The organism is Nocardia sp. NPDC004168 (assembly GCF_040610355.1).
Classification (GTDB): Bacteria; Actinomycetota; Actinomycetes; order Mycobacteriales; family Mycobacteriaceae; genus Nocardia; species Nocardia sichangensis.
In genome coordinates this window covers 1-56,458 of the sequence record NZ_JBEXME010000004.1, presented here as the reverse complement: position 1 = coordinate 56,458, position 56,458 = coordinate 1, and the positions used below count along the sequence as shown (strand labels likewise).

The 56,458-nt window shown below is 68.1% G+C and carries 53 protein-coding genes and 4 tRNA genes (1 of these 57 cut by a window edge); 30 read left to right on the top strand and 27 right to left on the bottom strand.

Annotated features, from left to right (window positions below; translation table 11 throughout):
- On the top strand, positions 1-435 hold the 3' end of the coding sequence (locus tag ABZW96_RS09745; RefSeq protein ID WP_355073086.1) for an MFS transporter. The gene continues 1,032 nt to the left of window position 1, outside the view; only the last 435 of its 1,467 coding nucleotides appear in the window; the start codon falls outside the window, past its left edge; it ends in the stop codon at positions 433-435.
- A 171-nt stretch (positions 436-606) separates the two neighbouring features.
- Here the strand turns inward: ABZW96_RS09745 and rfbC are convergent, their stop codons facing one another.
- Positions 607-1,155, bottom strand: coding sequence for a dTDP-4-dehydrorhamnose 3,5-epimerase (gene rfbC, locus ABZW96_RS09740; protein ID WP_355073734.1), 549 nt, complete (start codon positions 1,153-1,155; stop codon positions 607-609).
- A 2-nt stretch (positions 1,156-1,157) separates the two neighbouring features.
- Complete coding sequence (rfbA, locus tag ABZW96_RS09735) at positions 1,158-2,030, bottom strand: glucose-1-phosphate thymidylyltransferase RfbA (RefSeq protein ID WP_355073084.1); 873 nt, start codon at positions 2,028-2,030, stop codon at positions 1,158-1,160.
- Positions 2,031-2,255: 225 nt separating this feature from the next.
- Between rfbA and ABZW96_RS09730 the strand changes: the two genes are divergently transcribed.
- On the top strand, positions 2,256-3,245 hold the full coding sequence (locus ABZW96_RS09730; protein ID WP_355073082.1) for an alpha/beta hydrolase: 990 nt from the start codon (positions 2,256-2,258) through the stop codon (positions 3,243-3,245).
- Between the two features lie 273 nt (positions 3,246-3,518).
- Here ABZW96_RS09730 and ABZW96_RS09725 read toward each other — a convergent pair whose 3' ends face one another.
- Positions 3,519-4,226: a hypothetical protein gene (locus ABZW96_RS09725; protein WP_355073080.1), complete on the bottom strand. Its 708-nt coding sequence runs from the start codon at positions 4,224-4,226 to the stop codon at positions 3,519-3,521.
- 307 nt (positions 4,227-4,533) lie between these two features.
- On the opposite strand from ABZW96_RS09725, the gene rfbB reads away from it, so the two are divergent.
- Complete coding sequence (rfbB, locus tag ABZW96_RS09720; protein ID WP_355073078.1) at positions 4,534-5,550, top strand: dTDP-glucose 4,6-dehydratase; 1,017 nt, start codon at positions 4,534-4,536, stop codon at positions 5,548-5,550.
- A 36-nt stretch (positions 5,551-5,586) separates the two neighbouring features.
- On the opposite strand, the gene ABZW96_RS09715 is transcribed toward rfbB, so the two are convergent.
- A complete protein-coding gene (locus ABZW96_RS09715) occupies positions 5,587-7,179 on the bottom strand; it encodes a DUF2142 domain-containing protein (protein WP_355073076.1) in 1,593 nt (530 codons plus the stop codon).
- On the bottom strand, positions 7,176-8,150 hold the full coding sequence (locus ABZW96_RS09710; protein ID WP_355073074.1) for a glycosyltransferase: 975 nt from the start codon (positions 8,148-8,150) through the stop codon (positions 7,176-7,178). Before ABZW96_RS09710 ends, ABZW96_RS09715 begins: the two co-directional genes overlap by 4 nt.
- Before the next feature lie 147 nt (positions 8,151-8,297).
- On the opposite strand from ABZW96_RS09710, the gene ABZW96_RS09705 reads away from it, so the two are divergent.
- Positions 8,298-8,834: a GtrA family protein gene (locus ABZW96_RS09705; RefSeq protein WP_355073072.1), complete on the top strand. Its 537-nt coding sequence runs from the start codon at positions 8,298-8,300 to the stop codon at positions 8,832-8,834.
- Positions 8,835-8,968: 134 nt separating this feature from the next.
- On the top strand, positions 8,969-10,879 hold the full coding sequence (locus tag ABZW96_RS09700; RefSeq protein WP_355073070.1) for a glycosyltransferase: 1,911 nt from the start codon (positions 8,969-8,971) through the stop codon (positions 10,877-10,879).
- A gap of 102 nt (positions 10,880-10,981) precedes the next feature.
- On the opposite strand, the gene ABZW96_RS09695 is transcribed toward ABZW96_RS09700, so the two are convergent.
- The 7 genes from ABZW96_RS09695 to ABZW96_RS09665 form a co-directional block, all read right to left on the bottom strand.
- Positions 10,982-11,833 carry an NAD(P)-dependent oxidoreductase gene (locus ABZW96_RS09695; protein WP_355073068.1) on the bottom strand — a complete coding sequence of 284 codons (852 nt, stop codon included), beginning with the start codon at positions 11,831-11,833 and terminating at the stop codon, positions 10,982-10,984.
- A 143-nt stretch (positions 11,834-11,976) separates the two neighbouring features.
- On the bottom strand, positions 11,977-12,693 hold the full coding sequence (locus ABZW96_RS09690; protein WP_355073066.1) for a hypothetical protein: 717 nt from the start codon (positions 12,691-12,693) through the stop codon (positions 11,977-11,979).
- Between the two features lie 56 nt (positions 12,694-12,749).
- Positions 12,750-13,796, bottom strand: coding sequence for a ribosome small subunit-dependent GTPase A (gene rsgA, locus ABZW96_RS09685; RefSeq protein ID WP_355073064.1), 1,047 nt, complete (start codon positions 13,794-13,796; stop codon positions 12,750-12,752).
- A gap of 273 nt (positions 13,797-14,069) precedes the next feature.
- The gene (locus ABZW96_RS09680) at positions 14,070-15,086 is read right to left on the bottom strand and encodes a glycosyltransferase family 2 protein (RefSeq protein WP_355073062.1); all 1,017 of its coding nucleotides are present in this window, start codon (positions 15,084-15,086) and stop codon (positions 14,070-14,072) included.
- Positions 15,087-15,156: 70 nt separating this feature from the next.
- Positions 15,157-15,993, bottom strand: a complete 837-nt coding sequence (locus ABZW96_RS09675) for an ABC transporter ATP-binding protein (RefSeq protein ID WP_355073060.1) — start codon at positions 15,991-15,993, stop codon at positions 15,157-15,159.
- Between the two features lie 10 nt (positions 15,994-16,003).
- A complete protein-coding gene (locus tag ABZW96_RS09670; RefSeq protein ID WP_355073732.1) occupies positions 16,004-16,828 on the bottom strand; it encodes an ABC transporter permease in 825 nt (274 codons plus the stop codon).
- Positions 16,829-17,110: 282 nt separating this feature from the next.
- Positions 17,111-17,713, bottom strand: coding sequence for a bacterial proteasome activator family protein (locus tag ABZW96_RS09665; RefSeq protein WP_355073058.1), 603 nt, complete (start codon positions 17,711-17,713; stop codon positions 17,111-17,113).
- A gap of 253 nt (positions 17,714-17,966) precedes the next feature.
- On the opposite strand from ABZW96_RS09665, the gene ABZW96_RS09660 reads away from it, so the two are divergent.
- Complete coding sequence (locus ABZW96_RS09660) at positions 17,967-19,169, top strand: cysteine desulfurase-like protein (RefSeq protein WP_355073057.1); 1,203 nt, start codon at positions 17,967-17,969, stop codon at positions 19,167-19,169.
- A 7-nt stretch (positions 19,170-19,176) separates the two neighbouring features.
- Here the strand turns inward: ABZW96_RS09660 and ABZW96_RS09655 are convergent, their stop codons facing one another.
- Positions 19,177-20,181, bottom strand: coding sequence for an NAD(P)H-quinone oxidoreductase (locus ABZW96_RS09655; RefSeq protein WP_355073730.1), 1,005 nt, complete (start codon positions 20,179-20,181; stop codon positions 19,177-19,179).
- A 117-nt stretch (positions 20,182-20,298) separates the two neighbouring features.
- Between ABZW96_RS09655 and ABZW96_RS09650 the strand changes: the two genes are divergently transcribed.
- The 3 genes from ABZW96_RS09650 to ABZW96_RS09640 all read left to right on the top strand — a co-directional run bounded on the left by ABZW96_RS09650 (position 20,299) and on the right by ABZW96_RS09640 (position 22,128).
- A complete protein-coding gene (locus tag ABZW96_RS09650) occupies positions 20,299-21,477 on the top strand; it encodes an alpha-hydroxy-acid oxidizing protein (protein ID WP_355073055.1) in 1,179 nt (392 codons plus the stop codon).
- A 131-nt stretch (positions 21,478-21,608) separates the two neighbouring features.
- The gene (locus tag ABZW96_RS09645) at positions 21,609-22,019 is read left to right on the top strand and encodes a MarR family transcriptional regulator (RefSeq protein WP_355073728.1); all 411 of its coding nucleotides are present in this window, start codon (positions 21,609-21,611) and stop codon (positions 22,017-22,019) included.
- 24 nt (positions 22,020-22,043) lie between these two features.
- Positions 22,044-22,128, top strand: a tRNA-Ser gene (locus ABZW96_RS09640).
- Positions 22,129-22,379: 251 nt separating this feature from the next.
- Here ABZW96_RS09640 and ABZW96_RS09635 read toward each other — a convergent pair.
- Positions 22,380-23,453 (bottom strand): nitric oxide synthase oxygenase, encoded by a 1,074-nt coding sequence (locus ABZW96_RS09635; protein WP_355073726.1) that lies wholly within the window; start codon positions 23,451-23,453, stop codon positions 22,380-22,382.
- 518 nt (positions 23,454-23,971) lie between these two features.
- Here ABZW96_RS09635 and ABZW96_RS09630 point away from each other — a divergent pair.
- Positions 23,972-25,003 carry a HoxN/HupN/NixA family nickel/cobalt transporter gene (locus tag ABZW96_RS09630; protein WP_355073053.1) on the top strand — a complete coding sequence of 344 codons (1,032 nt, stop codon included), beginning with the start codon at positions 23,972-23,974 and terminating at the stop codon, positions 25,001-25,003.
- Between the two features lie 5 nt (positions 25,004-25,008).
- Entirely contained in the window at positions 25,009-26,145 is a 1,137-nt protein-coding gene (locus ABZW96_RS09625) for an alpha/beta hydrolase family protein (protein ID WP_355073051.1), read from the top strand.
- Here the strand turns inward: ABZW96_RS09625 and hisC are convergent.
- Positions 26,142-27,215, bottom strand: a complete 1,074-nt coding sequence (gene hisC, locus ABZW96_RS09620; protein ID WP_355073049.1) for a histidinol-phosphate transaminase — start codon at positions 27,213-27,215, stop codon at positions 26,142-26,144. The genes ABZW96_RS09625 and hisC overlap by 4 nt on opposite strands.
- Before the next feature lie 116 nt (positions 27,216-27,331).
- On the opposite strand from hisC, the gene ABZW96_RS09615 reads away from it, so the two are divergent.
- From ABZW96_RS09615 to ABZW96_RS09605, 3 genes are all read left to right on the top strand, one after another.
- A complete protein-coding gene (locus ABZW96_RS09615) occupies positions 27,332-28,036 on the top strand; it encodes a dienelactone hydrolase family protein (protein ID WP_355073048.1) in 705 nt (234 codons plus the stop codon).
- Positions 28,037-28,124: 88 nt separating this feature from the next.
- Positions 28,125-28,214, top strand: a tRNA-Ser gene (locus tag ABZW96_RS09610).
- A 34-nt stretch (positions 28,215-28,248) separates the two neighbouring features.
- Positions 28,249-28,321, top strand: a tRNA-Arg gene (locus ABZW96_RS09605).
- Positions 28,322-28,451: 130 nt separating this feature from the next.
- Here the strand turns inward: ABZW96_RS09605 and ABZW96_RS09600 are convergent.
- From ABZW96_RS09600 to dcm, 5 genes are all read right to left on the bottom strand, one after another.
- Positions 28,452-29,168 carry a maleylpyruvate isomerase family mycothiol-dependent enzyme gene (locus ABZW96_RS09600; protein WP_355073046.1) on the bottom strand — a complete coding sequence of 239 codons (717 nt, stop codon included), beginning with the start codon at positions 29,166-29,168 and terminating at the stop codon, positions 28,452-28,454.
- A gap of 466 nt (positions 29,169-29,634) precedes the next feature.
- Positions 29,635-30,027 (bottom strand): RidA family protein, encoded by a 393-nt coding sequence (locus ABZW96_RS09595; protein ID WP_355073044.1) that lies wholly within the window; start codon positions 30,025-30,027, stop codon positions 29,635-29,637.
- 296 nt (positions 30,028-30,323) lie between these two features.
- On the bottom strand, positions 30,324-30,968 hold the full coding sequence (locus tag ABZW96_RS09590) for a DUF998 domain-containing protein (protein WP_355073724.1): 645 nt from the start codon (positions 30,966-30,968) through the stop codon (positions 30,324-30,326).
- A gap of 263 nt (positions 30,969-31,231) precedes the next feature.
- Positions 31,232-31,660, bottom strand: a complete 429-nt coding sequence (locus ABZW96_RS09585) for a very short patch repair endonuclease (protein ID WP_355073042.1) — start codon at positions 31,658-31,660, stop codon at positions 31,232-31,234.
- Positions 31,657-32,790: a DNA (cytosine-5-)-methyltransferase gene (dcm, locus tag ABZW96_RS09580; protein ID WP_355073723.1), complete on the bottom strand. Its 1,134-nt coding sequence runs from the start codon at positions 32,788-32,790 to the stop codon at positions 31,657-31,659. The genes ABZW96_RS09585 and dcm overlap by 4 nt, the downstream gene beginning before the upstream one ends.
- Positions 32,791-33,126: 336 nt before the next feature.
- On the opposite strand from dcm, the gene ABZW96_RS09575 reads away from it, so the two are divergent.
- The 5 genes from ABZW96_RS09575 to ABZW96_RS09555 all read left to right on the top strand — a co-directional run bounded on the left by ABZW96_RS09575 (position 33,127) and on the right by ABZW96_RS09555 (position 41,353).
- Positions 33,127-34,377, top strand: coding sequence for a KasA/KasB family beta-ketoacyl-ACP synthase (locus tag ABZW96_RS09575; protein WP_355073040.1), 1,251 nt, complete (start codon positions 33,127-33,129; stop codon positions 34,375-34,377).
- A gap of 111 nt (positions 34,378-34,488) precedes the next feature.
- A complete protein-coding gene (gene fadD32, locus ABZW96_RS09570) occupies positions 34,489-36,414 on the top strand; it encodes a long-chain-fatty-acid--AMP ligase FadD32 (protein ID WP_355073721.1) in 1,926 nt (641 codons plus the stop codon).
- Between the two features lie 271 nt (positions 36,415-36,685).
- Positions 36,686-38,497: an ABC transporter ATP-binding protein gene (locus tag ABZW96_RS09565; RefSeq protein ID WP_355073038.1), complete on the top strand. Its 1,812-nt coding sequence runs from the start codon at positions 36,686-36,688 to the stop codon at positions 38,495-38,497.
- Positions 38,498-38,499: 2 nt separating this feature from the next.
- Positions 38,500-40,689: an ABC transporter transmembrane domain-containing protein gene (locus ABZW96_RS09560; RefSeq protein WP_355073036.1), complete on the top strand. Its 2,190-nt coding sequence runs from the start codon at positions 38,500-38,502 to the stop codon at positions 40,687-40,689.
- A 49-nt stretch (positions 40,690-40,738) separates the two neighbouring features.
- Entirely contained in the window at positions 40,739-41,353 is a 615-nt protein-coding gene (locus ABZW96_RS09555; protein ID WP_355073034.1) for a putative glycolipid-binding domain-containing protein, read from the top strand.
- A 328-nt stretch (positions 41,354-41,681) separates the two neighbouring features.
- Here ABZW96_RS09555 and ABZW96_RS09550 read toward each other — a convergent pair whose 3' ends face one another.
- Positions 41,682-42,692: a prephenate dehydrogenase gene (locus tag ABZW96_RS09550; RefSeq protein ID WP_355073033.1), complete on the bottom strand. Its 1,011-nt coding sequence runs from the start codon at positions 42,690-42,692 to the stop codon at positions 41,682-41,684.
- On the opposite strand from ABZW96_RS09550, the gene ABZW96_RS09545 reads away from it, so the two are divergent.
- From ABZW96_RS09545 to ABZW96_RS09530, 4 genes are all read left to right on the top strand, one after another.
- Positions 42,691-43,230 (top strand): tRNA adenosine deaminase-associated protein, encoded by a 540-nt coding sequence (locus ABZW96_RS09545; RefSeq protein WP_355073031.1) that lies wholly within the window; start codon positions 42,691-42,693, stop codon positions 43,228-43,230. The genes ABZW96_RS09550 and ABZW96_RS09545 overlap by 2 nt on opposite strands.
- A 43-nt stretch (positions 43,231-43,273) precedes the next feature.
- Entirely contained in the window at positions 43,274-43,708 is a 435-nt protein-coding gene (locus tag ABZW96_RS09540) for a nucleoside deaminase (RefSeq protein ID WP_355073719.1), read from the top strand.
- 64 nt (positions 43,709-43,772) lie between these two features.
- Positions 43,773-43,863: transfer RNA gene (locus ABZW96_RS09535), tRNA-Ser, on the top strand.
- 74 nt (positions 43,864-43,937) lie between these two features.
- Entirely contained in the window at positions 43,938-44,393 is a 456-nt protein-coding gene (locus tag ABZW96_RS09530) for a deaminase (RefSeq protein WP_355073029.1), read from the top strand.
- Positions 44,394-44,396: 3 nt separating this feature from the next.
- On the opposite strand, the gene ABZW96_RS09525 is transcribed toward ABZW96_RS09530, so the two are convergent.
- On the bottom strand, positions 44,397-45,344 hold the full coding sequence (locus ABZW96_RS09525; protein ID WP_355073027.1) for an antibiotic biosynthesis monooxygenase: 948 nt from the start codon (positions 45,342-45,344) through the stop codon (positions 44,397-44,399).
- Positions 45,345-45,349: 5 nt separating this feature from the next.
- Positions 45,350-46,579 carry an amidohydrolase family protein gene (locus ABZW96_RS09520; RefSeq protein WP_355073025.1) on the bottom strand — a complete coding sequence of 410 codons (1,230 nt, stop codon included), beginning with the start codon at positions 46,577-46,579 and terminating at the stop codon, positions 45,350-45,352.
- Between ABZW96_RS09520 and ABZW96_RS09515 the strand changes: the two genes are divergently transcribed.
- Positions 46,568-46,801, top strand: a complete 234-nt coding sequence (locus ABZW96_RS09515) for a hypothetical protein (RefSeq protein ID WP_355073023.1) — start codon at positions 46,568-46,570, stop codon at positions 46,799-46,801. The two genes, ABZW96_RS09520 and ABZW96_RS09515, sit on opposite strands and share 12 nt — an antisense overlap.
- Positions 46,802-46,808: 7 nt before the next feature.
- On the opposite strand, the gene ABZW96_RS09510 is transcribed toward ABZW96_RS09515, so the two are convergent.
- From ABZW96_RS09510 to ABZW96_RS09500, 3 genes are read right to left on the bottom strand one after another with little or no spacing between them, the layout of a single operon-like run.
- Entirely contained in the window at positions 46,809-47,426 is a 618-nt protein-coding gene (locus tag ABZW96_RS09510; RefSeq protein WP_355073021.1) for a hypothetical protein, read from the bottom strand.
- A 1-nt stretch (position 47,427) separates the two neighbouring features.
- Positions 47,428-47,751: a hypothetical protein gene (locus tag ABZW96_RS09505; RefSeq protein ID WP_355073020.1), complete on the bottom strand. Its 324-nt coding sequence runs from the start codon at positions 47,749-47,751 to the stop codon at positions 47,428-47,430.
- 56 nt (positions 47,752-47,807) lie between these two features.
- The gene (locus ABZW96_RS09500) at positions 47,808-48,095 is read right to left on the bottom strand and encodes a DUF6191 domain-containing protein (protein ID WP_355073018.1); all 288 of its coding nucleotides are present in this window, start codon (positions 48,093-48,095) and stop codon (positions 47,808-47,810) included.
- A 171-nt stretch (positions 48,096-48,266) separates the two neighbouring features.
- Here ABZW96_RS09500 and ABZW96_RS09495 point away from each other — a divergent pair, with 171 nt between their 5' ends.
- Complete coding sequence (locus ABZW96_RS09495) at positions 48,267-48,467, top strand: hypothetical protein (protein WP_039794406.1); 201 nt, start codon at positions 48,267-48,269, stop codon at positions 48,465-48,467.
- Between the two features lie 186 nt (positions 48,468-48,653).
- Positions 48,654-48,929 (top strand): hypothetical protein, encoded by a 276-nt coding sequence (locus tag ABZW96_RS09490; protein WP_355073016.1) that lies wholly within the window; start codon positions 48,654-48,656, stop codon positions 48,927-48,929.
- Positions 48,930-48,986: 57 nt separating this feature from the next.
- Here ABZW96_RS09490 and ABZW96_RS09485 read toward each other — a convergent pair whose 3' ends face one another.
- Positions 48,987-51,281 carry an MMPL family transporter gene (locus ABZW96_RS09485; RefSeq protein ID WP_355073014.1) on the bottom strand — a complete coding sequence of 765 codons (2,295 nt, stop codon included), beginning with the start codon at positions 51,279-51,281 and terminating at the stop codon, positions 48,987-48,989.
- 203 nt (positions 51,282-51,484) lie between these two features.
- Between ABZW96_RS09485 and ABZW96_RS09480 the strand changes: the two genes are divergently transcribed.
- The 4 genes from ABZW96_RS09480 (at position 51,485) to ABZW96_RS09465 (ending at position 56,340) form a co-directional block, all read left to right on the top strand.
- The gene (locus ABZW96_RS09480) at positions 51,485-52,078 is read left to right on the top strand and encodes a helix-turn-helix domain-containing protein (RefSeq protein WP_355073012.1); all 594 of its coding nucleotides are present in this window, start codon (positions 51,485-51,487) and stop codon (positions 52,076-52,078) included.
- A 36-nt stretch (positions 52,079-52,114) separates the two neighbouring features.
- Positions 52,115-52,618, top strand: coding sequence for an Rrf2 family transcriptional regulator (locus tag ABZW96_RS09475; RefSeq protein WP_355073010.1), 504 nt, complete (start codon positions 52,115-52,117; stop codon positions 52,616-52,618).
- Between the two features lie 87 nt (positions 52,619-52,705).
- Entirely contained in the window at positions 52,706-54,439 is a 1,734-nt protein-coding gene (locus ABZW96_RS09470; RefSeq protein ID WP_355073008.1) for an ABC transporter ATP-binding protein, read from the top strand.
- Positions 54,436-56,340, top strand: coding sequence for an ABC transporter ATP-binding protein (locus ABZW96_RS09465; protein ID WP_355073006.1), 1,905 nt, complete (start codon positions 54,436-54,438; stop codon positions 56,338-56,340). The genes ABZW96_RS09470 and ABZW96_RS09465 overlap by 4 nt, the downstream gene beginning before the upstream one ends.
- The last annotated feature ends 118 nt before the right edge of the window (positions 56,341-56,458 follow it).

The window sequence follows — 56,458 nt, the reverse complement described above, 5'->3', positions numbered from 1 at the left end:
ATCGCGGTGACCATGACCGTGATGGCCGTCGGTTACCTGCTGTTCCTGCGGTTGGACACCGCACCCTCCTACCTGACCATGCTGCTGCCCGCGGTGCTGCTCATCGGCATCGGGTGGGTCGGCTTCCCCGCCATCAACATCCAGGCCACCAACGGCATCGATGACGAGGAGCAGGGTCTCGCCGCAGGCGTGCTGCAGACGTCCATGCAGGTCGGCGCGGCCATCGTGCTCGCGGTGACCACGGCGATCATCGCCTCCGGCGCACACGCCGACATCTCGGCCGCCGGGATGCTCGACACCTACCGTCCCGGTCTGGAGTTCGCCGCGGGCGTGTCCATCGTCGGCGCGCTGGTCGCCCTGCTGGCCTTCGTGCCGCGATTCCGCGGCCGGGAGCAGGCGGCGGACGAGGTGAAGGAACTGGAACTCGTCGCCTGACTGCCGTGCCGCCGAGCGCTGTCACCCGTATCGGGTGGCGGCGCTCGGCGCTATGCGGCCTCGCTGAGCCCGGACTTCCGGACTGCCTTCGCGCCGCTCGGCTCGGCGCGGACCGCGTCTGCTGCGCGTCTCACCACGCTCGGCTCGGCGCGGGCGATATCCTCATGCCGCTCATGAGAACGGCGGGGCCGCGGTGTCTTTCGCGGAGCGGACGAAAGTGAGTTCCCGGCCGTCGCGCCCCACCCGCGGCCACTCGATGCCGAGCGTGGGATCGAACGCGTCGATATCGTGGTCGAACTCCGGCTGATACTCCAGGGAGCACAGATACGTGACCGTCGAGCCGTCCTCCAGCGAGAGGATCGCGTGGCCGAGCCCTTCGGACAGGAACACCGAGCGCCGGTCGACGTCGTCGAGCAGCACGCTGTCCCAGCGGCCGTAGGTCGGCGAGCCGGGGCGCAGGTCGACGACCACGTCGAGGAAGGCGCCGCGCACGCAGGTCACGTACTTGGCCTGTCCGGGCGGGTCCTCGGTGTAGTGGATCCCGCGCAGCACCCCCGCGGCCGACACCGAGCAGTTGACCTGTCGCAGGTCGAACGGCCGCCCGGTCACCTTCTCGAACTCCGAGGCTTTGAACCCCTCGAGGAACATGCCGCGACTGTCGCCGTGCTGGCGCGGCGTGATCACCCACGCGCCCGGCACCGCGAGTTCCCGGAACTCCATGCTCACCAGTCCCGTCCGCGTTCGAGCAGATCGAGCAGGTAGCGGCCGTAGCCGGAGCGGACCAGCGGCTCGGCCAGCGCGCACAACCGCTCGTCATCGATGAAGCCCATCCGCCAGGCCACCTCCTCGGGGACGCCGATCTTGAGGCCCTGCCGTTCCTCGATGGTGCGTACGTAATTGGCGGCGTCGAGCAGGGAATCGAAGGTACCCGTGTCCAGCCAGGCGGTACCGCGGGCGAGCACGTCCACGCTCAGACGATCCTGTTCCAGGTAGGCGCGATTGATGTCGGTGATCTCGTACTCGCCACGGGCGGACGGGCGCAGCGACCGGGCGATCTCCACCACGTCGTTGTCGTAGAAGTACAGCCCTGGAATGGCGTAGTTCGACCGCGGCGTCTTGGGCTTCTCCTCGATGGACACCGCGCGTCCCTCGGTGAACTCCACCACGCCGTAGGCGGTCGGGTCGGACACCCAGTAGGCGAACACCGCGCCGCCGTCGATTCCGTGGAAGCGATTGAGGCTGGTGCCGAGGCCGGGGCCGTGAAAGATGTTGTCGCCGAGCACCAGTGCGGCGCAATCGCCGCCGATGTGGTCGGCGCCGAGGACGAAGGCCCTGGCCAGGCCGTCCGGCTCCGGCTGGACCACGTAGCTCAGGGACAACCCGAACTGCGTGCCGTCGCCCAGCAGCCGCCGGAACGCCGCCGCGTCCTCGGGCGTGGTGATCACCAAGATGTCCCTGATCCCCGCGAGCATCAGCGTGGAAAGGGGGTAGTAGACCATGGGTTTGTCGTAGACCGGGACCAGCTGCTTGCTCACCCCGCGCGTGATCGGGTGCAACCGGGAGCCGGTGCCGCCCGCCAGAATGATTCCGCGCATGCCTTGGAGTCTGCCAGTTTCGCGGCTCCGGGATTCGGTGAGGTTCCGAGTAGTCCTCGATTCGGTTACGGGCGTTCCGCGGCGGCGGGCTTCGAGCGATTCTGTTGCGTAGGTCACGATGCGCATGGTGTTCTGAAAAGACACTGTGTGAGATGTCAGCGCCGACAGCTCGCCTGGGCACGGTCCGGTCGTGATTCGGCGCGCCAGTTGTGAGGTAGGTGCGCGATGTCGACCAGAGACGGCGAGCCCGGTGCGGTGATGAATCCGAACGGCCCCAGCGCGCAATCGCGTCTGCTGCTGGCCACTTGCATGGGCGTGGTCCGCCCGGTGCTGCGAACCTTCCCGGTGACGAGGACGACCATCCCGGTCGGCGCGGCCACCGTCGACGGGCTGGCGCGGCTGCGTCCTCGACCGCAGGGGATCGATCGAGAGCAGGTGTCGCTGCACGGCATCCGCCTGGAGATCATCCGCCCGGCCGGTGCGTCGCGTGCGTTGCGCCACGGCGCGGTGCTGTACATGCACGGCGGTGGCTTCGCGATCTGCAGTACCCGTAGTCATCGCCCGGTCGCGGCGAGCCTGGCCCGCCGCACCGGTCTGCCCGTGATCAACGTCGAGTACCGCCAGTTGCCCCGGACGCGGATCAGCGATTCGGTGGGGGACTGCCTCGCGGCCTATCGCTGGCTGCTGCGCCATGGCGCGGATCCAGGGCGGATCATCTTCGCGGGTGATTCGGCGGGTGGATACCTCACCTTCGCGACCGCCCTGCTGGCACTGGAGTCGGGGCTGCCCGCACCGGCCGGGTTGGTCGGCTTGAGCGCGCTGCTCGACCTGGACTACGCGGCGAAGCGAGACTACGTGAACGTCGCGCGCGATCCGTATATCCCGCTGTCGGCGCTGGAAGCGGTGGTTCGCATCGGCGCGGAGGTCGACGGGACGCTGGATCCGAGCCTGTCGCCGGTCAACGCGGTGCTGTCCGCGCTTCCGCCCGTGCTGCTGGTCGCGGCCGAGGACGAGGTGCTGCGCTTCGATTCCGAACTGATGGCGCAGCGGCTCACCGCGGCGGGCGTGCCGAACGCCTTGGAGTTGTGGCGCGGCCAGGTCCACGCCTTCATGAGCATCGCGCCGAATCTGCCGGAGAGCAGGGCGGCGCTGGCGCGGGTCGCGCGGTTCGTGCGGGCCAGGATCGAAGGGGACCAGCGGGCTCGGACGGCGTAACCGGTCGGGCCCTGCCCAGGCGAGCCCCGCCCCGCATCAGACGGGACGGGGCTCGCGTCTGTGCGGGGGTGGTGCGCTGCTCCGGGCGAAATTATTTCCGAATCGAAGTTATCTGTCCTTGATAGCCGAGGTCACGACGTCGCAATCTTGGCGCTTCACTTTTTGTTCAGGATTAGTTAACTTTCGTTCGCGGCGGCAATGAATGAAGCCCCGTCCGCGTGGACAGCGCGGAGGGGGCTTCGATTCGTTTTCAGTTGTCCGTACGGTCGCGGATTACTTCGGGGCGACGAACGGCTGGTTGATGGTGGTGAAGTACTGGATCGCAGCACCGATGGCGACCGGGGCGGTGATCAGCAGCTGGCCCGCGAGGGTGCCCAGCGCGCCGACGGCGATGATGCCGCCGAGGCAGCCGATGGCCGCGGCCGGGATGAACGCGCCGAACAGGCCGACGATGGCCGCCGAGGCGACGGTCGCGCCGGCGATGCCGCCGAGCACGCAGCCGACGGCGCCGCCGCCGATGCCGCCGACCAGGGTGCCGATGGTGGCGCCGGTCGAGATGGTGTCCTTCATGCGGTTGAAGGCGGCCTGCTCACGGTCGTACTCGGACTTCCAGGGCGCCTTGTCCTCGAACGGCAGGGCGACGGGCTTGTAGGTCGCGTGCGCCATGTCGAACTGGGGGGTCAGGGTGGCGGTGTGGTCCGCGATCTCGGCAGCGATCGGGAACTCGAAGTCATCCACCCGGAAGGTCATCGGCATGCCGGTCAGCACGTTGCCGTTGGCCGCCTTGACCTTGAAAACGCCATCCTCGACGACCATGGATCCGGCATCGGTCGTGATGATGGACTGGGTGTCGGTCGCGTGAGCGGTGAAGTTCACCGCGTCATCGGCCTCGGCGGCCGGAGCCGCGTTCACGGTGCCGGCGGTGACGCCGAGGGCGGCGATCAGCAGTGCCGACGTCGCGGCGAATTTCCTCATCAGCATTTTGTTTGGAACCTCGATTGAAGCGTTCGGAGGGGACTAGACGAGCAAAATCTAGACCAGCTAACGCGTGGTGAACCCCTTGTGACTGTTTATTCAAATTTTGTTCACCATCGAGACCCATGGCTTGGTGGGGTCGCGGAAATAGGGGCGCTGACCGGGCTTTTCCGTGCAATATCAATCTGAGGGTTCCAATCGATGGGAAGTCAATGAGACGAATGTCACAGATCGAAAACCTGGGAGTTCGGTTTGGCCGCACGGGGTTTCGAGTCCGTCGCCGGTGCGGCGGGCCCCCACGTACAGTCATGGGGTGCGATTGCTCGTCACCGGTGGCGCCGGATTCATCGGCGCGAACTTCGTCCAGCAGACCGTGTCCGCCCACCCGGATACGGCCGTCACCGTCCTCGACGCCCTGACCTATGCCGGGAACCGAGCCTCGCTCGACCCGGTGGCCGATCGCATCGAGTTCGTGCGCGGCGACATCGCCGATCTCGACCTGGTCGACGAACTGGTCAGCGGCGTGGACGCGGTGGTGCACTTCGCCGCGGAGTCGCACAACGACAACTCCCTCGCCGAGCCGTGGCCGTTCGTGCAGACCAATATCGTCGGCACCTATTCCCTCCTGCAGGCCGTGCGCAGGCACGACGTGCGCTATCACCACGTGTCGACCGACGAGGTCTACGGCGACCTCGCCCCGGACGATCCGGCCTTCACCGAGACCACCCCCTACAACCCGTCCAGCCCGTACTCGGCCACCAAGGCCTCGAGCGATCTGCTGGTGCGCGCGTGGACCCGCTCGTTCGGCGTACGCGCCACGATCTCCAACTGCAGTAACAATTACGGGCCCTACCAGCACGTGGAGAAATTCATCCCGCGCCAGATCACCAATCTGATCGATGGGGTCCGTCCCCGGCTCTACGGGGCGGGACACCAGGTACGCGACTGGATCCATGTCGACGACCACAATCGCGCCGTGTGGGAGATCCTGCGCCGGGGCCGGATCGGGCAGACCTACCTGATCGGCGCCGACGGCGAACTCGACAACAAGTCCGTGGTGCAGATGATCCTCGCGGAGTTCGGCCGCGACCCCGACGATTTCGACCACGTGACCGACCGGCCCGGCCACGACCAGCGCTACGCGATCGACGCGACGTTGCTGCGTTCCGAACTCGATTGGCGCCCCCGTTACGCGGACTTCCGCGCCGGACTGGCCGCGACGATTCAGTGGTACCGGGACAACGAGAACTGGTGGCGCCCGGACAAGGCCGCCACCGAGCACGCCTACCTCGCCGCGGGCGAGCGGACTCTCAGCGCGGCGGGCGACTGAAAGGCGCCCCGGGAGATACCCGAGACGCCGCGCCGCTCAGCCCCAGACGATGGTGTAGTACTTCGCCGCCGCCGCGATCAGCGCCACGCTCGTCGCCACCAGCACGGTGACGGCCGGGCCCACCGTCGGGGTCTTCCCCGCGGAGTCCGTGAGCCGCAGCGGCATCCAGCGCAGCAGCACCGCGAGCGTCACGATCGCCAGCGGCACGAAATAGCGGCCCTGCACGCCGTCGATGATGTAGTAGCCGACCGGCGTGAACGACATGTACAGCGTCACGTAGATCATCGCGACGCTCGCGGCCATGGTGAGCGCGACGATCAGGGTGCGGCGGAAGGCCGGGACGGTCATCCGTTCCGCGATGCCGATGCTCACCGCGAACGCGAGCAGGCAGGCCAGCATGGCGATGGCGGGCACGTCGACGTAGGCGAAGCCGAGTTCACCGAAGAACTGGCTGAACCAGCGCTGGTCGCGCAGGGCGATGCTCTCGCCGAACACGTGCACGAACTCCGGTGGATCGCGCAGGATGCCGCTGAGCTGGTCGCCGGGACGCACCGAGTGCCACTGGTGCGGCGGCCGCATCAGGCCCATGCCGTCGCCGGTCGGCGCCGCGATCTTCATCCACACCGCGAACGCGAGCGCGCCCGCCGCGGCGAACACCCACGGAATCCCGCGCCGCCACCCGCTGAATCCGAATCGGTCGGCGGGCACCAGGGCGACCAGCAGCGCGAGCAACACATAGGTGGGCTTGCTCACCGGCAGCATGATCGTCGCGGCCAGCAGCGCGCCGATCTCCACCCGGCCCAGTCGCATGCCGAGGAACATGGCCTTCACCAGCAGCGCGGAGACCAAGATGGCCAGCGCGTTGGTCATGGTGTCGGCGGTCACCGTGCCCGCCTGGAACACCGCGATCGGCAGCACGGCGACGGTGAACGCCAGCCACTGCACCCGGTGCGCGCGCAAGGCGTACAGGCCGAACCCGACCACAGCGAGATAGGCCACCAGTCCGGCGAACCGGGTGAGCAGGAGCAGGCCACCCACGTTCAGCCCGAAGAGTTCGCCGAGGCGGATGCCGATAGCGGCCGGAATGTAGGGGATCGGCGAGTAAGCCGCGGTATTGGTGAACCACACCGGTTCGGTGGCGTCCGAGACCGCGGCGCCGGTCAGTTGGTCGTAGCGGGCCGGGTCGGCCACCATGGGATCCGGCTCGTCCGGATTGGTGGAGTAGTCCCGCAGCGCGTAGCCCATCAGCTCGGTGATGCTGGACGGGACGTCGCCGCCGTAGGCGATGCCGCGATCGTCGTGGATCCGCTGCGGCAGGAACCCGCCGTGCGCGACCTGGTAGGCGCGACCGAACTGGGTGATCTCGTCATGACCCCAGAACGGCGGGGTGAGAACGGTGAACAGCGCACCGAAGATCGTCGCCAGCAGGGTGAATGCGATCGTCGCCGCGCCCAGGCGCGTCACCACTCGCTCCGCGAGACCTTTCGCCGACCGGTCCGTGCCGGTGGTCGCCGCCTCGGCGTCCACAGCCGGTAGCGGGGCGGTGTCGGTGGCGGGTAGCGGCGCGGTGTCCGAACGCTCGCCCAGATTCTCCTCCGGCGTCGCGGCCCGATCCGCCGAGGTCGTCAACGCCCGGCTCCGCCGTTGCTCGCGCTGCGCGGGTCCTCCGCGCCCACCGCGGTGTAGCGCAGGTAGACCAGGCGCGCGGCCTCGTGGCGGGAGCGCCGGATGCCGTCGAGGATCAGTCCCGCGGTCCAGGCGAGGCTGCCGAGCAGCAGCAGCGTGAAGGCGAGGAACAGCGTCGGGAACCGCGGCACCGTGTGGGTGTTGTAGAACTCGACGACGATCGGAATGGTCAGGACGATCGAGACCAGCCAGCTCAGCGTGCCGAACAGGCCGTAGAACGCGACCGGCCGCTCGTGCCGGGCCAGCCCGATGATCAGGGCGAGGATCTTGAATCCGTCGTGATAGGTGCGCAGCTTGCTCTCGCTGCCCGCCGGACGATCACGGAAGCCGACCGGCACCGCCGTCCGCGGCACCCGCAGGTGCAGGGAATGCACCGTGAGCTCGGTCTCGATCTCGAACTCACGAGACACCGCCGGAAAGCTCTTCACGAACCGGCGGGAGAACACTCGGAAACCGGAGAGCATGTCCTCGACGTTCTCGCCGAACACCTTCCCGACCACGCCGTTGAGCACCTTGTTACCGGTCTCGTGGCCCGCGCGGTAGGCCGAGGCGCCCTCGTCCTGCTTGCGCACGCCGAGCACATGGTCGTAGGGGCCGTCGAGCAACGTCTTGATCATCAGCGGCGCGGCGGACGCCTCATAGGTGTCGTCGCCGTCGACCATCAAGTACACGTCCGCCTCGATGTCGGCGAAGGCGCGGCGCACCACGTTGCCCTTGCCCTTGGTGTGCTCGTGGCGCACGATCGCTCCGGCCTCGCGTGCGCGCTCGGCGGTTTTGTCCGTGCTCAGATTGTCATAGACGTAGACGACGATTCCCGGCACGGCGGCCTGCAGATCGGCCACGACCTTGGCGATCGAGGCCTCTTCGTTGTGACACGGAACCACGGCGGCAATACGGAGCTCGGTGGAGTCCACCCGGGTCAATCCTCGCGATCGGTGGTGAATGTGGGAACACGGGGAGGGTACAGGGAACTCACAGTTTGCGCGTGGCCGACCTCACCGTGTGCGGAGGCGGAATTTCCCCGCGCGGGCGCTTCGGCGCTCCTGCGGTACCGTCGGGCCGTGCCATCCAGTGAGTCCACCGCGCCCGCGGACGAGCCAGTGACGCAGGAGACCGAAGCGATCGTTCGCAAGGTGCTCACCGCGCTGCGCAGAGGCGGGGCTTTCCTGGTGGTCGGCGCGATCGGGTTCCTGGTGGACGCGGGCACGTACAACCTCCTGGTCTTCTGGGGTGGCGAGGGCGTGCTCTATCACTACCCACTGCCGGCAAAGATCATCGCGATCGCGGTGGCCACGGTGGTGACCTATTTCGGCAACAAGTGGTGGACCTTCGCGCACAAGCGGACCGACAATCCCGGTCGCGAATACCTGTTGTACGCGGTGTTCAACGTCGTCGCGATCGGCCTGCAACTGGGCTGTCTCGGCTTCTCCCGCTACGTGCTCGACCTGTCCAGCCCGCTGTCGGACAACATCTCCGGTACGTTGATCGGGCAGATCGTGGCCGTGGTGTTCCGGTACTGGGCCTATGACAAGTTCGTCTTCACCGGAGCGCGAGCGGGTACCGGCAGCGCCACCGACAACGAATCGGCGAACGTTTAGCAATGCTTCGAGCACACGTCGGCGTGGCCGTACGGCGGGCAGCCGCACAGGGCGGTTGATATCCTCACCCCCGCCGTGAAGGCATCGAGGGGCGTGTCTGTCCCGTCCGGCACAATGAGAATTTCGAGGATTTCATGGATCAGTCGGCTATCGAGGCCGTTACCGAAACAAACGATCGCTCGACGGCCGCTGAGGCGCCTGCCGCGCTGCGCGCCGACCATCGGGCGCCGGACCGGCTCGTGCTCCAGCGCGGTATCTTCGCCGGTCCGTCGGCGAAGGTGAGCGACGAGCTGTACGCCGTCGTGAAAGGTGGCGCGCACCGAGAACGCCAGACCCTGCGTTTGGACAAGGGCGCGACCGCGCACACCAACACCTATTTCGGCCGGTTCGCCGCGAGCTACTGGCAGCGCTGGACCACGGTCACCGATGTGCGGGTCAGCATGGTGCTCGACGTCGCCGCCAAGGCGAACATCCGTCTGGTGGCCTCCGACATCGCCGGTCACCGCAGGATCATCGACACCCAGCGGGTCGACGCGAGCGGTTCGGTCACCCTGACCGCCCCGCTGGACCAGTACGTCGACGGCGGCGCGCTGTGGCTGGAGTTCGACGCCATCGGCGGCGCGCTCGGCATCGCGGAGTTGAGCTGGACCGCCGTCGCGCCGGAACGCGTCCGTCCGGTCGCCATCGCGATCTGCACCTTCAACCGTGCCGAGGACTGCGCCGAGACGGTCGCGGCGCTGTCCTCCGACCCGACCGTGCTCGCCGCGATCGACGCGGTGTACGTCGTCGACCAGGGCACCGATCTGGTCGAGAACCGGCCGCGTTACCAGGAGGTCGCACCGGTCCTCGGTGAGAAGCTGCGCTACCTGCGTCAGCCCAACCTGGGCGGCGCGGGCGGCTTCACCCGGGGGCTGTATGAGGTGTCCGCGGTCAACGAGCACGCCGACGTCATCCTGATGGACGACGACATCCTGTGCGAACCGGAGACGGTGCTGCGCCTGAACGCGTTCGCCAACCTGACGGTCGAACCGACCCTGGTCGGCGCGCAGATGCTGTTCCTGCTCAACCCCGACTACCTTAACGTCGGCGCCGAGGAAGTGCATCTGAACCGGCTGCGGCACGGCCAGAAGGTGCCCAAGGCGCTGCGCAACACCAGCATGTTGAAGAAGAACCAGGAGCGCCGCGTGGACGCGGGCTACAACGCCTGGTGGACCTGCCTCATCCCGGCCGAGGTGGTCGCGAAGATCGGCCTGCCGATCCCGATCTTCTTCCAGTGGGACGACGTGGAGTACGGCATCCGGGCGCGCGAGCACGGTTTCGTCACCGTCACGCTCCCCAACGCCGCGGTCTGGCACGCGGACTTCTACTGGAAGGACTACGACGACTGGGCGCGCTACTTCAGCACCCGCAACTCGCTGATCGTCGGCTCGCTGCACACCGAGCTGGACGGTAAGGACATCTCGGGCCGGCTGTTCCGGGAGATGTCCGAGCAGCTGGTCGCGATGCAGTACGGCTTGGTGCACACCACCCTGCAGGGCATCGAGGACTTCTTGAAGGGCCCGAAGGTATTGCGGGACGGCGGTATCGAGGCGCTGGCCGCCGCGCGGACCAGCCGGGCCGACTACGCCGAGACGATCAAGCATCCGGCCTCGACGCCGCCGGTCCCTTCCGCGGACATCCAGTTGCGCCGTGCCGGTGGGGAACCCAGCCGCGCGAAGCTGGTGCTGATCAAGCGCGCGATCAATCAGTGGCTGGGCCGCACCCAGCACGGCATCATCGGCGTCACCAGGGAAGACGCCTACTGGTGGCATGTCTCGCTGTTCGACCACGTGGTGGTCACCGACGCCTCGCAGTCCGGCGTCCGGGTGCGTCGGCGCGACAAGGCCCGCGCGCTGCGGCTGCTGCGTCGGATGGTGCGTGTGCTGCGTCGCCTGCGCCGTGAGCTGCCCACGGTCCAGGCGCAGTACCGCGCGGCCATGCCGGAATTGACCAGCCGCGAGAATTGGGAGCGGTTGTACGGGATCGAAGGTCAGCGCGACCGCTGAGTTCGTTGGTACATCGGGGACGGGCTGACCAGCCCGTCCCCCATTGCAGCCGCGAACGCTGCTGCCGCGGCAGCTGAATCCGGCCTGAAGACGCGGAGAGGCCTACAGGAAGAGGTCGGTGGTGAGTTCGCCGTCGCCCGGGGTGACGCGATACTTGTCCAGGTCGGTGATGCCGTGGGCGGCCAGGACATCGTCGTCGATGAAGAAGTTGCCGCTGGTTTCCTTGCCGGGCGAGGTGAGCACCAGGTAGGCGGCGTCGGCGTAGATGTCGGGGGTGCGCGAGGTGGAGACCATCTCCTCGCCGCCGAGCAGGTTCTTCACCGCCGCGGTGGCGATCGTGGTGCGCGGCCACAGTGAATTGACGCCGATGCCGTCGCCTTTGAGCTCCTCGGCCAGCCCCAACGTGGTCAGCGACATGCCGTACTTGGCGATCGTGTAGCCCAGCGCCATGCCCGCCCACTTGGGGTCCAGGTTCAGCGGCGGGGACAGCGTCAGGATGTGCGGGTTGCGCCCGGCCTTCGCCGATTCGCGCAGATGCGGGATGCTCAGCTTGGACAGCAGGAAGCTGCCTCGGCAGTTGATGTCCTGCATCAAGTCGTATTTCTTCATCGGCAGTGCGTCCGTGGGGGACAAGTCGATCGCGGAGGCGTTGTTCACCACGATGTCGATGCCGCCGAACCGCTCGACCGTCTGGCGCACCGCCTCGGCCACCGACTCGTCGACGCGAACGTCGCCGACGAACGGCAGTACCTGCCCGCCCTCCGCCTCGAGTTCCGCGGCGGCGGTGTGGATGGTGCCCGGCAGCTTGGGATGCGGCTGATCGGTCTTCGCGATCAGGGTGATGTTGGCGCCGTCGGCCGCGGCCCGCTTGGCGATCTCCAGCCCGATGCCGCGACTGCCGCCGGACATGATCATCGTCCGGCCCGCTAGCGGCTTGGATCCCGGTTCCGTCATCTGACCTGCTCCTTCGTTTCCGCCGCAGGCATCAGCCCGCGGCTGTACGCGCTTGCAGACTAAGCGTAAACCCGCTCGTTATGCACCCAGTTGCATAGGTGGTGCGAAGAGAGGGCACCGGCGTGCCGGTGCCCTCTTCCGGTTCAGGCCGTGGCGGCGATGAGCACGATGTTCAGTAAGAACATCAGGCCGACCAGGGCCCAGACGATGTACAGGAACAGCAGGCCCGGCGCTTTCTGCGGAACCGGTCCGATCGCGCCGTTGAGGAAGATCACAACCGGCGGCTTGTAGTAGAACCGCGCGGCCTGTCCCTCGGCGATCGGCACGGTCACGTTGGCCGAACCCATGTCGAACAACCACGGGGTGGTGACCCGGACGTGGTACTGGCCCGGGCCGACCGGAATGTGGTTCGCGCCCCAACGGGTGTTGGGCACCCGCTGTCCGTTGACCAGGATCTTCGGCTTGGTCAGCCCGAGCATGAACGTCCAGAGCGAGTACGAGGCATCGATGGTGATGCCCGGCGGATCGGCGGGCCTGCCGTAGCCCTGCGGGCCGAACTGCTGCGGTTGACCGTACGGTTGCGGCTGACCGAACTGTTGCGGCTGGCCGTAGGGCTGCGGCTGCCCGTACTGCGGTGCGGGCTGGGCGAATTGGGGCGCGGGCTGCCCGTATGGCGACTGGCCCACCTGAGGTTGGGCGAGATGCGGTTGGCTCGGATGCTGCCCCGCGGGCGGCGCGTACTGCGCGGGCGCCTGCTGAGGCGGGTACTGGCCGACTGGCGGCTGCTGACCGAATGTCGGCTGTCCGGGCCATTGGCCGGGCTGCTGACCGGGTGGCGGGTACCCGCCGGGCTGACTCATCTATCCCTCCCAGATAGCGAACGATGCGAAGGGCACCCTACCGTGCCCCCGCTCGATCAGCGTCGCGAGTTCCGCTCCCGGAACATCTTGCGGTGCTGCTTGCTGATGTCCCGCCAGGCTCGCTCGCGTTCGGCTTGCAGCCGTTTGTCGGTGCGCGCCCGCATCCACTCGTTCTCCCGGGCCAGCTTGTCGTAGCTGTCGAGCCTGCGCTGGGTGAGTTCGCCGTTGTCGATCGCCTCCCGCACCGCGCACCCGGGTTCGCCGTGGTGCGCGCAATCGCCGAAACGACACTGGGCGGCAAGGGTTTCGATGTCGCTGAAGGTCTTCTCGATGCCTTCGGCGGCATCCCACAGCCCGACGCCGCGCAGCCCCGGCGTATCGATCAGGGTGCCGCCGCCGGGCAGCGGGCGCAGCTCCCGGTGCACCGTGGTGTGCCTGCCTTTCTTGTCGGTGTCGCGAACCGCGTTGGTGGCGAAGACCTCCGCGCCGAGCAGCGCGTTGGCGAGAGTCGACTTCCCAGCACCGGAGGGTCCGAGCAGCGCGACGGTGCCGTCGAGCAGCGCCGTGAGCACGTCGAGCCCGAGGCCGGTGTTCGCGCTCACCTCGAGCACGGCAGCGCCCGGCGCGACGGCGCGTACCTGGGCGAGCGGGAGGTCGTCGGCCGCGTCGGCCTTGGTGAGCAGCACGATCGGCTGGGCATTGCTCTCCCAGGCCAGCGCGAGCATGCGTTCGATGCGGCCGAGATCCACGTCGCCGTCGGCGGCGGCACAGATCAGCACGGTGTCGACGTTGGCGGCGAGCACCTGGCCCTGGGACCGGCCGGAGACCGACGATCGCATGATCGCCGATCGGCGCGGCAGCAACCGGCGCACCGCCGAGGTGGCGTCGACGGTCACCCAGTCGCCGGTGCACAGCCCACTGACCTCGGAATCCGGGCGCGGGCAACGAGCGCGGGCGAGCCCGTCGGGCGTGGCCACATCGCATTCGCTGCGGTCCATGCGGATCACTCGCGCGGGCACACAGTCTTCCTCGATCATCGAGGCGTACTGCGTGGCAACGGCTTCGGTCCAGCCGTAAGGGACGAGAAGGTCGTGGACGACCATGATGGAAGGAGTCCTTCGTCGGGCGCCGAACCCGACGAAGGGTTCAGCGAGCGGAGAATGAGGTGGAGTTTCGTGTGGCGGCATGACCGACGTCAGCTCGCCTGAACACGACAACCCGAACGTTCCTCGTCACGGTCCACACCTCCTTGCCTCTCTCGCAGTTCTGCCCACTCTTGCACTCGACTCCGGCTCCGCACAACCGAATTACCGATTCGGGTCGGAAGCGCCACGCATCGGACTGATCCGAGGCGCCGCGCGGGCGACCTTCCGAGCTCAGTCGGGCTTGCCGAACTGCTCGTGGCGGCCGAGTGAGCGTAGGTGGAACCATTCGCGCAGGCCGGCCGGGTCGCGGCGGGTGACGAGGAAGAACCAGGAGAAGCGAACCCACTCCTGGGGCAGCAGTTTCCGCATACCCGGCTGCGACATCAAGTAGCCGCGGTTGCGGTAGGTGAAGTAGCGCTTCACCGGATCGTCGGGATATTGCGTGTGCATCCGGCCGCCGAGAATCGGCTTGAACTCCGCCGCACCGTTGGGATGCAGATATGCCGTCTGCAGGCAGGTGCCGAACGGCAGCCCGGAGCGCACCAGCCTGCGATGTACCTCCACCTCGTCACCGCGCACGAACAGGCGCAGGTCCGGCACGCCGATCACGTCGACCGCCCGCGCGGAGATCAGCGCGCCGTTGAACAGCGAGGCGATGCCGGGCAGGAAGTCGTCGTCGCCGAGTTCCGAGCGCAGCCTGCGCCAGACCACGCCGCGGCGCAGCGGGAAGGCGAGACGGTCGGGTTCGTCGATATCGCAGACCACGGGCGAAACCTCGACCAGACCGTGCCGGTTCGCGCAGTCCAGCAGGGTGGACAGCACGTCGGGGCCTTCGGGCCTGCCGTCGTCGTCGGCGAGCCACACCCAGTCCGCGCCGATGCTCAACGCGTGCAGCATGCCGAGCGCGAACCCGCCCGCGCCGCCGAGGTTGTGCGCCGAGCCCAGGTAGGTGGATTCCACCGGCTGGTCGCGCACCAGATCGGCGACTTCGGTCTCGTTGCCGTTGTCCACCACGATCAGGTGGTCCACCGGCCGGGACTGCGAGGTGACGACCTTCAGTGACTCGGCGAGCAGTTCGCGGCGCTTGTGCGTGACGACGACGGCAACGATGCGCGGCTGCGAATCCGGGTCCGGCGCCGCGGATTCCGCGGCGGGATCGGCGAGCTCGACGGCATCCTCCGGTGCGGAGCCGATCCGGGCCTGCGCCCCTTCGTCGATCGGGGTGTCCTGCCCGGTCGGCTCACTCATGCTGTGGCCTTCCCGGCATGTGCGGGGCCCTCCGTGGTCACGCTTCGCTGCCGCCTCCGGGCCTGACCGCTCATGCCTGATTCCGCTCCAATTCTCGATCTGATTTCTCGCCCCGCTCCGCTTCCATCTCGCGCAGCACGGTCGCGACGTGATTCCCCGCCTCCGGCCCCTCATAGGCTCGCACCACTTCTTCGATGCCGCCACGCAAGCGGATCTGGCCGTGGTCGATCCACAACGCCGTGTCGCACAACTGCGCGAGGAATTCGTTCGAATGGCTGGCGAAGACCAGGATGCCCGAACGCGCCACCAACGACTGCAACCGCTTGCGGGCCTTCTTCATGAATTCCGCGTCGACGGCGCCGATGCCCTCGTCGAGCAGCAGGATCTCGGGATCGATCGAGGTGACCACGCCCATCGCGAGGCGCACCCGCATACCGGTGGAATAGGTGCGCAGGGGCATGGACAGGTATTCGCCGAGCTCGGTGAAATCGGCGATCTCATCGATCTTCGACAGCATCTGCTTGCGGGTCTGTCCGAGGAACAGTCCGCGGATGATGATGTTCTCGTAGCCGGAGATCTCCGGGTCCATGCCGACGCCGAGGTCGAACACCGGAGCCACCCGCCCGCGGATGCGCGCACTGCCCCGCGACGGTTCGTAGATGCCCGAGAGCAGGCGCAGCAGCGTCGATTTGCCCGCGCCGTTGTGCCCGACCAAGCCCACCCGGTCGCCCTCTTTCAGCGACAGGTTGATGTCCCGGAGGGCCTCGACCACGACGACGTCGGATTTGTTGCGTCCGATCGCGCCGCCGGCTTTGCCGAGGAACGCCTTTTTCAACGACCGCGATTTGGCGTCGAAGATCGGGAATTCGACCCAGGCTTCCTGGGTCTCGATACTCACACGACTCATCGGGGCGCTCCTATACCCAGTACGGTACGCGCGAACGGAACTGCTTCATCGCGAGGATCGCCACGATCCAGCCCAGCAGGGTGATCACGCCGACGACCAGCCAGTGCCGCAGTTCTTGCGGTTCGCCGAGCAGGGGCGCCCGGACGATTTCGAGATAGTGGAACGTCGGCACGAGTTCGGCCAGCTTCGCGCGGTCGCCGTTGTTCATCTGCGATTGCAGAGTCTTGGTCGTCCACATGACCGGGGTCAGCACGAACAGCATCAGCGTCGTGCTGCCGAGAATCGGCGCGATGTCGCGGTAGCGCGTGCTGAAGATGCCGAACACGATCGACACCCACATCGAATTCAGGAAGATCAGCGCGATCGCCGGAATCGCCATGAGGCTGGCCACCCCGAGATGGCGCCACACGCCGAACGCGGCGAGCATCACCACGTAGATGACCATGTTGTGGGCGAAGAAGAGCAGTTGCCGCCACACCAGCCGGTAGACGTGCACGCTCAAGGCCGAAGGAAGCTGCTTGATCAGGCCCTCATTGGCGATGAAGACCTCCGAGCCCTCCAGGATGCTCGCGCTGATCACGTTCCAGATGATCAAGCCGACCGTCACGTAGGGCAGGTACTCCCGCAGCGGCTGGCCGAGCAGCGCCGCGTACAGCACACCCATCGCGACGGCCTGCAAGCCGGTGGCGATGGTGATCCAGAACGGACCGAGCACCGAGCGCCGGTAACGCTGCTTGATGTCCTGCCAGCCGAGCGACAGCCACAGCTCCCGCTGCGCGAAGCCGACCGCGAAGTCCTGGAACGCGCGCCGGAACGTCTGGGAGTCCGGCACGATCTTCGCCACGGTGGCTCCGGCGTGCAGGGTCTCCGTCTCCGGTGTTGCCGCGCTCACCGGGTCCTCCGGTGAGTCGTCGCCGGAACGCTCCGTGTGCTCGGCCGAGGGGGTCGGCGAGCTGTCATCTGAACGTGCTTGGTCATCGGAACCAACTGAGCTCTCTTCAGGACGCACCGCACTCGGATCGGAGACCGAGTCGGAGCGAGCGGCAGCGGCGGGCACGGTGCACGAGACTACCCCGGCCGCTTCCCGCCGCCGCGTGGCACACGCGCGTCGCCGGTCTCACAGGTACTGGCCGGAACCGCCGGTGACGTGACCGGCTTGACCGCCGCGCGGGTCGGCGGCGTTGAGGCCGGGCGGCAGCGCGCCTTGGCGCATCTGTTCGAGCTGGGCGCGCGCGGCCATCTGCTGGGCGAACAGCGCGGTCTGGATGCCGTGGAACAGGCCCTCCAGCCAGCCGACCAGCTGGGCCTGCGCGATCCGCAGCTCGGCGTCGGTCGGGACGGCGTCGTCGGTGAACGGCAAGGTGAGCCGCTCGAGTTCCTCCCGCAGTTCCGGGGCGAGGCCCTGCTCCAGCTCCCGCACGGAGGACGTGTGGATCTCCTTCAGGCGATTGCGGCTGGCCTCGTCCAGCGGGGCGGCGCGCACCTCCTCGAGCAGCTGCTTGATCATGGTGCCGATGCGCATGACCTTCGCGGGCTGCTCGACCATGTCGGCGAGCGATTCGCCGGAGTCGTCCCGATCGCCCGACTCGTCCTTGTTATCGTCGGTCACGACCTGCGCGGTGAAGGGAGCCCCCGGTCCGGCCGCCGCCGGGATGGCCAACGGCCTGCCGTCGGGTCCGACAACGACGATGTGGTCCGGTGCCTCGTCCGAGTGCGTCATGGTCCCTATCATGTCGTGTTCGCTCCGAACGCGCTAAGCCGGTGTTCCGCGGACGGGGCACACTGGGCAGGGCGCGGCGCGTGTCGCTGGTACGCACCGCCCTGGGAGCCGGCGTTCTATTCTGTTCGGGTCGTGTGATTCGGATTTGTCGAAAGTCGGTCGCCATGCTGAGTCCCAGGTCGCTGTGCTCTCGCCACGATGTGGAGGGGAACGCGGTTACACAGGCTCGCCTGCTGCCCTTAGAGTGGCCAGCATGACTTACGACGTCGCGCGGGTTCGGGGCCTGATACCGTCCCTGGGCGACGGCTGGATCCATCTCGACCCGCAAGCGGGCATGCTGATCCCGGACGCGGTATCCCGGGCCGTTTCAACGGGTTTCCGAACTTCTTCCTTCTCGCATATCGGCCGAACCGCCGCGGCCGTGCGCAGCGCGGCGATTCTGGACGCGGCCCGCGAGGCCGTCGCGGACCTGGTCGGCGGTGACCCGGCGGGTGTCGTGCTCGGTCCCGACCGTGCGGTCCTGCTGGCCTGGCTGGCCGAATCGCTGAGTTCCCGCCTCGGACTCGGCACCGGCATCGTGTTGTCCAGGCTGGACGACGAGGCCAATGTCGCGCCGTGGCTGCGCATCGCCAACCGCTACGGCGCGCACGTGCGCTGGGCCGAGGTGGAGATCGAGACCTGCGAGATGCCGTCCTGGCAGTTCGAGGAGTTGATCGGACCCACGGCGCGGCTGGTCGCCCTCACCGCCGCCTCGCCCATCGTCGGCTCGGCGCCCGCCGTGCGGGTTGCCGCGGACCGGGTGCACGAGGTGGGTGGCCTGCTGGTGGCCGACGCGTTCGGCGCCGCGCCCTACGCGCTCATCGACATCGAGGAACTGAACGCCGACGTCGTCGCGTTGAGCGCACCGGCGTGGGGCGGTCCGCAGATCGGCGCGCTGGTCTTCCGTGACCCCGCGTTCCTGGATCGGATCCCGTCCATGTCGCTCAACCCCTATGCGAAGGGCGCCGAGCGGCTCGAGGTCGGCGGGCACCAATACGCGCTGCTCGCGGGCCTGACCACTTCGATCGATTTCCTGGCCGGGCTGGACGAGCGGGCCCACGGCACCCGGCGCGAGCGGCTGGAGATGTCGATCACCTCGTTGCAGGACTACCACGACCAGCTGTTCGAGCACCTGATGAGCATGCTCGACTCGATCCCGAGCCTCACCGTGATCGGCCGCGCGTCCACCCGCATTCCCACGGTCAGCTTCACGCTCGCGGGCATGCAGGCGGAGAAGGTCGCGGCGAAGCTCGCCGACAACCGGATCGGCACGGTGAGCGGTGTGCACGGCGGCAGCAGGCTGCTGGACGCGCTCGGCGTCAACGACGAGGGCGGCGCGGTGACCATCGGGCTCGCGCCCTACACCACCAAGTTCGAGATCGATCAGCTCGGCAGGGCGCTGCTGGCGCTGGAGTGAGCGCCGCTCAGAGTTCCGCCACCCGCAGCACGACCTTGCCGACCACCTCGCCGGAGTCCAGCAGCCGGTGCGCTTCGGCGGCCTCCTCGATCGGCAGTTCGGCCGCGATGACGGGCGCCACCGTGCCGTCGGCGATCAACGGCCACAGCTGCCCGCGCACCTCCGCCACGATCTCGGCCTTGCCGCCCGCTCCGGTCGCGGGCCTCGCGCGCACGTTGGTGGCGTGGACGGTGCCCCACTTGCGCAACAGGGCGCCCAGGTTCAGTTCGGCGGTCACTCCGCCCTGCATGCCGATCACCACGAGGCGGCCGTGCTCGGCCAGCGCGTCGACGTTGCGTCCCAGGTAGGCCGCGCCCATGTTGTCGAGGATGACGTCCGCGCCGGAGCCGCCGGCGCCCGACCGCTCGGCACGCACGGCCGCGACGAAGTCGTCCTCTTTGTAGTTGATCAGCACGTCCGCCCCGAGTTCCGCGCAGCGCGCCAGCTTCTCGGCCGATCCGGCGGTCACCGCGACGCGCGCGCCGAGGGCCTTGGCGACCTGGATGGCGTGCGTACCGATCCCGCTGCCGCCGCCGTGGATCAGCACCAGCCGGTTGGCCCGCAGGCCCGCGGTCATCACCAGGTTCGACCACACGGTCGCCGCCACCTCGGGCAGCCCGGCCGCCGCGCCCAGGTCCAGGCCGTCCGGCACCGGAAGCACCTGGGTGGCGGCCACCACGACCCGCTCGGCGTAGCCGCCGCCGGACAGCAGCGCGCACACTCGATCGCCGACCGCCCAGTCGCGCACTCCGTCGCCGATTCCGGCGATCACGCCGGAGCATTCCAGGCCGAGTAGCGGGCTGGCTCCCGGCGGGGGCGGGTAGAAGCCCTGACGCTGCAACAGATCGGCCCGGTTGACACCCGCGGCGGCCACCTCGATCAGCACTTCTCCGTGTCCCGGCTTCGGCTCCGGCACTTCGGCCAAGACCATGACATCGGGACCGCCGAAACCGTTCAGATCTATAGCGCGCACCATGCCATAGTGCTCCGCGCGGACGGACGGCCGCGCCCTGGCCCCCGGAGCCGTCCTTTCCGGACCGATCCGGCAAGCGGCCTGCGGTGACCGGCGTCACGGACTACCGTTCCGGTGATGAGTGGCGGCTTCATCGATTTCCAGAACGAGATCTACCTCGGCGGTCTGGGCGGCGTGAGACCCGAATTGCCCATGACCGCAGCGGGTCTGGAGTCGCTGGCGCGGGAGCGGCTGGATCCGGCCGCCTTTGCCTACGTGGCGGGCAGCGCGTCCGCGGAGCGCACCGCCGCCGCCAACCGATCCGCCTTCGACCGCTACCGCATCCTGCCGCGGATGCTGCGCGGCTCCACCGGCCCCGGCGCCCGGGATCTGTCCGTCGAGGTGCTCGGCACGAAACTGGCCGCGCCCGTGCTCACCGCGCCGGTCGGCGTCCTGGAACTCCTGCACGAGGGCGGCGAGGTGATCGTGGCGGAGGTGACCAAGGAACTCGGCCTCGGCACGGTGCTGTCCACGGCCGCTTCCTCCACCATCGAGGACGTCGGCGCGGCGGCCGGTGCGTGGTGGTATCAGCTGTATTGGCCCGCGGATGACGAACTGGCCTGCTCTTTCGTCCGGCGCGCCGAGCAGGCCGGAGCTTCGGCGATCGTGGTCACCGTGGACACTCCGACCCTCGGCTGGCGGCCGCGCGACCTGGAGCAGGCGCACCTGCCGTTCCTGCACGGCAAGGGCATCGCCAACTACCTGTCCGACCCGGTGTTCCGGGCCAAGCTGCCCGCCGCGCCGGAGGAGAGCGAGGAGGCGATGCGGACGGCCATCCTCACCTGGGTCGGCCTGTTCGGCAACCACACGCTGCGGCTCGCGGACCTCGCGCTGCTGCGCGAATGGACGGATCTCCCGATCGCGGTGAAAGGCATCCTGCACCCGGACGACGCGCGTCAGGCAGTGGATGCCGGCGCCGATGCGGTGGTGGTGAGCAATCACGGCGGCCGCCAAGTGGACGGCTCGATCGCGGCGCTGGACGCGCTGCCCGCGGTGGTGGCCACCATCGGCGACCGCGCCGACGTCCTGTTCGACTCCGGCCTGCGCACCGGTTCCGACGTGCTCGTGGCGCTGGCCCTGGGTGCGAAGGCGGTGCTGTACGGGCGGCCGTGGGCCTATGGCCTCGGGCTCGCGGGCGCCGCGGGGGTACGGCACGCGCTGCGCACGTTGCTCGCCGATTTCGACTCCACCCTCGGCCTCGCCGGATGCACCAGCCCGGCCGCGGTGAACCGCGCACTGCTGTCCACGGTGCGCTGACCTGCGAGAGTTGCCCATTTCGGCAGTTCGTCGCGCATAGAATGACCACCGTGCATCCCGAACCGAGCGGTCGCGTCGTGGCCGAGCCCCGCTGGCTCACCCCGGCCCAGCAGCGCGCCTGGCGCGCGTACATGGACGGCCACCAGCGCCTGATGACGGCACTGAATCGTCAGCTGCAACGTGACAGCGACCTGACCGTCGCCGAATACCGGATCCTGGTCCTGCTCTCCGAGGCGCCCGACCGCTCGTTGCGGATGAGCGAGCTGGCCGACGGCGTGCTGTCCTCGCGCAGCAAGCTGACCCACCAGATCCGGCGGCTGGAGGCACAGAAGATGGTCCGCCGCAACACCTGCCTGGAGGACGGCCGCGGCGTGCTCGCCGAACTCACCGACGAGGGCCTGCGCCGCCTGCAAACCGCCGCGCCCGGCCACGTCGAAGCCGTCCGCCGCCATTTCATCGACCTGCTGGCTCCGGCCCAGCTCGAGGTGATCGCCGACGTCTTCGGCCGCGTCGACGAGGAAATCGGCAAGCACTCCGGCTGAGCCGTCCGCTACGATCAGGTCCCTGGAGACGTGGCAGAGCGGCCGAATGCACTCGCCTTGAAAGCGAGCGTCGCGAGAGCGACCGGGGGTTCAAATCCCTCCGTCTCCGCTCCACTCGTCGCTGGCCCATGCTCATGGAGAGCATGAGCCGGGCTCGTTTCGCAATGCTTTGTGGGGGTGCAACCCCCACACCCCTCCCGGCGGGCTTCGCCCCCGGACCCCCGCTGTGGGTTGGGCCGGGTCTTTCGCTGCTGGCTGGGTCACATTGCTGGTCCGGGCACCCGCTGATGGCCGGGGTTGCCGTTGACGGTTGGACCTTCAGTTGTTGGCTCGGCACTGTCCCGTTGGAACCGCCGCTGGTTATAGTCCCATGCCCACGCGGAAGTCTCTGCGGACGAAATTCGGCCGGATGTCCATGTCGGGTGGGTCGTAGTAGCGGTGGAAGGTCGGGGTCAGGCCGGAGGAGATCGGCGGGTTGATCCAGGACCAGTCGGTGGGGCAGGCTCGGCCCGCGGCTTCCTCGCGCTCGACGTGATCGCAGAACTGTTTGGCGACGGTGTGATGGTCGACGATGTACACGCCCGCCTTGCGGAAGCTGTGCAGCACCGCGCGGTTGAGTTCGACCAGAGCCTGATCGCGCCAGAGGTTGCGCTCTGCCCGGGTGTCCAGGCACATCATCTCCGCGATGAGCGGGAGCATGTTGTAGCGGTTGGTGTCGCTGAGATTGCGCGCACCGATCTCCGCGCCCAGATACCAGCCGTTGAACGGTGCGAACGGATAGGTCATGCCGCCGATCTCGAGATTCATGTCGGACACCGCGGGCAGCGCGTGCCAGCGCAGGCCCAGTCCGGCGAACCACTCGAACTCGGGATGTTCGAGTTCCACCTCGCGTGCGAGTTCGGGCGGGATGTCGAACCAGCGAACCGGCTCGTCCGGGGTACTGATCAGCAGCGGAAGGATGTCGAAAGGCGTTCCGGCGCCGCGCCACCCGAGTTTCATCGCGAATTCGGTGAGCTCGACGTTGGCGGCGTCGCCGGTGACCGTCCCGTCCCCGTTGCGGTAGCCCGCGTAGCGGATGATCTGCGGGCTGACGATGCGGAACTCGCGGCCGTCCGGTTGCCGCGGCGGCCCGACGGTGATCATCGACTGAATAGCGCCGTTGTTGGTGGCCATGTGCAGGTGCTGCCAGCAGACCTCGGCCAGGTCGCGCGCCGAGCGGACCCGCCGGGCGTCGAGCAGTTTCAACGAGCGCCAATGCTTGCGGCCGACGCAGCGGGCGTGATTGCGCCAGGCGAGTTTGGCTCCGATCAGGATCTCTTCGGCGGTCTGCAGGTAGGAGCCGGTCTGTTCGAGCTGCTCCAGCGCGCAGCGGCGGCGCTGCGCGCTCAGGTGCGCCAATTCGGGCAGCCGGAAGAACTCGTCGCACTCCCGCATCCGGCGTTCCAGATCGGGCAGGAAAGGATTTGTGTCCGGTTGGTTCTCGATCGAGGAGACGGGCGACACTGGATTCACGGTTTTCTCCGGTCGGGCATAGGTGCTGCGATGAAACAGACGAATCGAGCAGAGAATTCGCGCGGGAAGCGCAGCGGGGACCGCTTCTTCGGGGTGGCCCGCGCATGGCAGATGCCACGGATTAGCTTTGATTCGAGGCCGACTCAGGAGACACGGGGGCCGTCGCGACTGTGAACCGGGCGGCCGGTCTGCACGGTGCGGTGCAGCGCAGTGCGGTGACCTCGGCGCCGATAGTGTGGATGCGCGATCATGCCCGTCCTAGTTCGATACCCGGAAAAGGCTCGGCGCTCAGCGTACGGCGGGTGTGCTGATGGTGTGCCGCGATTTGCTGGATTTGCTGGATCGCCCCGAGACGCGGACCGATGTCGGTGCGGTCGAGTATCGTTGACGTGTCTGCATTTCGGGGGTCGAGGGGTTCGCTCGTGCGCAGTGTCATCGGAATGACCATCACCGTCGTGGCTCTGCACGTCCTCGGCTGGGGGACGCTGCTGCTGTTCGTCGCGCCGAACCATTATGTGATCGACGGTTCGGTGTTCGGCATCGGTCTCGGGGTGACGGCGTACACGCTCGGCATGCGGCACGCGTTCGATGCCGACCACATCGCCGCCATCGACAACACCACTCGAAAATTGGTGGCGGAGAGCGGGAAGCAAAAGGTCCGGACAGTCGGCTTCTGGTTCGCGCTGGGCCACTCCACGGTCGTGTTCGTGCTCGTGGCCTTGCTCGCCTTCGGTGTGCGGGCGCTGGCGTCCAGCTTGGCGGACGAGGATTCGGCCCTGCAACGCTGGACGGGCTTGTGGGGCACCAGCGTCTCCGGCACGTTCCTGATCCTGATCGGTCTGCTCAATCTGGCGTCGCTGGTCGGCATCTGGCGCGTGTTCCGGCAGATGCGCCGCGGCGAATTCGACGAGGCGCAGCTGGAACGGCAGCTGGACAGCCGGGGCCTGCTCAACCGGCTGCTGCGACCGGTGCTCGGCCTCGTCCGCAGGCCGCGGCACATGTATCCGGTGGGCGTGCTGTTCGGCCTCGGCTTCGACACCGTCACCGAGGTCGGGCTGCTCGTGATCGCGGGCGGCGCGGCGGCGACCGGGCTGCCCTGGTATTCCATCCTGGTACTGCCCGTGCTGTTCTCGGCGGGCATGGCGCTGTTCGACTCGCTGGACGGTTCGTTCATGAGCTTCGCCTACGACTGGGCCTTCGCCGAGCCGGTGCGGAAGATCTACTACAACTTGGTGATCACCGGACTGTCGGTGGCCGTGGCGCTGTTGATCGGCGGGCAGGAGATCGTCTCGATCTTCGCCGAGCGGCTCGAGGTCCACTCGGGCGTCGTCGCCTGGATCGGAAATCTCGACCTGGGTGATCTCGGGTTCATCATCGTCGGGCTGTTCGTGCTCACCTGGGCGATCGCCGTCGCGGTATGGCGTTTCGCCGGCGTGGAGCGGCGCTGGCAGGACGGTCTGCCCGCACGGTGAGCACGGTGCGTGGTCTTCGACACGGCGACGGCCTTCCTGCGGCCATCGACATCTCTGGCAGGATGGTCGGCATGCTGTGTCGCGGGGTGCGGCGTTGGCTTTCCAGCGCTCTGATCAGTGCCGCACTCGTTTCCGGTGTGGTGTCATTCGGTGCACCCCAGGTCACGGCGGCACCCGGCAATCCGCCGCCGGTCAACACCGGATCGTCGGACGGTCCCGGCCCGGCGGAGCCGACCAGTAAACAGCCCTCGACGCCGCGAATCGAGCGCATCGAACCGATCAACGATCGGTGGCTGCGGGTCTACGTCGCCTCGCCCGCGATGAGCCGGGTGGTCGAGGTGCAGGTACTGCTGCCACGCGACCAGTCGCGCCCGCGTCCCACCGTCTACATGCTCGACGGCCGCAGCGCGAGCCCCGACAGCAACAACTGGACCGAACTCGGGCACGCCGACCGTTTCTACGCCGACAAGGACGTCAACGTCGTGCTCACCGTCGGCGGGCCGGCCAGCTTCTACACCGACTGGCAGCAGCCGGACCCGGTGCTCGGCACCAACAAGTGGGAGACATTCCTGACCAAGGAGTTGCCTCCGCTGATCGACGCGAAGTTCGACGGCAACGGCACCAACGCGGTGATGGGCGTCTCGATGGGTGCGGAGGCCGCGATGATGCTCGCGTTCCGGCAGCCGACGCTCTACAAAGCCATCGGGGCGCACAGCGGCTGCTTCTCGATGGGCACCGACATCGGCCAGGCGCAGGCGCGGGCGGTGGTGGCCACCTACATGGGCGAGCCGGACAACATGTTCGGCAAGCAGGACGACCCGGACTGGCTTGCGCACGACGTCACCCTGCACGCGGACGCGTTGCGGGGCAAGACGATCTACCTGTCGGTCGGCAGCGGCCTGCCCGGTGTGCACGACGTGCCGGGGACGCCGAATGTCGACCTGCCCAGCGCCATCACGTTCGGCGGCCCGCTGGAGGCCGCCACCAACGCCTGCACCCGGCGGCTCACCGACCGGCTGCGGTCGCTCGGCATCCCGGTCACCGCGCACTTCCGGGCCACCGGCACGCACTCCTGGCCGTACTGGGAGGACGAGCTCGCCCTCTCCTGGCCCACGATCGCGCCCGCGATAGGCGTCCGCTAACCAAGGAACCGGGCGAGCACCTCCGGGGCGCTGGCGAAGCTCAGGAACAGGTCGTTCTCGTGCGGGTCGCCGATGGTGACGCGCACCCCGTCGGTCCCGTACGGCCGCACCAGTACCCCGGCCGCCGCGCTGGCCTCGCCGAACTCGGCGCTGCGCGCGCCCAGCGGCAGCCAGACGAAGTTCGCCTCACTCGGCGGCACCGGGTATCCCGCCGCCACCAGCGCGTCGCGCACCCGCTCGCGTTCGACGACCAGAACGTCCGTGCGATCCAGCAATTCGTGGCGTGACTCCAGCGACGCGATCGCCGCCGCCTGCGCGAGCCTGCTCACGCTGAACGGGATGTGCACCTTCAGCAGCGCCGTGATCACGGCCGGATCGCCCACCGCGTAGCCCACCCGCAACCCGGCCAGGCCGTACGCCTTGGAGAAGGTGCGCAGCACAACCACATTGGGTCTGGTTCGGCCGATCTCGACGCCGTCGGGGCGGTCGGCGAGCCGGACGTATTCGTAGTACGCCTCATCGAGCACCACCAGCACGTGCGACGGCACGGCGTCGAGGAACCGGACCAGCTCGGTTCGGCCTACCGCGGTGCCGGTCGGGTTGTTCGGGTTGCAGACGAAGATCAACTTGGTCCGCTCGGTCACGGCGGCGGCCAGCGCGTCCAGATCGTGCACCTGACCGGCCGTGAGCGGCACCTGCACCGCGGTGGCGTTGCCCACCTTGGTCACGATCGGATACGCCTCGAACGAGCGCCACGCGTACAGCACCTCGTCCGACGGTGACGAGCAGGTGATCTGCACCAGCTCCTGGCACAGCGCCACGCTGCCGCAGCCGACCGCGACATTCTCGAAGCCGACCCCGAGGAACTCGGCCAGCGCCGTCCGCAACTCGGTCACCTGATTGTCCGGATACCGGTTGGCCAGCTCGGCCGCTTCGGCGATGGCTTTGGCGGCGGCGGGCAGCGGACCGACGGTCGTCTCGTTGCTGGCCAGCTTGACCGCGCCGGGATTGCTGCGGCCGGGGGTGTACGCCGGGATCGATTCGAGGTCCGGCCGGATCTGCGCTGTCACACTCCAACCCTAATCGGCGCCGGAAAAGCCCGATCGGCGTACCGGAAATTCTTTGGGATATAGCCCCTCACGTGCAACTTCTACCGAAGTTCAGCAACTCGCCCTACGCTGGTTTCATGTCGGGCACCTACGACGATTTGGCCCCGCTGCGGGCGAGCGACCAGGAAGACGAGCGGCCGGCCAGCGGTGGGCAGGTGCCCATCACGGTGGTGGAGCCGGATGGAAACGCCCGCGGCGGCATCGTGCTGCTGCACGAGTCGCGCGAGTTCTCCGGCGCGTTACGCGACCTGATGAACGCGCTGGCCGGCGAGGGCTGGACGGTGGTCGCGCCCAAACTCTTCCATCGGGGCGACGGTGAACCCGGCGCCGGAGTCTTCGGCGACGAGCTGTTCGCGGACTTCGACGCCTGCTTCGACTGGCTCACCCGGCGGGGGGTGTTCCCCGACACCATCGGCGTGCTCGGGTTCGACTCCGCGGGCACCGCCGCGTTCCTGGTCGCGACCAATCGCCCGATCGGCGCCGCGGTGAGCGTCGCGGCGCACGGCATCACCGAGCCGCTCACCGAGCAGGCCGACGCCCTCGTGCGCGCCGCGCCCAACCTGCAGGCGCCGTGGCTCGGCCTGTTCGGCGTCGACGACCCATCCACCCCGCCCGCCCAGGTGGACGAGCTACGCGACGCGACCGCCCGCGCCGCGGTCGCCAGCCTGGTGGTCACCTACTCCGGCCTGCACCACCGGGCCGACACCTTCGAGGCGGACGACGGCGACGCGGTCGATTCGCAGACCAGAATCTTCGATTGGTTCGACAGCAACCTACGCTGACCAGCCGTTTTGTGATCTGGTCGGTAGCTCCTGTAACCTTTCTGCTCGGCGGTTCGAAAGGACCGGTGCCCTCGAAGAGAAGGCTCCAGGAGGCGTGCCAGAGCGGCCGAATGGGACTCACTGCTAATGAGTTGTCCCTTCACGGGGACCGGAGGTTCAAATCCTCTCGCCTCCGCCACACCCGGGAAACCGGGTACAACTGAATAACACATGCGCCCGTAGCTCAACGGATAGAGCATCTGACTACGGATCAGAAGGTTAGGGGTTCGAATCCCTTCGGGCGCACGCAGGTAGAAGGCCCCTCCGATAGCAGCGGAGGGGCCTTCTCGCATTACATCCATGTAGGTGACGCTCGCGAGTGGCACACCATGGAGACGGCTTCTCGGGCGATGCCGCAGTGGTGTGCCACTCGTGGTTACTTCCAGGCGGGGAGGGTGGGGAGGGGGCCGGTGAGGTCGGTGCCGGGGGTGCGGCCGAGGAGCCAGGCGGCGAGGGAGGCGGCTGGGCCGGAGATGGTGTCGGTGGGAGAGGGGCCGATGGGGGCGGTGAAGTCGGTGTCGGTGGCCTGGATGGTGATGGCAAGGGGGGTGTCGGCGGTGAGGCGGGTGAGGTCGGCGGTGGCCTGGGGGAGGATGCGGGCTACGAAGGAGGCGGGCCAGTCGGCGGGGTGGTAGTCCGCGTTCAGGTCTACGTGGTGAATTTCGACCTCTTGCAGGCGCATCCACAGGACTTCGGTTGCGGGGATAGGGCGGCCCTGGCGGGTGCGGACCTGTGCTCGCCATGCGTCGTCGGTGAGGGAGCGTGCGAGGCCGAGAAAACGGGTCGCGGCGACCTCGTTGTCGGCGAGCTGTTCGGCGAGTGGACGGGGTGCGCCCGCCTCGATGTCGGCGTCGCGCAGGAAAGGGCTGGCGTATTGCGGGATTTCGACGCCGGTGTGCGCCCACAGCAGGAGGTTCACCAAGCTGTCGGCGTTGCGGGCGAGGTGCGCGAGGACGTGGCCGCGGGTCCAGCCGGGCAGGAGGGAGGGCTCGGTGACGGCGTGCTCGTCGAGGCCGCGGATGGTGTCGAGCAGGCGTGCGGTCGCCTCGGCGACGGTGTCGAGGTGCACGGGAGTCTGCGAGGCGGTGGTCACGGTTTCGACCCTAGCGATGCGAGACCCGGTCCGCCGCGAACGACGGGCCGGACCCAGCTGATCGAAGGTCATCGGAACTGTTGTGGGCCTGCGTGTTGTGCCTTCGGTCGTTACCGGTGTCGTCGGCGCTGGATGACGCACGAGACACCGGATGGCGTCGGCTCCGACAGGGGCTCAACGCCGGCGCTACATGCAAGCCCGCAGCACCGACATCCGACAACTCCGTGGTCGCACTCGAGGGGAGATCGCCGGACCCGGGCGTTTCGGTGCAGGGCGGTGAATCTCCGGCGTGCCGCCGTCGTGGGCGACAAGCCGTGATTCCGCCCAGGACTGGCAGCGGGCTGGGGCGGTCTGTGACGAGCGCGATCGCCGCTCGCGACGATCCATCCGCTTCGGCGGCATGACGGCTCGCCGGTTCGGCGGGTAGCCGGACAGACCACGGCGGCCTGGAAGCCCGCCCGGCGATCTACCCGCCGACGATCGCGTCGGCCTCGATCTCGACCAGCAAGGCCGGAGTGATCAGCGCCTTGATCTCGTACATAGCCGTCGCGGGACGGATCTCGCCGAAGACTTCGGCGTGCGCCTTGGCGACCTCGGGCCAGCGGGCGATATCGGTGACGAAGATGCGGGTGCGCACCACGTCGGCCAGGCTCGCGCCGGCCTCTTCCAGCGCGGACGCGATGCGTCGCAGGGTTTCCCTGGTCTGCTCGCCGATGTCGTCGCCGCCGACCGCCGTGCCGCCGGGAGCCGAAGCGGTGGTCCCGCTGACCGCGATGACATCGCCGAGCCGGACCGCCCGCGAGTAGCCGACGATGTCTTCGAACTCCGAACCCGAGGAGATGTTCACGCGATCACTCATGCGCGACAGCATCGCACGGCGCTCGGCGCGGGTGCGTCATCGCGCTCTGTCGGCACCCGCGTGAGGCGAATCTCCGCAGTCGTTCCGAACGCGGTCAGAGCAACCGGGAAGTGTCGGCCGGTTCCGCCGCCGGTCACCCGCCCTAGATCCGCCACCAGATCGCCGAACCGTGTGCACACCCGCACCGGTCGATGAGTACTCCCCGCCTTCGCAGGTACTTGGAGTGCTGTCCGGTCCCGCCGCTGTTCGAATGCCCGGCATGCGTCACCGGATCGCCGAACTCCCCCATCGGCCCGTCAGCTCGACTCCCGCCCCTCCACGATCACCGCGGCGGCCAGCGCGATCAACCACAGCGACATCGCGCCCACCTGGATCCGCTGGGCGATGCCGAGGGCGTAGTTCCCGGGCAGGTTGTCGGCCACCAGCATCCACACCGTCGCCAGCGAGCCGATCACCAGCACGACCAGCCCGGATTCGCGCAGCACCCGCCAGCGTCGATAGCGGAACGCGGCGAGGCTGAAGGCGAAGGCGGCGACCGCGATCGAGGTGACCGCCAGCGTGCTCGTCAGCGCGTGCGGCTGATGCAGTTGCGGAAATAGTTCGCTCGGGCCGCCGCACCCGCTCTCACCGGGGACGCAGTCGTGCAGCGGCAGCAGCACGTCGGCGACGGTCGCCGCGCCGAAGCAGAACAGCGCGATCCAGCCGACGTTGGTCAGTCTGCGGCGCGGGAACAACACCAGGCCCGCGATCGCCGCGGGCGCGAGGACCACCCCGACGATCAGGTCGGCGGTCGCGAACACCTCCCGGTACGGCTTGCCCTCCGCGTCCAGTTCGCTGAGGAATGTGTCGACCGGGTCGAGGTCGATGCCGAGCACGAACTGCAGCACCCAGGACGAGTAGCAGATCCCAGCGATCGCGATCGCCGCGGCGACCAGCACCATCGCCGGTCGTACGCGCCGAACAGCGATCTCCGGGCCACTCGTCACGCCTTCATTCTGCTGGTCGCTCGAGCGCGCCGGACAGCGGCGGGCCGCACACGTCATTACCATCCGGCACACAGGGTCTTGTCAGCTTCGCCCGGCACGCTGGTCGACAGCTGCAACTCGAGGAGGTCCCCATGCTCGGTTTCGCGACTGCCGCCGCCGGAATCGCGGTCATGACGGTGATGGTGGCGTCCGGTTATCTGGCCGCCCACGCCCCGCGTTCACTCGTGCGGGTGCGACACCGCTGACAGCGCGGCCTGCACGCGGTCGGCCGCACTGACGGGATCTTCGTGCTCCCAGACGCGGACCACGTGCCATCCCGCGGCGATGAGCGCCGCGTCGGTGGCCCGGTCCCTGGCCACGTTGCCCGCCAGTTTGGCCGCCCACCACTCGGCGTTGTTCTTCGGGTCGGTGGCGTGTTGCGGGCAGCGGTGCCAGAAGCATCCGTCCACGTAGACCGCGATGCGCCTGCGCGGGAACACCAGGTCGGCGCGCCTGCGCTGTCCCCGGATCGGCGCGCGATCGACGAAGTAGCGCAACCCGCGCCGGTGCAGTTCCCGGCGCAGCGCCAGCTCCGGATCGGTTCCGGTGCGCCGTTGACGCGCCATCCTCGCGCTGGTCACCGCGTCGGTCGTGGGCCTGCGGGTCATGCCGCCCATCCACCCATCCGATCGAGATGGCTTTCCACGTCGGCGAGGAAGCCGGGCGGAAAGCGCAGACTGCCCATGGTGGTGCGGCGCAGGAATCCGGCCGTCGCGCGGGCGGAGAGCAACTGCGCGTCGGTGAGGAAGTGGGCCAGGTCCTCGTACGGCTCGTGCACCGGCCAGGTGGAAACCGGCACCCGATAGGCGGCACCGTTGTGTCCCCATGCGGCGACCGGCCACGGAGTGCCCGGCGACAGCGGTTGCTCGCCGGAGATCGGTGCGAGCGGAGCGGCCAGCCGGGACCCGACCCAGGCCGCCATTCGCACGCTCACCGCGTTGCCGACCAGTTTCCAGCGGTGGCCCTTCCTGATGCCGGGCACGTCGGTCGCGGGCGCCGTCCAGCCCGCGTCGAAACCTTGCAGACGTTCGGCGTCGGCGATGCCGGGCGTGACGATCTCCCCGGACGGCAGCCGCACCGCGGGCGGGCTGGCGATGCCGAGCGCGGAGCCGCCCTTCAGGGTCGGAACCGCGTTCACCGCCCAGCCAAGTCCGCGCACCCCCTCGGTCCAGTAGAAGCCGCACGGATCGATCTCGGGATCGCCGATCGCGCGGGGACCGGCGTCCTCGCCGAACAGCACCCCGCGCGGGTCCTCGGTGCGGGAGGCCAGCATCAGCACCCGCTGCCTGCGCTGGGGCAGGCCGAACGCGCGGGCGTCCACCACCCGGTAGGCCCAGGTGTAGCCGAGCTCGTCGAGCGCGCCCGTGATGTGCCGCATGGCCGCGCCGCGGCCGAGTTGCAGCATGAACGGCACGTTCTCGATCAGCAGCCAGCGTGGGCCCCGCTTCCGGCGGACCAGGCGGAACACCTCGTCGACCAGACCCGAGCGCGTGCCGGTGATACCGGCGGTGCGCCCCGCCTGGGAGAGGTCCTGGCACGGGAATCCCGCCGCGACCAGTTCCGTTCCCGCCGGGATGGCGCGGAGTCCGGTGATGTCGGAATGCAGCGGCACGTCCGGGAAACGGGCGGCGAGCACGCCTTGGGCTCCGGGCTCGATCTCGCACAGCAACTCGGTGTGCCAGCCGTGCCTGCCGAGGCCGAGCTCGAGTCCGCCGATCCCGGCGAACAGCCCGACCATCCGCGCGCCCGTCAACGACCTTCCCTTTCTCGCGTCCACACCGGACGCCGCCCGCGCGTCCTGTGCCCGGGGAGCAGGTTACTCGAGTCGTCCGAGGCGTTCCCCGAACATCGCGACCATCGTCCCCGGCACCTGGTACGGTCCGCGTGTCACGCCGTGCGATCGGTGCGCTTTTCCAATAATGCACAAGGGTGGTCGCACCCGGACGTGATGACCGGCCGATCCGCCTGCGCTCCAGTGCCATCCGCGCGGGCCGCCCACGATCCTGGTGGCGCGCTCGCGCATTGCTTTTGCTCGACGAAGTTCCAGAGCGACGCTAGGGAAAGTGAGCGAAACATGCAGATGCCTTCCACTAAAAACGGACAGTTTCCCTCGGTCGTGGTCACCAGCCTGGCGGCGACCACGTCCATCGCGGGTGACGTGGATTCCACGTGGAAAGGCTTGCTCAACGGCGACAGCGGTATCGACGTCCTGGAAGACGAGTTCATCGACGAATTCGAGCTGCCGGTCCGCATCGGCGGGCATCTGAAGGTGCCGCCCGCCGCGTATCTGGACGCCGCCGAGGCCCGCAGGCTCGCTTACGTGGAGCAGTTGGCCGTCGTGCTCGGGCGTGAGGTCTGGCGCAACGCGGGCAGCCCCGAGGTGGACACGCGCCGTCTCGGGGTGTCCATCGGCACCGGGCTCGGCGGCGCGGAGGCGATCATCCACGCTCGGGACAAGCTGCACAACGGCGGTTACCGCAAAGTGTCGCCGTACACGGTCCAGGCCGTGATGCCGAACGGCGCGGCGGCCTGCGTCGCGCTGGAGATCGGTGCGCGGGCCGGGGTGACCACGCCGGTCTCGGCCTGTTCCTCCGGTGCGGAGGCGATCGCCAACGCATGGCGGATGATCGTCATGGGCGACGCCGACGTGATGGTCACCGGCGGCGTGGAGGGTTCCATCCAGGCGCTCGCGATCGCGGCGTTCACCATGATGCGCGCCATGAGCACCAGGAACGACGCACCGAAGAGCGCCTCCCGTCCCTTCGACGCCGACCGCGACGGCTTCGTCTTCGGTGAGGCGGGCGCGCTGATGGTGCTGGAGACCGAGGAGCACGCCAAAGCGCGCGGCGCGACCATTCACGCCCGGCTGATGGGCGCGGGCGTCACCTCCGACGGCTTCCATCTGGTCGCGCCGGATCCCGAGGGCACCGGCGCCGCGCGCGCGATGTCGCGGGCGATGCGGACGGCAGGCCTGGCCAAGTCCGATGTCACGCACGTCAACGCGCACGCGACCGCCACTCCCATCGGCGACACGGCGGAGGCGCGTGCGATCGGCGAGGCCGTTGGCACCCATGCGTCGGTCTACGCGCCGAAATCGGCTCTCGGGCATTCCATCGGCGCGGTCGGCGCGCTCGAATCGGTGCTCACGGTACTTACCGTGCGGGACGAAATCATTCCGCCCACATTGAATTTGGACAATCAAGATCCCGAGATCGATCTGGATGTGGTGCACGGCGGAAGCAGGCCGGGCCGTATCGATTACGCCTTGAACAATTCGTTCGGTTTCGGCGGGCACAATGTCGCGCTCGCCTTCGGCCGGTACTGAGGGCCAGGTGGCCGGGACACCTGCTAGCCTTCCCGACGCTTCGTTATCGACCTGTGTTCGGTGTCATTGCACGGCCCGAGTGTCTGTGCGCTGGAAAAGGATAAGGCGATGATCGACGAAACTTTCGACGACTATCTGGACGATCAGGGCAATATCGAGATTCGTGGGGACAAGACCCTGATCGACTTCGTCGACAAGCACAGCGTGGAGAACGGCGACGACCTCGCCTACCGCTTCATCGACTACTCCCGGGAGCGGGACGGCGAATATCTAGAGCTCACCTGGCGGCAGTTCGGTGTGCGCCTGCGCGCGGTGGCCGCCCGGCTGCAACAGGTCACGCGCCCTGGCGACCGGGTGGCGATCCTCGCTCCGCAAGGACTCGACTACGTCGTTGCGCTCTTCGCCGCGGTGTACTCGGGAAATATCGCGGTTCCGCTGTTCGATCCGGAGGAGCAGGGCCACACCGACCGGCTGCACGCGGTGCTCGGCGACTGCAAGCCCGCCGCGATCCTCACGGTGGGTTCGGCGGCGAGCGGTGTGCGGAAATTCTTCCGGCACCTGCCGCCGCAGGAGCGTCCGCGGATCATCGCGGTGGAGGCCATCCCGGACAGTGTCGGCGCTTCGTGGGTGCGCCCGGACATCAACATCGACAGCGTCGCCTACCTGCAGTACACCTCGGGTTCCACCCGGACGCCCGCGGGCGTGGAGATCACCCACCGCGCGGTGGGCACGAATCTGCTGCAGATGATCGACGCCATCGGCGTCACCGAGAATTCGCGCGGGGTCACCTGGCTGCCGTTGTTCCACGACATGGGTCTGCTGGCCGTGATCCTGCCGACCGTCGGCGGCGGGTTCATCACCATCATGTCGCCGAGCGCGTTCGTGCGCCGTCCGTATCGCTGGATCAAGGAACTGGCCGCCGCGTCGGACGGCGCCGGAACCTTCGCCGCCGCACCCAACTTCGCGTTCGAGCACGCCGCGGCGCGCGGCAGACCCAAGCCCGGCGAGGAATTGGACCTCTCGAATGTGATCGGGCTGATCAACGGTAGCGAGCCGGTGTCGGTGTCGTCGATGAAGAAGTTCAACGAGGCGTTCGCGCCGTACGGGTTGCCGGAGACGGCGATCAAACCGTGCTACGGCATGGCCGAGGCGACGGTGTTCGTCTCCGCCACCAGGGCCGAGGACAAGGCGAAGGTGGTCTATGTCGATCGGGCCGAGCTGAACGCCGGGCGGATGGTCGAGGTCGCGGCGGACGCGGTCAACGCGATCGCACAGGTGTCCTGCGGATACGTCGCGCGGTCGCAGTGGGCGGTGATCGTGGACCCGGAGCGCGGCACAGAAAGGCGTGACGGCGAGGTCGGCGAGATCTGGTTGCACGGCGAGAACATGGGCACCGGGTATTGGGGCCGTCCCGAGGAGACCGCCGCCACCTTCCGTGCCGAGCTGACCGCTCGGTTGCCCGAGGGCAGTCACGCGGAGGGCACGCCGCAGGACGCCAATTGGATGCGCACCGGCGACTTCGGCGCGTACCTCGACGGCGAGCTGTACATCACCGGACGGGTCAAGGACCTGGTCATCGTGGACGGCCGCAACCACTATCCGCAAGATCTGGAGTTCTCGGCCCAGGAATCGAGCACGGCGTTGCGCCCCGGCTTCGTCGCGGCGTTCTCGGTACCCGCCAACGAACTGCCCGCGCTGGTCTTCGAACAGGGCAGCCAGTCCGGTCTGAGGTTCGATGCCGAGGACACCTCCGAGCAGCTGGTGATCGTCGCGGAGCGCAATGCCCGCGCGGGCAAGCTCGAGCCGGAGCCGGTCGCCGACACGGTGCGTGCCGCGATCGCGCGCCGCCACGGCGTCATGGTCCGTGACGTGCTGCTGGTGCCCGCGGGGTCGATCCCGCGCACCTCCAGCGGCAAGATCGCCCGCCGCGCCTGCCGGGCAGCCTATCTGGAGGGCACGCTGCGCGGCGGCCACCAGCAGCAGGCTTTCCCGGACGCGCCGCAAGAGTGGGAGTCGGAGACCGCGGGCGTCGGCTAGAGCTCGGTCTCGAGGTAGCGGTCGCGATCGGTGACCCGCGGGTATCCGGGAGCCTGGATCCGCGCGACTTGACCTCGAGTTCGCTAGAGGTTGTGAACTGGGCGAATGAGTGCCGAATCCGTCGCCGCGACGAGCCGTGGATGTCCGGCGGCGGCCGGAAAATCGGTTGGTCGACGCGCGTTCCGGTGCGACCCTGAGATGTCGGACCCTGCTGCGAACATCACCGTGGGTCTCGTTCTCCGCCGCCAGTCACATACCTACAGGGGGAGTCTTGTCTGTCACGCTGGACGTTTCGTCGGCCGAATCGGAGGCCGACAGAACGGAGCGGCCCGCCGCCACGGGCCGCTTGCATTCCCTGCGCCGATTCTGGCCGTACCTGCGTCCGCACGTCCGCATTCTGCTCGCCGCCAGCGGACTGGCGCTGCTGTCCGGCCTGACGGCCGTCGTCATCCCGCTGATGATCGCGCGGATCATCGACGGCCCGGTCGCCCACCGCGATCTCGCGGGCGCGCTCGGGCCGGTGGCCGTGGTCCTGGCGCTCGGCCTGGTCGAGGCCGGTGGCGTGTGGGGACGCCGCTGGCTGATCGCCGCCCCCGCGACGCGTATCGAGATCACGCTGCGCGCCAAGATCTTCCGGAAGCTGCAAGCGTTGTCGATCGGCAGGCACGACGCGTGGGAGTCGGGTCAGCTGCTGTCCCGCGCGATCGAGGACCTGGCCACCATGCGCCGGTTCGTCTCGTTCGCGGGACCGTTCCTGCTCATCCACTGCGTGATCATTCCGGTAGGCCTGCTCGTGCTGATCGGGCTGAGCCCGCAGATCGGGCTGATCTTCGCGGTGATCGCCATTCCGCTGGTGTTCATCTGCATTCGTTTCGAGCGCAGGTACGCGGTGGCCTCGCGGCGTTCGCAGGACCAGTCCGGGGACCTGGCCACCACGGCCGAGGAGTCCGCGCAGGGCGTTCGGGTGCTCAAGGCGTTCGGGCGAGGCGTGTTCTTCGGCCGCCGCTTCACCGCCCAGGCGCAGGTATTGCGGCAGACCGAGCTGCTGAAAGCGCGCCTGGACGCGACATTGTGGTCGAGCATGCTGAGCATTCCGCAACTGGCCATCGCGTTCGCTCTCGGCTACGGCGGGTACGCGGTGGCGCACGGCACGATGACGCTCGGCACCTTGATCGCGGCCATCACGCTGGCGACCTTCCTGCAGTGGCCGATCATCTGGACCGGCTTCCTGCTCGCGGAACTGAACGACGCGCGCACCGCTGCCGACCGATACTGGGAGATCGTCGACACCCCGGTCGACATCACCGATCCGGCCGATCCGGTGCGCTTGCCGGACCGCATCCGTGGTGAATTGCGATTGCAGGCTGTGCGTTTCGCTTTTCCCGACGCGGAGAACGAGGTGCTGCGCGAGGTGTCGTTGCGGGTGCGCCCGGGCGAGACGGTGGCGCTGGTCGGCGCGACGGGAAGCGGCAAGACGGCGCTGCTCAACTTGATCCCGCGCTTGTACGACGTGACGGGCGGTGCGATCACCATCGACGGCATCGACATCGCGGCGATGCGGGTCGCCGACCTGCGATCGCTGGTGTCGGTCGCCTTCGAGGAACCGGTGTTGTTCTCGGCGAGTGTGCGGGAGAACGTCGCGCTCGGCGACCCGTCCGCCACGGACGCCGATGTGCGCCGCGCCCTGGAGGTCGCGCAGGCCACCGCGTTCGTCGACGACCTGCCCTGGGGCTTGGACACCAGGATCGGTGAACAGGGCTTGAGCCTGTCCGGTGGCCAGCGGCAGCGCCTCGCGCTGGCTCGCGCGGTGCTCACCGGCGCGGGCGGAGGCAGGCGCAGCCGGATCATGGTGCTCGACGACCCGCTGTCCGCGCTCGACGTGGAGACCGAGGAGCGAGTGCAGGAACGCCTGCGCACCGTGCTGGCCGACGCGACCACGCTGCTCGTCGCGCACCGTCCGTCCACGGCCGCGCTGGCCGACCGGGTGGCGGTGCTCGCCGACGGCCGGGTCGTCGCGGAGGGCACCCACGATCAATTGCTGCGCACCAGTAAGAGCTACCGCGAACTGATGGGAGGTGAGTAGCTGTGAGTACTACGACCACTGTCTCGGAAGACGAAGCGCCGCAGACTGATCCGACCCGTGCGGAAGGCGCGGCCGACTGGCGCGGCATCGCGGGCGAGGACAAGGAGGTCACCGAGACCGGGAACCTGGTGCTGGCCGGACGCTCCCGGCGGCTGCTGCTCGACCTGGTCAGGCCCTACCGCAAGCTCACCGGCCTCGCGCTGGTGCTCATCGTGCTGGACAACATCGCGAAGGTGTCCGCGCCACTGTTCGTCGCGCACGCGCTGGACACCGGCATCGCGCGCGGTGTCGCGGGCGACTGGGCGCCGCTGGCCAGGACCGTGGGCGGCTACGTCGGCTCGATCCTGCTCGGCTCGATCTGTACGTACTCCTTCCTGCGGGTGACCGGCAAGCTCAGCCAGAGCGTGTTGTTCGACCTGCGCGTGCGCGCGTTCACACATGTGCAGCGGCTCAGCGTCGCCTTCCACGAGAAGTACACCTCCGGCAAGGTGGTGGCGCGGCTCACCGGCGACATCGAGACGCTGCAGGAACTGCTGGAGAGTGCGCTCAACCAGGCGCTGAGCGCGATCCTGTCGGTGCTGACCATCGCGGCGCTGCTGATCTACCTGGACCAGGCGCTCGCCGCGATCGTGCTGATCGGATTCGTTCCCCTGGCGCTGGTCACCCGCTGGGCGCAGCGCAGGCAGCGAGCGGGCTACCGGCGCACGCGCGCCGCGATCGCCAAGGTGGTCGTGCAGTTCGTCGAGTCGATGGGCGGCATGCGGGCGGTGCAGGCGTTCCGCCGGGAGCAGCGCAACGAGTCGGTGCTCGCGGTGGAGGACTCCGAATACCGCCAGGCGACCACCGCGGCCATGCGCGGCATGGGCGACTACGCGGGTTTGACCAAACTGCTCGGCAACCTCACCACGGTGACCATCCTCGTGGTCGGCGCCTGGCGCGTGATCGAGGGCGATCTCGCGGTCGGCGTGCTCGCGGCCTACTTGCTGTACCTCAACGAGTTCTACGGGCCGCTGGACGAGCTGGCGCAGGTATTCAACGCCTACCAGTCCGCGGCGGCCGCGTTGGAGAAAATCTCGGGCGTGCTCGAGGAGGAGCCTTCGGTGCCGGAGCCCGGTCGCCCGGTCGCCCTGGCGAAGGCGTCCGGCGCGGTGCGGATGGAGAAGGTGTGGTTCGGCTACGCGGCCGGTTCGACGGCCGACAGCGGCGCATCCGAGAAGTCGGATGCCGTCCGGCTGGACGACGGCGGCCGTCATGCCGGCGCGGTGGGTGATTCGGCGGTCCGGCCGGGCGGCGCCCCGACCGGTGACGAACCGGACAGCCCGTCGGATGTGCGAGGCCTGGCCGCGACCGGCAAGCCGTTGGCCGGTTCGCATGTCCTGCCCGGTGCGTCCACGAGTGTCGGCGGGTGCTCGCCGAGCGGCGCCGTCGCGGCGGAGTCGAACGCGCCTGCCGACGCCCTGCCGGTACCGTCCGCGGATTCGCCGGTGCGGTCGGATCGCCGGACGCGACCGGTGCTGCCGGAGTTCACCTTGGACATCCCGGCCGGGCAGATCATCGCCCTGGTCGGTGCGACCGGTGCGGGCAAGTCGACGCTGGCGAAGCTGCTGACGCGGTTCTACGACCCGTCCGGCGGCGTGGTCACCCTGGACGGCGTCGACCTGCGCCTGCTGTCCGACGCCGATTTGCGCCGCAACGTGGTGATGGTCACCCAGGAGTCCTACCTGTTCTCCGGTTCGGTGGCCGACAACATCCGGTTGGGCAGGCCGGAGGCCACCGACGCGGAGGTGTTCGCGGCGGCCCGCGCGGTCGGCCTGTACGACTTCGTGCAGGCGTTGCCCGAGGGCTTCGGCACCGACGTGCGCAAACGCGGCGGCAGGCTCTCGGCGGGGCAGCGGCAGCTGGTCGCGTTCGCGCGGGTGTTCCTGGCCGATCCCGCCGTGATCGTGCTGGACGAGGCCACGTCGAGCCTGGACATCCCCAGCGAACGGCTGGTGCAGCGGGCGCTGGAGACCGTGCTGCGCGGCCGCACGGCCGTGATCATCGCGCACCGGCTGTCCACGGTGGCGATCGCGGACCGGGTGCTGGTGCTCGAGTCCGGCCGGATCGTCGAGGACGGCGCGCCGGATGCCCTGATCGCGGGGACCGGCCGGTTCGCCGACCTGCACGCGGCGTGGCGGGAGTCGCTCGTGTGATGAGCGGCGGTTCTACGGGCGGGGGCCGGACGTCGCTTACGGTAGATACGTGACGACCCCAGCCTCCGACCCCGAGAGCCCCGCCGCGAGCACGCAAGAATCCCGGTGGCCGGCGATCCTCACCTGGCGCGCCCACGACGCGACCCGGATGGAGTCGGTGCGGGTACAGCTCAATGGCAACCGCATCCGCGCCACCGGGCGGATGATCGGCGGCGCCGGCGCCGACCACCCCGCGTTCAGCGCGTCGTACGACCTGGTCACCGACGAGAACGGCGTGACGAAGCGGCTGTCGCTGCGCACCACGACGGCCGCCGGGGAGCGGCACGCCTCCATCGCCCGCGACGAGGAGAACTACTGGCTCGTCGACGCGGGCGGCAACCACGTGCGCTCCACCTTCGCCGGAGCACTCGACGTGGACGTGGTGCTCAGCCCGTTCTTCAACACCCTGCCGATCCGCCGCTACGACCTGCAGCACGCGGTCGAGGACGTCCAGGTCCCTGTGGTCTACGTCCGCCTGCCCGACCTGCTCGTCCAAGAGGCCACGCTGATCTACAGCAGCGCCGCCGACGGCATCAGCGTGCTTTCGCCGGTCTCCAGCGCGACGGTCACGGTGGACGCCGACGGCTTTCTGCTGGACTACCCGGGGCTGGCCGAACGGATCTGACGCGGCACCGCGCGACGGCCCACGAGCTGGCATGCGCGAGTCGAGGCTTTCGTGCCGAGGACCGGGTCGTCGAGCCCCGAGGTTCCAGAATCGCCACCGGAGCTCCGGGAACGCGCCTGCCACCGAAGGCCGCGCCGGGTCGACACCCGCGGCCGGTCTCTCGGCGCCGCGACTACTGCCCGAGAGGCAGTGTCGTCGGAGCCGCCCAGGCTCGCGCACCTCGACGCGGATGGATCTCCGCCGGAGAAAATGTCGCGAGGTGTTCACCCGCGATCAGCAGCGGCCGGACCGACTCTGGAATGTCTGGGAGGGGACGGTTCTCGCGCGGTCAGTTCAGCCGGGTTATGACCCCACCGCGCTCGCCTGCGGCCCGCAGTTCTTCCAGCCAATCGCGGTCGCCGGGACGAATGTCCGTGATCTCCCAGCGGCGCGCGGATTCGTAGCGCTGTCGCGCGTCGTGCCCGGCTTCGACCAGGTCCGCGAGGGATTGCTTGTCACGCAGGCTGTCGCGCGCTGCGCCGAGCACGGTGAGTGTCTCGTCCAGAACTTCCAGCAGCGCCGCGGAATTCGGTTCGCAGATCGCACGAACCAGGTCGGGCGCCGTGCCCGCGACGCGGGTGCCGTCCCGGAACGACCCGGCCGCGAGGCCCAGCGCGAGCTCACCACCGGTGGCGCCCGCCAGGGCCAGTGCCTCGGCGAGCACATGCGGCAGGTGGGAGATGCGGGCCACGGCGCGATCGTGTTCCGCGGCCACGACCGGTACCACCACCGAACCGCAATCCAGCGCCAGGCGCACTACGCGGCTCCACGGGTCGACCCGCGTGCCCTGGTCGACGCCGACCGCCCACACCGCGTCGCGGAACAACGTGGGATCGGTGGCGGCCCAGCCGGATTCGGACGTACCGGCCATCGGATGGCCGCCGACGTACCGCTCGGCGAGTCCGTGTTCGCGTACGGCCGCCGCGACCGGCCCTTTCACGCTCACCACATCGGTGAGCGCGCATTCCGGCGCGTAGTCGGCGATCGCCGAGAGCATGTGGTCCACCGCGGGCATCGGCACCGCGACGACGATCAGCGCGTCGGTCTCCGCGGCGCGCCGCAGCGCGGCAGGTAGGTCTTCGGTGACGTCGAATCCGTCGGCACGGGCGGCCTGCGCACCCACCGCGGAGCGGTTGTATCCCCAGCCGTCGTAGCCCGCGCCTACGGCCGCACGCAACAGCGACCCACCGATCAAACCGGTCCCGAGGACGCACACGGGTGCTTTCTTCGCCGAAGTCACCCGAACAGATTGGCATACGACTTCAACATTTCCGCTCGAGCAGACTACCGTTGCGGCCATGGCAGCACAGCGCTCGGGCACGAACAGGGCGGCGTCGGACGATTACGACGACGTGGAAGGGTTCGCAGTGGCGGTTGTCCGCGAAGAAGGCAAATGGCGGTGCAGTCCGCTGAGCCGGGACGCGCTCACCGATTTGTCCGCCGCGGAAAACGAACTGAAGGCTTTGCGCAGCTCCGGAGCGGTGTTCGGATTGCTCGACATCGACGACGAGTTCTTCATCGTGCTCCGTCCCGCGCCGAGCGGGACCCGGATGCTCGTCTCGGACGCCACGGCCGCGATCGATTACGACATCGCCGCGGACGTCCTAGAGGCGCTGAACGTGGAAATCCCCGATATCGATCCGGATGAATTGGACGACGTGGAGCCGTGGGAAGAGGGCGACCTCGGTGTGCTCGCCGATCTCGGCCTGCCCGAACCGGTGCTGAGCGTCATCCTCGCCGAGACCGATCTCTATCCGGATGAGCAGCTCGGCATGATCGCCGAGCGTCTCGGCTTCGCCGGTGAATTCGCCGCGGTGCTGGACAAACTACCGCGCTGACGTGCGCGTTCTCCCGGACGACCCGTTCTCCGCCGACGCCGATATGGTGCGGGCGGCCATCGCCGCCGCGGCGGCCGCCGGGGAGCGTGACGTACCCGTCGGCGCTGTCGTGTTCGACTCCGCCGGAATGGAACTCGCGCGAGCCGCGAACGCGCGGGAGGCGCTGGGCGATCCGACCGCGCACGCGGAGATCTTGGCGCTGCGTCGCGCCGCCGCGGTCCACGGTGACGGGTGGCGGCTGGAGGGCGCCACGCTCGCCGTGACGCTGGAGCCGTGCACCATGTGCGCTGGTGCCCTGGTGCTCGCGCGGGTGGGCCGTCTGATCTTCGGTGCGTGGGAGCCGAAGACCGGCGCCGTCGGGTCGCTGTGGGACGTGGTGCGTGACCGCCGTCTCAACCACCGGCCGCAGGTAAGCGGCGGAGTGCTCGCGGACGAATGCGCGGCGTTGCTCGACGAGTTCTTCCGCACCCAGCGCTGAGCCCACCCACCCCAGGTCTACAGGCGATTTAGTGATCCGGCACCGGTCCGGTATGGTTGTCGGCGGTGGCGTGTCCGAGCGGCCTAAGGAGCACGCCTCGAAAGCGTGTGAGGGGTAACCCCCCTCCGAGGGTTCAAATCCCTCCGCCACCGCCAAAGCCCCTCATCTGTTCGCACAGGTGAGGGGCTTTTTCATCTTCCGCAGGACGAGTCGAAGGAGATTGATTCCGGTGACCGAGCCCGACCACGATTACTGGATGAACCGGGCCATCGAACTCGCGCGCTTGTGCCCGGTGGCGGAGGGCGCGTTCTCGGTGGGTGCGGTGATCGTCGCCGATGGTGCGGAGATCGCCACCGGCTATTCGCGTGAGTCCGATCCCAAGGAGCACGCCGAGGAGGCCGCGCTCCGCAAGGTGGACCCGGCCGATCCCCGGCTGGCGCGTGCCACGATCTACAGCACGCTGGAACCCTGCTCGGAGCGGGGGTCGAAGGATCGGCTGCCGTGCACGGACCGGATATTGCGGGCCGGTATTCCGGTCGTGGTGATCGCGTGGCGCGAGCCGTCGACATTCGTGGCGAACTGCGTGGGCGTGGAGAAACTGCGGCAGACGGGGGTCACGGTGGTCGAGCTCGCCGACCTCGCCGAGGCGGCGATGTCGATGAACCGGCACCTCGACCTGTCCTGAGCTTCAGTCGTAGTCCCAGTACTGCAGCCAGCGCACCGACGCGAACAGCAGCAGTGTCAGCGCGTAGAGGACGACGACCACCGCCGCTCCGACGATGCTGATCCGGGGGCTCGCGCCGTCGACCGGGTCCAGCCACCGGCGGAACCGGCGCGCGACCGCGGGTGAGAGGAAATAGCTCATCACGCCCACGCTCACGATCTGGCTGAGCCACAACGCCAGCCACGGCTGCGCGCCGAGCCGGTCGAGCACCGGACCGAGGAACCGGGACAGCACCATCACCGTCGGATACAGCACCAGCAGCACCAGCATGGCGGTCTTCCAGGTCGGTGTCATCCTGGTCTCGCCGTCGACCGTGCGGACGGTAGATCCGAACGGCGTGGTGTGCGCGTCCACGGTGAAGTCCTCGGTCAGCTTCGAACGCAATTCCGGTAGCGCGGCGGCGCGTTCGTCCGAGCCCAGCCATTCCGTCAACTGCCGTTGTGTCCGGAATCGGAGCACCGAGAACCAGCGGCCGCCGTCCGCCGGGAAAAGGGCGGCGCCCTCGAATCCCGGAAATCTCGAACTCGCCGCGACGAGCTGCGCCTCGGTCGCCTCGAATTCGAATTCCTTGTCGCGTGCGACACTGTGCCGGAACACGCAGACGCCCGGCGGCGGCGACTCTCCCTCGACGATGATCAGATCGGCGCTCTTGCAATGGAAGCCGCGCGCTTCACCGTCGGCGACGGTGGCTGCCCGTTCGGCCGAGTCCAGGAATTCGTGCAGCAATGGCTCGGATCGGAATGTGACGCTGAATCCCGGTTCGAGCATCGGGCTCTCGGTCACCGCGACGGAGGAATGCGTGAACCCGTGCATCGCGCGGGCGATTTCGGTCAGCCGCGCCAGCCAGTCCCGGAAGGCCGCGTCGTTCGCCGGTCGGTGAAAGACCGTTACGACGGTCGCCGCGGCATTCATCGGCGCTACACGACGTCGACGCGACGGCCCCGCACATAGACCTCGGTGATCGCGGGCTCTCGGATACCCATCAGCAAGGCGAACAGTGTCTGATCCCGGGCCAGTACGGGGTCGTCGGAGCGAACGCCGTATGCCAGCGTGCTTTCCAGCGCTGGAACACGCGCCGGTTCGACCACGATGAAGTCGGCTTCCTTACCGACGTCGAAATTCCCGAAACGGTTCTCCATATCCAAGGCACGCGCACCGGCCAGCGTGCCGGTGAAGAGCATTTCCGCGGGATGCATCGATACGCCCTGCTCGCCCGGCTCGGAGATGTGCACTTTGAACGCGGCGGAAAGTACCTGTGGTATAAGCCATTCGTCGCCACCGCCGTAATCGGTGCCCGCGGCTACCGTGACGCCGGAGGAGAGCGTCCGCTTCCACGGCATCGTGCCGGAACCGAGGAACTGCTGCGATACCGGGCAGTGCGCGACCGACGTGCCGGTTTCGGCCATCCGCCGCAGTTCGTCGTCCTGGCAGTGCACGCAGTGGGCGAGAATGGTGCGCTTGCCGAGCATGCTCTTGCCGCCCACCGCAGACCCGGGCAGGAATTTCCCGTCGTAGGTGTCCAGATAGGTCGCCACGTCGTACGCCTGCTTGGTGGCATCGACTTCGCCGGTGCCGGGGCGGTTGTTCTCGTTGAGGTGACTGTGGAAATAGACGCCGCGTTCGCGTACCGAATCATAGAGATCGCCCAGGTTTTTCAGCGTCGTGCGAGTAACCGCCAGCGAGAACCGCGGAACGACCGCCACGTGCAGCAGCGCCGTGTCCACGTCACCGGTGTCGGCGGCATGCCATTTGTCGATCTCTTCGCTCGTCAATCGGATGGCGTCGTCTTCGGTGGTGATCAGCGGCGCCGCCGCATCCGCTCCGGTCGTTTGGATTCCCCGGCCTGCGACAATCCGCAGACCACGCCGCCGGGTCTCGGTGAACAGGGCGTCCTGCGCATGCGGGAACGCCGAGCCGAAGACCATCGCCGCCGTGGTCCCCGCTGCGATGCGCCGTGCGCAGAACTCGGTGGCCGCCGATAGCGCGAATTCTGGATCGGCATAACGGGATTCCGCGGGGTACATACATAATTCGAGCCACTCCAGCAGTTGGCCGCCGCCGTAGGCATCGCCCGCGAAGGTCTGTGGGAAGTGGATATGCGTGTCGACGAATCCGGGAAGCAGGAATCCTGGACGATGATCGAACACTTCTCCGGCGCGGTGCTCGGCCGGGATATCGGAGCGCGGTCCGCAGAATACTATCCGGCCGCTTTCCCCGATTATCAGCGCACCGTCCGGCAGATCGGCCAACGCGTCGGCCGCATCGCCGGCTGCGGGACTTCCGGCGATGTGGAAAATGTGCCCCAAGTGGACTTGGCTCACCATTCGAGGAAAACACACATGGATCCGGCATGCGAGCGGATCGGGTGAAATGCGGTCAGACGCCGCGCGAGAAGAATGTCACCGGAGGCGGCATACGGTAGCCGGCGAGTTTGATGAATCGGGCGCTCACGCCGCGCTGCGCGTCCTCCAGCGGGCCCGCTCCGACCGTGTTCATCATCCGGTTGATCACGTTGAAGCAGGTGCCGACCCAGACGGCCTCGTCGAACGCTTCCCGGGAGACGCCCGCCAGCCGGACCAGCGCGGCGTCCTCGGCGGTCAACCCGCCCGGGTCACGAGCCATCTTCGCGAGGAAGGCCAGCATCGCGCGCGCCTCGGGACGCAGCGAGGAGTCCGCGCCGCCGGCCAAGGCGCGGGTCACCACGTCGGCGTCGACGTAGGCGCCCGCGATCGCCTCGTGCGAGGTGGCGCAGAACGGGCACTCGTTGGCCTGCGAGGTATGCGTCGCGAAGATCTCCCGTTCGGCGACGGTCCAGTACGACGGTCCGCGCATGATGTCCTGGATCAGCTCCGACAGCGGCGACCCGAAGAACCTGTGCCGGTAGAACAACACTTTGAGCACGGCGGGAACCTCCACGCCGCTGAACCGCCGCATGGTCCACAACACGAGTTTGGTCGGCCGGTCGTGACCGGAACGCACTGCCTCCAGCCACATCTCAGTACCCCTCCCAAGCCAGGCGCGCGGCGCGCAGGCGCCGGTCGGCCGCGCCGTAGGCGGCGACCGCGGTCGCCTCGAAGATCTCGTCGTCGGTGTGCCCGGCCGTTTTGAGCGCCGTGATCTCCTGCTCGGTGACCCGATAGGAGCGGTCGGCCACCAGGTCCGCGAACGTGGCGAGTTCAGCGGGAACGTCCTGGCCGGAGTCGGCTGTCCCGGCGGCTCTGGCTCGCAGCGCCCGGCGGACCCGGCTCGACAGCCGCGCTGGGGCGGACTCGAGATGCTCGCCGAACAGCTGCCATTTCTCATTCATCGAGCCGCGCATGGGCCTCATTCTGTCCGACGACGGTCACCTTCGCTGAGAATCACGGGCGCGCAGCGCTACTCGTTACCGACCCTGCGCAATACGACCTTGCGACCGGCCAGGTCGACACCGATCAGCGGCGGTGCCCCCTGGTCCTGCTCGTCGCGCAACATCGACACCGATTCGCGATGGTCGAGCTCCATGCGTTTGGTCGAGTAGAACAGCGCGGTGAATTCGTCGGTGAACGTGCCGGAGATCGGTGTGCGGCGGCGCCTGCGGCGCTTGTTCACGGTCAACTCGTAGACGGCCACCAGCACGAGCAGGATCACCCAGCCTGGAATCGTCCACTGGAACAGCGCCGCCATGCCACCGAAGGTACCAGCCGGCAGTCCCGTAGAACCGGAGTGAAAATTGTCCTTTTCATGAGGGGTAACCGACGTGATCGCGGGTATACGCCCGATACGCAAGTGCGGGGAAGGACGCGATGCCAGATGCGCCGTCGGACAATCCGCGCGGGAACGATGCGCGAGAGAAACATGAGAATCGGAAGTGTAATCGTCTTGATCTGGTTGCTGATCGGCGTGGTCGCCGCAGCACAACGGCACTATTTCGACAGCGGGCCGGTCAACTGCGCCGGTTTCGGCACCATCGCCGTAACGGTGATCGCGGGACCGCTCAACTACATGGGCGTCAACCCGAAGGTCGCGGATTGCAATGTCCCGCAACCGAGCCCGTAGTTCGATCGAGTAACCGCGGACGGCCGGGTGGGTATGCCGCCCGGCTGTCCGTTTTTCGTCTGCGCGGGCCGTGAACTAAACATTTGCTGAGACGCGATTCGATCCACACTACCTCGGGCTGATTGGGTAACTGTCGGTGTGGCCGGGTATCCCCCCTCGACGGGGAGCACGGAAGGAACCGAGGAGATGCGTGATTACGGGCGTCGTGAGCGTGATTACGAACGTCGTGCGCGTGCCGGCCGCGGCCCGGGCATAGGCTCCCGGGTGCTCGGGTTCCTGCTGCTGGCCTGGCTGGCGATCGGCCTGCTCGCGGCCGGGCAGCGGCACTATTTCGACAGCGGGCCGCCGTTGAACTGCGCCGGTTGGGGCACGATCGGTCTCACCGCCCTCGCGGGCCCGCTCAACTATGTCGGCGTCGATCCGAAGGTCGGCGACTGCGAACTGCCGCAACCGAGCCGGTGAAACGCACTCGGCCCCGCATCCGGACTCCGGATGCGGGGCCGAGCCATGGCCTTCGGATCAGCTGACGCCGACCGGCACCTTCGCCGTCTCGGCGGAACGCCGCTGCAGCTCACGCAGCTTCGTACCCTCGACGTCGATATCGGGCAGGATGCGGTCGAGCCACTTCGGCATCCACCACGACCACTTGCCCATCAGCACCAGCAGCGACGGAATCAGCACCATGCGGACGATGAACGCGTCCAGCAGCACGCCAACCGCCAGGGCGAAACCGAACGACTTCGCGGTCACGTCGGTCTCCAGCAGGAACGAGCCGAACACCGAGATCATGATGATCGCCGCCGAGGTCACCACGCGCGCGCCGTGGTGGTAGCCGGCGACCACCGCGTCCCTGGCCGACCTGCCGTGCACGAACTCCTCGCGCATCCGGGTCACCAGGAAGACCTGGTAGTCCATCGCGAGGCCGAACACCAAGCCGATCAGCATGATCGGCATGAAGCTGACCAGCGGATGCGGGTCCTCGATCAGGCCGAGCTTGCCCTCCTGGAAGATCAGCACGGTCGCGCCGAAGGTCGCGGCCATCGACAGCAGGAACCCGAGCGCCGCCGTGAGCGGCACCAGGATCGACCGGAACACCAGGATCAGCAGGACGAACGCCGCGCCCGCCACGATCGCCAGGTAGGGCACGATCTTGCTGAGCAGCACGTGGTCCACGTCGGCGAAGATCGCCGTGGTGCCGGTGATGCCGTACTCGATGCCGTACTCGGCCTTCAGCTGGCCCTCGGCCTCCCTGGCGTCGCGCACCAGATCCTTGGTGGCCTGGTTGTTGGGCCCGGACTTGGGCACGCCGTTCAGCAGCGCGCCCTGCTGGTCCTGGCTCCACTGCGGCTCGGTCACGTAGTCCATGTCGGGGTAGGACGCGAGCTTGTCGCGCAGCGCCTTCACCGCGGCGTCCCGGTTCTCGGCGGGGACGGCGCTCAGGTCGGCGGCCACGTTCAGCACGCCGTTGCTGCCCTCGCCGAAGCCTTCGGTCCGCAGCTCGTAGGCCTTCCGGATGGTGGAGGTCTTCGGCATGCTGTCCTCGCCGGGCAGGCCCAGGTTCAAGCCGGCCGCGGGGGCGGCGAGCGCGCCGAGCACCACGACGCTCAGGATCAGCGCGACCCACGGCGCGCGGCCGATCAGGCGGCCGAAACGCATGCCGTTGGTGACCGAGTTCTCGTCCTCGGGATCGTGCTGTGCGACCACCGGCAGCTTCGGCTTGAACAGGAACCGGCCGAACGCGCCGAGCAGCGCAGGCATCAGCGTGATCGCCGTGAGCACCGCGAAACCGGCGGCGATGGCCCCGCCCAGACCCATGAACGTCATGAACTCGACACCGACGATGCTCAGGCCCGCCAGCGCGATGATGACGGTCAGACCGGCGAACACGACGGCGGAACCGGCCGTACCGAGCGCGGTGCCGGCGGCCTCTTCCGGCGAATCCTGCACCGCGAGTTCATGCTTGTACCTGGACACGATGAACAGCGCGTAGTCGATGGACAGCGCGATGCCGATCATCGAGGCGAGGAAGGTGGTGAAGCTGGGGATCTCGATCACCGAGGTGCCGAGCATGATCAGCGAGGTGGCCGCGCCGAGGCCGATGATCGCGGTGACGATCGGCACGAACGCCGCGACGATGGCGCCGAACGCCACGACCATCACGACCAGCGCGACGGCCATGCCGATCATCTCGGACTTGCCGCTGGGCGCTTCCTGCTTCTGCGCGATCGAGCCGCTCATCTCGACCGTCAGCCCGGCGTTGCGCGCGTCGGCGGCCACGTCGTAGGCCGTTTCCCGCTGGGCGTCGGTCACGTCGGTGACCTTCGCGATCGTGAACGGGACATTGATCACAGCCACGGTCGCGGGCGCGGTCTTGCTCAGCACGTTCAGCGGGGCGGCGCTGCACTGCGCGGGATCGGGATTGCTCAGGCAGCCCATCTTCTCGGTCGCCTCGACCGGGTTGGTGATGGGTTTGCCGTGGTCGACGATGTCGAGCCGGCCGAGTTTGGCGATGAACGCGTCCAGCGCCGCACGGTTCGCCGGATCGGTCAGCGTCTGACCCTCCGGCGCGGCGGCGACGTAGGTGCCGGTGACCGCGTCGAACTTGTACGCGGCGGAGGCGCCGGGGAAGTGTTTGTCGAGGATTTCGTTGGCACGCTCCGAGGGCAGGTTGGGCATGCTGAAGTCGTTGCTCATCGGCTTGCTGAGCTGCGCGCCCAAGCCACCGAGGAGCACGAACAAGACGAGCCAGACGGGAAGCACTATCCATTTCCGGCGGAAGGCGAACTTCCCCCATCTGTACAGGTAAACGGACACGACTGGTTACTCCTAGCGATGACTGGGATCGTGCTGGTTCTGCGTGTAGACAGCACTCGCGGAGGTGCCCTGCCTGCCTCCGCCTCCACTGACGCTTTCTGCCTACCGTGCGGTAGGTAGACTACCCAGGAGCTAAGCGGAGGTACAACCTCAATTTTACGGGTGATCTTCGCTCGATGCGAAGGTGATGAGAGGATCGTCGAATGGCCGTGCGTGACGCACCCGGCGCTGTCGCCGCAGGTGGAAGCACTAAAATCGCGATTCGGGACGCCGCGGTAAAGCTGTTCGGAGCCAAAGGATTCGAGCAGACGAGCCTGCGCGAGGTCGCGGATGCGGTAGGAATCACAAAGGCGTCGCTCTACTATCACTACGCGTCGAAGCTCGATCTGCTACTGGCGATCATCGATCCGATCGTCGATCTCATGCGTTCGGTGGTGGACGATCTCGACCGGGTGCCGCACGATGCCGAAGGCATCCGCCAGGTGCTGCGGACGTATCTGCGCGGTCTGATCCATCACCGTGACGCCGGGGCGCTGGTCGTGCGCGACACGGTCGCGATCATCAACGCCATGGCCGACCGCTACCCCGATCTGATGAACACCAGCAAGGCGCTGCGCGAGTGGCTGGCCGGACCGGACGCCACCGAGGAGGCGCACCTGCGCGCCTGCGCCGCGCTCGAGGTGATCGGTGTTGCGCTGGTGTCCAAGGAACTCGTGCCTGGTGCGGACGACTCGCTGGTGGAATCGTCACTGCTGGACGCCGCGACCTGTGTGCTCGCGGGCGGCGGCGCCGCGTAGATTCGAGCCATCCCCTCGACGCCAGGAGTCGCTGCTGTGCACATCACCGCGAAGGTCGATTACGCGGTGCGAACGCTGCTCGAGATCGCCAGTGCGCCGCGGCTGGACCAGTCGGCGGTCGGACTCGGCGCACCCCTTGTGCAGGCCGCGCCGGTGGTCAAGGCCGAAGCGATCGCCACCGCCCAGCGGATTCCGCCCAAGGTGCTCGAGTCCGTGCTCGGCGAACTGCGCCGCGCGGAACTCGTGATCAGCAGGCGCGGCCCGGACGGCGGCTACTGGCTGGCCAGGCCGGCCGCCGACATCTCCATCGCCGACGTGATCCGCGCGATCGAGGGCCCGCTCGCGTCGGTGCGCGGCGCGCGGCCGGAGGACGTCCGCTATGCCGGTGCGGCCGAGCCGTTGCAGCGGGTGTGGATCGCGCTGCGGGTCAATATTCGCGCGGTGCTGGAGAACGTCACCATCGCCGACATCGCCAGCAACCGGCTGCCCGGATTCGTCGAAACGCTCACCGAAGACCCAGGCGCCTGGGCGCGCCGCTAGCTCCGCAGACCCCGACGGGAGAGCATTCATGCAGGTCAGAAATCTTCACGACGTATCGCGCCGACAGCCGGTAGCCTGCGATTCATCATGCTGACCCAACTGCTCCGCACGCATCTGTACCCCTACCGCACCCAGCTCGCGGGGGTCGTTGTGCTTCAGCTGATTTCCGTGATCGCGATGCTGTATCTGCCGAGCCTCAACGCGAACCTGATCGACAACGGCGTCACCAAAGGTGATCTCGGCTACATTTGGAGCACCGGCTTGTGGATGCTCGCGGTCACGGGCGTGCAGATTGTCGCGTCGGCCGCTTCGGTCTATCTCGGCGCGCAGGCGGCCATGGGCGCGGGCCGCGATCTGCGTGGCGCGCTGCTGCACCGCGTCGGCACCTTCTCCGCGCGCGAAGTGGGCATGTTCGGCGCACCCTCGCTTATCACCCGCAATACCAACGACATTCAGCAGGTTCAGCTGCTCATCGTGATGTCGGCGACCATCCTGGTGATGGCGCCGATCATGTGCGTCGGCGGCATCATCATGGCGTTGCGCGAGGATCTCGGCCTGTCCTGGCTGCTGCTGATCGCGGTGCCCGCGCTCGGCCTGTCCATGGCCGTGCTGATCTCCAAGATGGTGCCCGGCTTCCGCGACATGCAGGCCAGGATCGATGAGGTGAACCGGGTACTGCGCGAGCAGATCACCGGTATTCGCGTGGTGCGGGCCTTCGTGCGGGAACGGCAGGAGACCTGGCGGTTCGGCCTGGCCAACACCGAACTCACCGACACCGCGCTGCGGGTCGGCCGGTTGATGGCGCTGATGTTCCCCACGGTCATGCTGATCAGCAACGTCACCGCGGTCGCGGTGATCTGGTTCGGCGGGCACGCGATCGACGCCGGGCACATGCAGATCGGTTCGCTCACCGCGATGCTGTCCTACATCATGCAGATCCTGATGGCCGTGATGATGGCCTCGTTCCTGGCCATGATGGCGCCGCGCGCCGCGGTGTCGGCCGACCGGATCGGTGAAGTGCTCGACACCGAGTCCTCGGTGCACCCGCCGCGCCTGCCGCAGCCGTTCACCGACGACCCGGCTGTCGTGGATTTCCGGTTCGCCGAGTTCGCCTTCCCCGGCGCGGAGAAGCCGGTGCTGAAAGCCATCCGATTCGAGGTGCGCCCCGGCACCACCACCGCGATCGTCGGGTCCACCGGCGCGGGCAAAACCACGCTGATCAACCTCATACCCCGGCTGATGGACGTCACCGACGGCGCGGTCTATATCGGCGGCACCGACGTGCGCCACATCGACCTGGAGGTGTTGCGCTCGCAGATCGGCCTGGTGCCGCAGAAGGCGTACCTCTTCTCCGGCACGGTCGCGAGCAACCTGCGCTACGGCAATCCGCACGCCACCGACGAGGAGCTGTGGCGCGCGCTGGAGATCGCGCAGGCCGCCGACTTCGTCCGCGAGATGCCGGAGGGTCTGCAGACCCCCGTCGCGCAGGGCGGCACCACCGTTTCCGGAGGCCAGCGTCAACGGTTGGCCATCGCCCGAGCGCTGGTGAAGAAGCCCCGGGTTTATCTGTTCGACGACTCGTTCTCCGCGCTGGACGTGGCGACCGACGCCAGGCTGCGGGAGGCGCTGAAGCCGGAGACCGCGGACGCCTCGGTTGTCATCGTCGCGCAGCGCATCGCGACCATCCGGGACGCGGATCAGATCGTGGTGCTCGAAGACGGCGCGATAGCGGGCATCGGCACGCACGAGCAGCTCCTGCGGGAGTGCTCGGAGTACCGGGAGATCGTCGAGTCGCAACTGAGTGCCGAGGAGGCGCGATGAGACCCGGAATGCCAACGCCCGGTGCGCCGGGAACCAAGGCGAAATCGTTCGTGCCCTCGCTGAAACGACTGTTGCGCAGGCTCGCGCCGGAGCGGTTACAGGTCGCGCTGATCATCGCGCTCGTCATCGTCTCGGTGGTGCTGAACACCGTCGGCCCCTACATCCTCGGCAAGGCGACCAACCTGGTCTTCGACGGCGTGGTCGGCAAACAGCTGCCGCCCGGCGTGTCCAAGGACCAGGCGATCGAAGCCCTGCGAGCCAAGGGCGACAACACTTTCGCCGACATGCTCAGCGCCATGGACGTGGTGCCAGGGGTGGGGGTCGACTTCGGCGCGGTCGGGCGGGTCCTCGCCTTGGTGCTGGCGCTGTACATCGGTGCGGCCGTCTTCGGGTGGTTGCAGGGGTACCTGCTCAACATCGTGATCAACCGGACCGTGAAGCGGCTGCGCAGCGAGGTCGAGGACAAGATCCATCGACTTCCGTTGCGCTACTTCGACTCCGCGCCGCGCGGTGACGTGCTCAGCCGGGTCACCAACGACGTCGACAACGTCTCGCAGAGCCTGCAACAGACCATGAGCCAGCTGCTCATCTCGGTGTTCTCGGTGCTCGGCATCCTGGTCATGATGTTCTGGATCTCCTGGCAGCTCGCGGTGATCGCCTTGCTCACCGTGCCCGCCGCCATCGTGGTCACCGCGCAGATCGCGAAACGGTCCAAGCCGCACTTCGTCGACCAGTGGAAGTACACCGGCCTGGTCAACGCCCAGGTCGAGGAGGCGTACACCGGGCACGAGGTGGTCACCGCGTTCGGCCGCAACCGCGAGGTCGGCAAGGCATTCGATGAGCGCAACGAACAGCTGTATCAGGCGAGCTTCAAAGCGCAATTCATCTCTGGCCTGATCATGCCCTCGATCATGTTCCTGGGGAACGTGAACTTCGTGCTGGTCGCGCTCGTCGGCGGGTTGAAGGTGGCCACGGGCAGCCTCTCGCTCGGCGAGGTGCAGGCGTTCATCCAGTACTCCCGCCAGTTCAGCCAGCCGCTGACCCAGCTCGGTGCGATGGCCAACCTGCTGCAGTCCGGCGTCGCCTCGGCCGAGCGGATCTTCGAGATCCTGGACGCCGAGGAGCAGAGCCCGGACCCGGTGATGGCCGACGCGCGCCCGGTCGACCGCGGCCGGGTGGAGTTCGAGGCCGTCTCGTTCCGGTACGAACCCGACAAGCCGGTGATCGAGCGGCTGTCGCTGGTGGCGGAGCCCGGGCACGTGGTCGCGATCGTCGGCCCCACCGGCGCGGGCAAGACCACGCTGGTGAACTTGCTCATGCGGTTCTACGAACTGGACGCCGGCACCATCACCATCGACGACGTCGACATCACCGAGATCACCCGCGACAACCTGCGCTCGCGCATCGGCATGGTGTTGCAGGACACCTGGCTGTTCAAGGGCACCATCCGGGAGAACATCGCCTACGGCAACCCGAACGCGAGCGAAGAGGAGATCCTCGCCGCGGCGCGCGCCGCCTATGTCGACCGCTTCGTGCACGCGCTGCCCGACGGCTACGACACGATCATCGACGAGGAGGGCTCCGGCGTCAGCGCCGGCGAGAAACAGCTGATCACCATCGCGCGCGCGTTCCTCGCCAAACCCTCCATCCTCATCCTCGACGAGGCGACCAGCTCGGTGGACACCCGCACCGAACTGCTCGTGCAGCACGCCACCGCCGCCCTGCGCCGCGACCGGACCAGTTTCGTCATCGCCCACCGCCTGTCCACCATCCGCGACGCCGACCTGATCGTCGTCATGGAAGCGGGCCGGATCGTGGAACACGGCTCGCACGAACGCTTGCTCGACGAGCGCGGGGCGTACTACCGCCTGTACAACGCCCAGTTCGCAGGCGCTGTGTAGTTTGGCCGCGCCTTCGGCGCGGCTGTGTTGGTTTTCCAGCGCCTGCGGCGCTGGGTGTTCGCGGCCCTCTTATGGCTCGCGTCCGAGCGACCACCGCTGGCGACTTCGTCGCGGACGC

Coding starts and splice junctions, on each gene's coding strand:
- ABZW96_RS09680 (WP_355073062.1), bottom strand. CDS start 15,086: ATGAGTGAGCCGACCGGGCAGGACACCCCGATCGACGAAGGGGCGCAG.
- ABZW96_RS09585 (WP_355073042.1), bottom strand. CDS start 31,660: ATGACCCGCAGGCCCACGACCGACGCGGTGACCAGCGCGAGGATGGCG.
- ABZW96_RS09575 (WP_355073040.1), top strand. CDS start 33,127: ATGCAGATGCCTTCCACTAAAAACGGACAGTTTCCCTCGGTCGTGGTC.
- ABZW96_RS09545 (WP_355073031.1), top strand. CDS start 42,691: ATGGCAGCACAGCGCTCGGGCACGAACAGGGCGGCGTCGGACGATTAC.
- ABZW96_RS09525 (WP_355073027.1), bottom strand. CDS start 45,344: ATGAATGCCGCGGCGACCGTCGTAACGGTCTTTCACCGACCGGCGAAC.
- rfbA (WP_355073084.1), bottom strand. CDS start 2,030: ATGCGCGGAATCATTCTGGCGGGCGGCACCGGCTCCCGGTTGCACCCG.
- ABZW96_RS09615 (WP_355073048.1), top strand. CDS start 27,332: ATGTCGGGCACCTACGACGATTTGGCCCCGCTGCGGGCGAGCGACCAG.
- ABZW96_RS09690 (WP_355073066.1), bottom strand. CDS start 12,693: ATGAGTCAGCCCGGCGGGTACCCGCCACCCGGTCAGCAGCCCGGCCAA.
- dcm (WP_355073723.1), bottom strand. CDS start 32,790: ATGGTCGGGCTGTTCGCCGGGATCGGCGGACTCGAGCTCGGCCTCGGC.
- ABZW96_RS09540 (WP_355073719.1), top strand. CDS start 43,274: ATGGTGCGGGCGGCCATCGCCGCCGCGGCGGCCGCCGGGGAGCGTGAC.
- ABZW96_RS09645 (WP_355073728.1), top strand. CDS start 21,609: ATGGACGGCCACCAGCGCCTGATGACGGCACTGAATCGTCAGCTGCAA.
- ABZW96_RS09500 (WP_355073018.1), bottom strand. CDS start 48,095: ATGGCGGCGCTGTTCCAGTGGACGATTCCAGGCTGGGTGATCCTGCTC.
- ABZW96_RS09635 (WP_355073726.1), bottom strand. CDS start 23,453: ATGCGGGAGTGCGACGAGTTCTTCCGGCTGCCCGAATTGGCGCACCTG.
- rsgA (WP_355073064.1), bottom strand. CDS start 13,796: ATGGTCGTCCACGACCTTCTCGTCCCTTACGGCTGGACCGAAGCCGTT.
- ABZW96_RS09465 (WP_355073006.1), top strand. CDS start 54,436: ATGAGACCCGGAATGCCAACGCCCGGTGCGCCGGGAACCAAGGCGAAA.
- ABZW96_RS09590 (WP_355073724.1), bottom strand. CDS start 30,968: ATGGTGCTGGTCGCCGCGGCGATCGCGATCGCTGGGATCTGCTACTCG.
- ABZW96_RS09595 (WP_355073044.1), bottom strand. CDS start 30,027: ATGAGTGATCGCGTGAACATCTCCTCGGGTTCGGAGTTCGAAGACATC.
- ABZW96_RS09470 (WP_355073008.1), top strand. CDS start 52,706: ATGCTGACCCAACTGCTCCGCACGCATCTGTACCCCTACCGCACCCAG.
- ABZW96_RS09675 (WP_355073060.1), bottom strand. CDS start 15,993: ATGAGTCGTGTGAGTATCGAGACCCAGGAAGCCTGGGTCGAATTCCCG.
- rfbC (WP_355073734.1), bottom strand. CDS start 1,155: ATGGAGTTCCGGGAACTCGCGGTGCCGGGCGCGTGGGTGATCACGCCG.
- ABZW96_RS09505 (WP_355073020.1), bottom strand. CDS start 47,751: ATGCGCGGCTCGATGAATGAGAAATGGCAGCTGTTCGGCGAGCATCTC.
- ABZW96_RS09665 (WP_355073058.1), bottom strand. CDS start 17,713: ATGACGCACTCGGACGAGGCACCGGACCACATCGTCGTTGTCGGACCC.
- ABZW96_RS09725 (WP_355073080.1), bottom strand. CDS start 4,226: ATGCTGATGAGGAAATTCGCCGCGACGTCGGCACTGCTGATCGCCGCC.
- ABZW96_RS09700 (WP_355073070.1), top strand. CDS start 8,969: ATGGATCAGTCGGCTATCGAGGCCGTTACCGAAACAAACGATCGCTCG.
- ABZW96_RS09550 (WP_355073033.1), bottom strand. CDS start 42,692: ATGGCCGCAACGGTAGTCTGCTCGAGCGGAAATGTTGAAGTCGTATGC.
- ABZW96_RS09650 (WP_355073055.1), top strand. CDS start 20,299: ATGAGTGGCGGCTTCATCGATTTCCAGAACGAGATCTACCTCGGCGGT.
- ABZW96_RS09695 (WP_355073068.1), bottom strand. CDS start 11,833: ATGACGGAACCGGGATCCAAGCCGCTAGCGGGCCGGACGATGATCATG.
- ABZW96_RS09495 (WP_039794406.1), top strand. CDS start 48,267: ATGAGAATCGGAAGTGTAATCGTCTTGATCTGGTTGCTGATCGGCGTG.
- ABZW96_RS09730 (WP_355073082.1), top strand. CDS start 2,256: ATGTCGACCAGAGACGGCGAGCCCGGTGCGGTGATGAATCCGAACGGC.
- ABZW96_RS09480 (WP_355073012.1), top strand. CDS start 51,485: ATGGCCGTGCGTGACGCACCCGGCGCTGTCGCCGCAGGTGGAAGCACT.
- ABZW96_RS09515 (WP_355073023.1), top strand. CDS start 46,568: ATGATCGAACACTTCTCCGGCGCGGTGCTCGGCCGGGATATCGGAGCG.
- ABZW96_RS09660 (WP_355073057.1), top strand. CDS start 17,967: ATGACTTACGACGTCGCGCGGGTTCGGGGCCTGATACCGTCCCTGGGC.
- ABZW96_RS09630 (WP_355073053.1), top strand. CDS start 23,972: ATGACCATCACCGTCGTGGCTCTGCACGTCCTCGGCTGGGGGACGCTG.
- ABZW96_RS09490 (WP_355073016.1), top strand. CDS start 48,654: ATGCGTGATTACGGGCGTCGTGAGCGTGATTACGAACGTCGTGCGCGT.
- ABZW96_RS09510 (WP_355073021.1), bottom strand. CDS start 47,426: ATGTGGCTGGAGGCAGTGCGTTCCGGTCACGACCGGCCGACCAAACTC.